The organism is Candidatus Tectomicrobia bacterium, from assembly GCA_016192135.1.
Lineage (GTDB): Bacteria > UBA8248 > UBA8248 > UBA8248 > UBA8248 > 2-12-FULL-69-37.
In genome coordinates this window covers 55,163-111,677 of record JACPUR010000030.1, presented here as the reverse complement: position 1 = coordinate 111,677, position 56,515 = coordinate 55,163, and the positions used below count along the sequence as shown (strand labels likewise).

At 69.1% G+C, this 56,515-nt stretch carries 53 protein-coding genes and 1 pseudogene (2 of these 54 cut by a window edge); 26 read left to right on the top strand and 28 right to left on the bottom strand.

All coding sequences use genetic code 11. From position 1 onward, the window contains the following. From HYZ11_12845 to HYZ11_12830, 4 genes are all read right to left on the bottom strand, one after another. Positions 1-103 carry the 5' portion of a succinate dehydrogenase cytochrome b subunit gene (locus HYZ11_12845; GenBank protein MBI3128486.1) on the bottom strand. The gene continues 575 nt to the left of window position 1, outside the view, so the window shows 103 of its 678 coding nt (coding positions 1-103); it begins with the start codon at positions 101-103; its stop codon lies beyond the left edge, outside the window. A 454-nt stretch (positions 104-557) separates the two neighbouring features. Beyond that, positions 558-1,022, bottom strand: a complete 465-nt coding sequence (locus tag HYZ11_12840; GenBank protein ID MBI3128485.1) for a hypothetical protein — start codon at positions 1,020-1,022, stop codon at positions 558-560. A gap of 151 nt (positions 1,023-1,173) precedes the next feature. After that, the gene (locus HYZ11_12835; GenBank protein MBI3128484.1) at positions 1,174-2,016 is read right to left on the bottom strand and encodes a DUF547 domain-containing protein; all 843 of its coding nucleotides are present in this window, start codon (positions 2,014-2,016) and stop codon (positions 1,174-1,176) included. A gap of 56 nt (positions 2,017-2,072) precedes the next feature. Then, positions 2,073-4,124, bottom strand: coding sequence for a hypothetical protein (locus HYZ11_12830; protein MBI3128483.1), 2,052 nt, complete (start codon positions 4,122-4,124; stop codon positions 2,073-2,075). Positions 4,125-4,229: 105 nt separating this feature from the next. Here HYZ11_12830 and HYZ11_12825 point away from each other — a divergent pair, with 105 nt between their 5' ends. The 3 genes from HYZ11_12825 to HYZ11_12815 are packed head-to-tail and all read left to right on the top strand — an operon-like array spanning position 4,230 to position 6,183. Continuing rightward, positions 4,230-5,093 (top strand): class I SAM-dependent methyltransferase, encoded by an 864-nt coding sequence (locus tag HYZ11_12825; protein MBI3128482.1) that lies wholly within the window; start codon positions 4,230-4,232, stop codon positions 5,091-5,093. Then, a complete protein-coding gene (locus HYZ11_12820; GenBank protein ID MBI3128481.1) occupies positions 5,090-5,818 on the top strand; it encodes a glycosyltransferase family 2 protein in 729 nt (242 codons plus the stop codon). Before HYZ11_12825 ends, HYZ11_12820 begins: the two co-directional genes overlap by 4 nt. Next, a complete protein-coding gene (locus HYZ11_12815; GenBank protein ID MBI3128480.1) occupies positions 5,815-6,183 on the top strand; it encodes a DUF2304 family protein in 369 nt (122 codons plus the stop codon). The genes HYZ11_12820 and HYZ11_12815 overlap by 4 nt, the downstream gene beginning before the upstream one ends. A gap of 68 nt (positions 6,184-6,251) precedes the next feature. Here HYZ11_12815 and HYZ11_12810 read toward each other — a convergent pair whose 3' ends face one another. The 7 genes from HYZ11_12810 to HYZ11_12780 all read right to left on the bottom strand — a co-directional run bounded on the left by HYZ11_12810 (position 6,252) and on the right by HYZ11_12780 (position 15,057). Further along, on the bottom strand, positions 6,252-6,584 hold the full coding sequence (locus HYZ11_12810; GenBank protein ID MBI3128479.1) for a DUF86 domain-containing protein: 333 nt from the start codon (positions 6,582-6,584) through the stop codon (positions 6,252-6,254). Positions 6,585-6,589: 5 nt separating this feature from the next. Continuing rightward, the gene (locus tag HYZ11_12805; protein MBI3128478.1) at positions 6,590-6,880 is read right to left on the bottom strand and encodes a nucleotidyltransferase family protein; all 291 of its coding nucleotides are present in this window, start codon (positions 6,878-6,880) and stop codon (positions 6,590-6,592) included. A 165-nt stretch (positions 6,881-7,045) separates the two neighbouring features. Beyond that, positions 7,046-9,049, bottom strand: coding sequence for a methyltransferase domain-containing protein (locus tag HYZ11_12800; protein MBI3128477.1), 2,004 nt, complete (start codon positions 9,047-9,049; stop codon positions 7,046-7,048). A 220-nt stretch (positions 9,050-9,269) separates the two neighbouring features. Beyond that, positions 9,270-10,724 (bottom strand): B12-binding domain-containing radical SAM protein, encoded by a 1,455-nt coding sequence (locus HYZ11_12795; GenBank protein ID MBI3128476.1) that lies wholly within the window; start codon positions 10,722-10,724, stop codon positions 9,270-9,272. Positions 10,725-10,935: 211 nt separating this feature from the next. Next, positions 10,936-12,702, bottom strand: coding sequence for a DUF2326 domain-containing protein (locus HYZ11_12790; GenBank protein MBI3128475.1), 1,767 nt, complete (start codon positions 12,700-12,702; stop codon positions 10,936-10,938). A gap of 238 nt (positions 12,703-12,940) precedes the next feature. Then, complete coding sequence (locus HYZ11_12785; protein MBI3128474.1) at positions 12,941-13,858, bottom strand: hypothetical protein; 918 nt, start codon at positions 13,856-13,858, stop codon at positions 12,941-12,943. 242 nt (positions 13,859-14,100) lie between these two features. After that, positions 14,101-15,057: a ChaN family lipoprotein gene (locus HYZ11_12780; GenBank protein MBI3128473.1), complete on the bottom strand. Its 957-nt coding sequence runs from the start codon at positions 15,055-15,057 to the stop codon at positions 14,101-14,103. A gap of 219 nt (positions 15,058-15,276) precedes the next feature. Here HYZ11_12780 and HYZ11_12775 point away from each other — a divergent pair, with 219 nt between their 5' ends. Then, positions 15,277-15,789: a GNAT family N-acetyltransferase gene (locus HYZ11_12775; protein MBI3128472.1), complete on the top strand. Its 513-nt coding sequence runs from the start codon at positions 15,277-15,279 to the stop codon at positions 15,787-15,789. Between the two features lie 191 nt (positions 15,790-15,980). On the opposite strand, the gene HYZ11_12770 is transcribed toward HYZ11_12775, so the two are convergent. Continuing rightward, positions 15,981-16,397 carry a hypothetical protein gene (locus HYZ11_12770; protein MBI3128471.1) on the bottom strand — a complete coding sequence of 139 codons (417 nt, stop codon included), beginning with the start codon at positions 16,395-16,397 and terminating at the stop codon, positions 15,981-15,983. A gap of 153 nt (positions 16,398-16,550) precedes the next feature. Then, on the bottom strand, positions 16,551-17,156 hold the full coding sequence (locus tag HYZ11_12765) for an N-acetylmuramoyl-L-alanine amidase (GenBank protein MBI3128470.1): 606 nt from the start codon (positions 17,154-17,156) through the stop codon (positions 16,551-16,553). Between the two features lie 336 nt (positions 17,157-17,492). Here HYZ11_12765 and HYZ11_12760 point away from each other — a divergent pair, with 336 nt between their 5' ends. The 9 genes from HYZ11_12760 to HYZ11_12720 all read left to right on the top strand — a co-directional run bounded on the left by HYZ11_12760 (position 17,493) and on the right by HYZ11_12720 (position 29,603). Beyond that, positions 17,493-18,992, top strand: coding sequence for an SUMF1/EgtB/PvdO family nonheme iron enzyme (locus HYZ11_12760; protein MBI3128469.1), 1,500 nt, complete (start codon positions 17,493-17,495; stop codon positions 18,990-18,992). 154 nt (positions 18,993-19,146) lie between these two features. Then, positions 19,147-19,470 carry a M24 family metallopeptidase gene (locus tag HYZ11_12755; protein ID MBI3128468.1) on the top strand — a complete coding sequence of 108 codons (324 nt, stop codon included), beginning with the start codon at positions 19,147-19,149 and terminating at the stop codon, positions 19,468-19,470. Positions 19,471-19,496: 26 nt separating this feature from the next. Then, on the top strand, positions 19,497-20,459 hold the full coding sequence (locus HYZ11_12750) for an exopolyphosphatase (GenBank protein MBI3128467.1): 963 nt from the start codon (positions 19,497-19,499) through the stop codon (positions 20,457-20,459). 161 nt (positions 20,460-20,620) lie between these two features. Next, positions 20,621-21,970, top strand: coding sequence for an extracellular solute-binding protein (locus tag HYZ11_12745; protein MBI3128466.1), 1,350 nt, complete (start codon positions 20,621-20,623; stop codon positions 21,968-21,970). Positions 21,971-22,544: 574 nt separating this feature from the next. After that, positions 22,545-24,260, top strand: a complete 1,716-nt coding sequence (locus HYZ11_12740) for an iron ABC transporter permease (GenBank protein MBI3128465.1) — start codon at positions 22,545-22,547, stop codon at positions 24,258-24,260. Then, positions 24,257-25,315, top strand: a complete 1,059-nt coding sequence (locus tag HYZ11_12735; GenBank protein MBI3128464.1) for an ABC transporter ATP-binding protein — start codon at positions 24,257-24,259, stop codon at positions 25,313-25,315. Before HYZ11_12740 ends, HYZ11_12735 begins: the two co-directional genes overlap by 4 nt. Positions 25,316-25,821: 506 nt before the next feature. After that, on the top strand, positions 25,822-26,778 hold the full coding sequence (locus HYZ11_12730) for a TAXI family TRAP transporter solute-binding subunit (protein ID MBI3128463.1): 957 nt from the start codon (positions 25,822-25,824) through the stop codon (positions 26,776-26,778). A 72-nt stretch (positions 26,779-26,850) separates the two neighbouring features. Further along, positions 26,851-28,767, top strand: a complete 1,917-nt coding sequence (locus HYZ11_12725; GenBank protein ID MBI3128462.1) for a TRAP transporter permease — start codon at positions 26,851-26,853, stop codon at positions 28,765-28,767. A 227-nt stretch (positions 28,768-28,994) separates the two neighbouring features. After that, on the top strand, positions 28,995-29,603 hold the full coding sequence (locus HYZ11_12720; protein ID MBI3128461.1) for a VOC family protein: 609 nt from the start codon (positions 28,995-28,997) through the stop codon (positions 29,601-29,603). Between the two features lie 233 nt (positions 29,604-29,836). On the opposite strand, the gene HYZ11_12715 is transcribed toward HYZ11_12720, so the two are convergent. From HYZ11_12715 to HYZ11_12665, 11 genes are all read right to left on the bottom strand, one after another. Continuing rightward, positions 29,837-30,511: a hypothetical protein gene (locus tag HYZ11_12715; GenBank protein ID MBI3128460.1), complete on the bottom strand. Its 675-nt coding sequence runs from the start codon at positions 30,509-30,511 to the stop codon at positions 29,837-29,839. Between the two features lie 475 nt (positions 30,512-30,986). Further along, positions 30,987-31,868: a 2-dehydropantoate 2-reductase gene (locus HYZ11_12710; protein ID MBI3128459.1), complete on the bottom strand. Its 882-nt coding sequence runs from the start codon at positions 31,866-31,868 to the stop codon at positions 30,987-30,989. A gap of 43 nt (positions 31,869-31,911) precedes the next feature. Then, positions 31,912-32,652, bottom strand: a complete 741-nt coding sequence (locus tag HYZ11_12705) for a DUF2877 domain-containing protein (GenBank protein MBI3128458.1) — start codon at positions 32,650-32,652, stop codon at positions 31,912-31,914. 224 nt (positions 32,653-32,876) lie between these two features. Next, positions 32,877-33,839, bottom strand: coding sequence for a carbamate kinase (locus HYZ11_12700; GenBank protein MBI3128457.1), 963 nt, complete (start codon positions 33,837-33,839; stop codon positions 32,877-32,879). A gap of 148 nt (positions 33,840-33,987) precedes the next feature. Continuing rightward, the gene (locus HYZ11_12695) at positions 33,988-34,509 is read right to left on the bottom strand and encodes a chromate transporter (protein ID MBI3128456.1); all 522 of its coding nucleotides are present in this window, start codon (positions 34,507-34,509) and stop codon (positions 33,988-33,990) included. Further along, positions 34,502-35,050 (bottom strand): chromate transporter, encoded by a 549-nt coding sequence (locus HYZ11_12690; GenBank protein MBI3128455.1) that lies wholly within the window; start codon positions 35,048-35,050, stop codon positions 34,502-34,504. The genes HYZ11_12695 and HYZ11_12690 overlap by 8 nt, the downstream gene beginning before the upstream one ends. 28 nt (positions 35,051-35,078) lie before the next feature. Beyond that, positions 35,079-35,465: a hypothetical protein gene (locus tag HYZ11_12685; protein MBI3128454.1), complete on the bottom strand. Its 387-nt coding sequence runs from the start codon at positions 35,463-35,465 to the stop codon at positions 35,079-35,081. Positions 35,466-35,797: 332 nt separating this feature from the next. Further along, positions 35,798-36,622 carry a maleylpyruvate isomerase family mycothiol-dependent enzyme gene (locus HYZ11_12680; protein MBI3128453.1) on the bottom strand — a complete coding sequence of 275 codons (825 nt, stop codon included), beginning with the start codon at positions 36,620-36,622 and terminating at the stop codon, positions 35,798-35,800. Positions 36,623-36,993: 371 nt separating this feature from the next. Next, the gene (locus HYZ11_12675; GenBank protein ID MBI3128452.1) at positions 36,994-37,266 is read right to left on the bottom strand and encodes a hypothetical protein; all 273 of its coding nucleotides are present in this window, start codon (positions 37,264-37,266) and stop codon (positions 36,994-36,996) included. A gap of 348 nt (positions 37,267-37,614) precedes the next feature. Further along, positions 37,615-39,672 carry a hypothetical protein gene (locus HYZ11_12670; GenBank protein ID MBI3128451.1) on the bottom strand — a complete coding sequence of 686 codons (2,058 nt, stop codon included), beginning with the start codon at positions 39,670-39,672 and terminating at the stop codon, positions 37,615-37,617. 4 nt (positions 39,673-39,676) lie between these two features. Continuing rightward, positions 39,677-40,633: an AAA family ATPase gene (locus tag HYZ11_12665; GenBank protein ID MBI3128450.1), complete on the bottom strand. Its 957-nt coding sequence runs from the start codon at positions 40,631-40,633 to the stop codon at positions 39,677-39,679. 403 nt (positions 40,634-41,036) lie between these two features. Here HYZ11_12665 and HYZ11_12660 point away from each other — a divergent pair, with 403 nt between their 5' ends. The 13 genes and pseudogenes from HYZ11_12660 (at position 41,037) to HYZ11_12600 (ending at position 51,485) form a co-directional block, all read left to right on the top strand. Beyond that, complete coding sequence (locus HYZ11_12660) at positions 41,037-42,299, top strand: tyrosine--tRNA ligase (GenBank protein MBI3128449.1); 1,263 nt, start codon at positions 41,037-41,039, stop codon at positions 42,297-42,299. A 55-nt stretch (positions 42,300-42,354) separates the two neighbouring features. Next, positions 42,355-43,863: an ATP-binding protein gene (locus HYZ11_12655; GenBank protein MBI3128448.1), complete on the top strand. Its 1,509-nt coding sequence runs from the start codon at positions 42,355-42,357 to the stop codon at positions 43,861-43,863. Between the two features lie 207 nt (positions 43,864-44,070). Continuing rightward, entirely contained in the window at positions 44,071-45,360 is a 1,290-nt protein-coding gene (locus tag HYZ11_12650) for an MFS transporter (protein MBI3128447.1), read from the top strand. 7 nt (positions 45,361-45,367) lie between these two features. Then, on the top strand, positions 45,368-46,630 hold the full coding sequence (locus HYZ11_12645) for an MFS transporter (GenBank protein MBI3128446.1): 1,263 nt from the start codon (positions 45,368-45,370) through the stop codon (positions 46,628-46,630). Between the two features lie 114 nt (positions 46,631-46,744). After that, the gene (locus HYZ11_12640; protein MBI3128445.1) at positions 46,745-47,326 is read left to right on the top strand and encodes a sigma-70 family RNA polymerase sigma factor; all 582 of its coding nucleotides are present in this window, start codon (positions 46,745-46,747) and stop codon (positions 47,324-47,326) included. A 25-nt stretch (positions 47,327-47,351) separates the two neighbouring features. Then, complete coding sequence (locus HYZ11_12635; protein MBI3128444.1) at positions 47,352-47,669, top strand: zf-HC2 domain-containing protein; 318 nt, start codon at positions 47,352-47,354, stop codon at positions 47,667-47,669. A gap of 143 nt (positions 47,670-47,812) precedes the next feature. Beyond that, positions 47,813-48,034 (top strand): hypothetical protein, encoded by a 222-nt coding sequence (locus tag HYZ11_12630; protein ID MBI3128443.1) that lies wholly within the window; start codon positions 47,813-47,815, stop codon positions 48,032-48,034. A gap of 70 nt (positions 48,035-48,104) precedes the next feature. Then, positions 48,105-48,566, top strand: coding sequence for a hypothetical protein (locus HYZ11_12625; protein ID MBI3128442.1), 462 nt, complete (start codon positions 48,105-48,107; stop codon positions 48,564-48,566). Positions 48,567-48,759: 193 nt separating this feature from the next. After that, the gene (locus HYZ11_12620) at positions 48,760-49,359 is read left to right on the top strand and encodes a sigma-70 family RNA polymerase sigma factor (GenBank protein ID MBI3128441.1); all 600 of its coding nucleotides are present in this window, start codon (positions 48,760-48,762) and stop codon (positions 49,357-49,359) included. A gap of 80 nt (positions 49,360-49,439) precedes the next feature. After that, positions 49,440-49,868 (top strand): hypothetical protein, encoded by a 429-nt coding sequence (locus tag HYZ11_12615; protein ID MBI3128440.1) that lies wholly within the window; start codon positions 49,440-49,442, stop codon positions 49,866-49,868. A 91-nt stretch (positions 49,869-49,959) separates the two neighbouring features. After that, positions 49,960-50,421 carry a selenoprotein B glycine/betaine/sarcosine/D-proline reductase gene (locus HYZ11_12610; protein MBI3128439.1) on the top strand — a complete coding sequence of 154 codons (462 nt, stop codon included), beginning with the start codon at positions 49,960-49,962 and terminating at the stop codon, positions 50,419-50,421. 153 nt (positions 50,422-50,574) lie between these two features. Beyond that, positions 50,575-51,189 carry a hypothetical protein gene (locus HYZ11_12605; GenBank protein MBI3128438.1) on the top strand — a complete coding sequence of 205 codons (615 nt, stop codon included), beginning with the start codon at positions 50,575-50,577 and terminating at the stop codon, positions 51,187-51,189. A gap of 98 nt (positions 51,190-51,287) precedes the next feature. Further along, positions 51,288-51,485, top strand: a pseudogene (locus HYZ11_12600) (NrdH-redoxin). Between the two features lie 233 nt (positions 51,486-51,718). Here the strand turns inward: HYZ11_12600 and HYZ11_12595 are convergent. The 4 genes from HYZ11_12595 to HYZ11_12580 all read right to left on the bottom strand — a co-directional run. Continuing rightward, on the bottom strand, positions 51,719-53,200 hold the full coding sequence (locus HYZ11_12595; GenBank protein MBI3128437.1) for a hypothetical protein: 1,482 nt from the start codon (positions 53,198-53,200) through the stop codon (positions 51,719-51,721). Next, positions 53,197-53,439 (bottom strand): hypothetical protein, encoded by a 243-nt coding sequence (locus HYZ11_12590; protein MBI3128436.1) that lies wholly within the window; start codon positions 53,437-53,439, stop codon positions 53,197-53,199. The genes HYZ11_12595 and HYZ11_12590 overlap by 4 nt, the downstream gene beginning before the upstream one ends. After that, the gene (locus tag HYZ11_12585) at positions 53,439-54,635 is read right to left on the bottom strand and encodes a pyridoxal phosphate-dependent aminotransferase (GenBank protein ID MBI3128435.1); all 1,197 of its coding nucleotides are present in this window, start codon (positions 54,633-54,635) and stop codon (positions 53,439-53,441) included. Before HYZ11_12585 ends, HYZ11_12590 begins: the two co-directional genes overlap by 1 nt. Before the next feature lie 89 nt (positions 54,636-54,724). Beyond that, a protein-coding gene (locus tag HYZ11_12580; GenBank protein ID MBI3128434.1) for a PAS domain S-box protein crosses the window boundary here: on the bottom strand, positions 54,725-56,515 show its 3' portion. It continues 156 nt past the right edge of the window; the window shows 1,791 of its 1,947 coding nt (coding positions 157-1,947); its start codon lies off the right edge, out of view; the stop codon is at positions 54,725-54,727.

Below are 56,515 nucleotides of genomic sequence, written 5' to 3'. Positions count from 1 at the left end.
CCAGCAAGTGAGCCACCACGAAGACGAACAGGAGGAGGCCCGTCACGGCCATCACCTGCTTCGCCCCGATGGAGGACTGCCATAACCGCGCGAACCGGCTCATCCGCTCCCTCCCCCGGCCGAGAAGTTTCCGGCGAAAGCACCCGTCAGGACTCACGGCGGGCAAATGTAATCCCGCACCCGGGGCCGGTCAACCCTCCGGAGCGATTTGTCCGCAAATCCCGGGAGGCGAAAAATGGCCTCACCGCCCGGGGCGGGCGCCTCCAGCGCTCCGGAGCCTCGCGCGATTCCAAGGCTCTTTCGCTCAGAGGCGGCCCGGAGCGGTCAACCGTCCGGCCGGACCGGCTCCTGATCCAGATGCACTTTGGGGGAGATAGTGGCCGAGCGCCGCTCGGAGGCGCTTCGGGCGCCGAGGGCTGGCCCCAGCCCCGGGCGAGGAAGGGCGAGGCGGGCGGCGCCGGGGCCGGACGCAACCCCGGCGCGCGCCGCATTCGCGGTTCGCGGCGCGGGAGAGTCCGCCGTGGGGGCCGCCGCCGGCCTCCCGCGCCGAGGGCGTCCTAGACCGCCGGCACCTGCCTCCCTCCGCGGAGCCACGCGAACATGCCGCCCAGCGTCAGGCCGTAGATCAAATGCCCGGCGAGGCTGCCCGCCGCCACCATCCACATCGGCGGCATCATCAGCGGCGCGAAGGGGGGCATGCCGAGCAGGACCGGCATCAGGACGAGCCCGCCGAGAATCCACCATGCGAACCCGTACCCGGCGCCCCACCCCAGGCCCGAATTGAACCCGTCCACGCGGTCGCCGAGCAGCCATCCGAAAACCGCCCCGATGACCGCGCTGTTGAACAGATGGTAACCCCAGCCGGCGGCAATCGTCGGCGAACCCACGACCTGGCCGGCCATGGCGATCATCGGCATCTGCCCGCCGTCCGGCGTGGGCGCCGCCATCATCTGCATCATCATCCCGAACACGAAGCCGGCGGTGAGGCCGGCCACGATCGATGCTCCCGTCTTCGAATACATGGTATGGCCCTCTTCCTTGCTGTCATTGAGAAGCGGCGTCATTCCGGGGAGCGGCGTCCCCTCCGGAGTCTCCCCGGATGAGGCGGCTTGCTCCCCGGTGCTCCCGCCGCGGGGGAACCCGCGGCTTCTGGTCTGGGCGGCGAATTGGCGGCTAGTCGCGGGGCTCGGACGCGTCGTTCAGAGACCAGTCGTATTCGTGGTCCACGACGCGGGAGACTTTTGCTAGGCGTCCGGCCAGCTCGGGGCCAGCGTGGCTGCGCAGATGGGCGAGGACCCCGGCGTCCGTCCCGCCGAAGTCCTCCTTGTACCAGCGGTAGATGCTCGAGACGACGGGCCCGAAGTCCGCGACGCGCGCCCCCCGCGGATGGTTCACGTAGGCGCGCGCGCCTTCGGTGAGCATCGCGTCCGCCGTCTCCGCCGTGTAGGGCGCCGCCGCCAGGTTGGGGCAGCCCACGGAGGCGCAGTTGACCGCGTAGTGGATGCGCGGGTCCCGCCAGATGGGCCTGAGGATGCGGTGCTCGATGTCGTCCAGGCTCAACATCTCGCCCTCCACCAGGACGAGTTTCTTGCCCCAGGGGCCGACGGCGAATAGCCCCGGCGAGACGTTGATGCGCAGGATGGAGTTCACCGGGTAGTGGTCCAGGACGACCCGGACGGTCAGGGCGTTGTAGAAGTTGATCCAAAACGGGAGCTGCTCGGCCCGCCGGAGGCGGCTTACCCGCATCGCGCTCAACCGGCCGAGGTAATCGTCCAGCGCCTTCCGGTCCGCGGGCGTCACCGCCGCGTAACGGAGGCGGTTCACCCCATCGTCGCCCCGCACCAGGTATTTGGAGAGAAAATCTCCCCAGGCCGAATGATCCACCTGGATGGACGAAGCCGCGTCATGGGCGAGCCAGCGCTCCCAGAGCTCCGCCTTGGGCCCGACTCCGGGAAAATTGGCCGCGAGCGCCACGCTCGCGGCCGGTATCCATGCGAAAATCGAACGGAGGCGCATTCTTCACCCCAGGCGGCGGATCTATCCCCTTTTTAGGGAACGTGCGGAGGGGGAATTTATTCGCGCGCCCCGGGCGGCTTTTTTTCTACACCAGAGGAAACGGCCTCCAGCGCGTGCATCTCGAACCCCGCCTCCCGCCACAGGGGCGGGCGCCCCCGCAGGCGGCCGGCCAGCCCCGCCGGGTCGAGCGGGAACCCCGGAGGGACCAGAGTGCGGGACTCGAAATAGACATGGGTGACGCCCCGGGCGGCCAGGGCTCGCTCCAGTCGGGCCGGGTCCTTCTCGCGGGCGACCAGTGCGGCCAGCTCCGGGTCCTCGACCGCCACGGCGGGCCGGAAACCCGCGGTGAAGGCGACGAGCCGCTCGGGCCGGTAGAAGGTGAGGAGCTTCGCCCCGGCGGGCAGCCTCTCCGCCCATCCGGCCTGGAAGCGCGAGGCGGGGCTCGCGGCCAGCATCCGCTCCCGAAGTCTCCCCTCTTGCCAGCCCGCCCGGAAACCGCGCTTCAGGCGGTTGTCGAGGTGGGTCGGGGCGAGGGCGAGCGCCACGAGCAGCATCCACCCGGCGCCGAGCGCGATGGGCGACGCGAGAAGCTCCCCCGTCCCCCGGCGCGTCCGCATCCAGGCGAGCAGTCCCCCCGCCGCGCAGGCGGCGGCCGCCGCCGTGAAGGCCGGGATGAACAGGGCGTAGCGGACCGGGAAGTTCCGGGCGAAGGCCAGCCCCGCCGCGAGCGCCGCAAAGGCGCAGGTCAGCAGCAGGAAGCGGGCCGGGCGGGGCGGGAGCTCCGGCCGGAGGAGCCCGGCCAGCAGGAGCAAGAAGGGCAAGGAGGGAAAGGCGAGCCGGAGGAGCGCCCATCCGGCCCAGCTCCCGGCCTGCTCTGCCCCGAGCCCCGAGACGAGCTGGTAGTAGAGCGGGTTGTCGCAGCAGCCCAGGCGCGACGAAAGGAGCGGGTAGAGGGGGTTCCCGAGAGCGATGGCGTTCTTCGCCACGAGCGGAATGAGCAGCAGCGCGAGCCCCGCGCCCGCCCAGCCGAGCGCCCTCCAGCGCTCCCGCCGCGCCAGCGGCTCCGGCGGCCAGGCGAGGAAGGCGGCGCCGAGCCCGATGACCGCGAGCCCCGCCGTGATCTTCACCCCGGCCGCCGCGCCCAGGAGCGTCCCGGCCAGGAAGAAGGCCCTGCGCCGGCCCTTCTCCTCACCGAGGGCGCGCAGCAGGGCGAGCGTTCCCGCCATCTGGAGGGCCGCCACGATGAGGTCGGACTTCGCCTCGACCGCCAGGAGGGAGAAGAGGCGCACGTGGTGCACGTCGGCCCGCATCCCGGCGAATAGGGCCGCTCCAAAGAGGCCGAGGGCCAGGCGCTCGCCCGGCCCTCCGGCGGCGATCCGGCGGACGAGGCAGAAGACGCCGAGGGCCGCCCCGCCCAGCCCCAGGAGGAGGTGGAGGAGCTGCCCCACGGCCGCGAGCGAGACGTCCGAGGGCAGGAAGATCGCGAGCGCCGAGAGGAAGAGCTCCCAGTATCCGGTGAGGGCGAAGTAGAGCGGGCTCTCGGGGGTGAAGATCATCCCCCCCTCGCGGGCGAAGAGGCGGGGGTAGGCCAGGGTCTGGGCCAGGGGATCGGGGGATTGGGGCACGGGCTGGAGCGCCTCGAGGAGGCTCCCGAGGAAGAGCAGGGCGAGGAGGATGGCCAGCCCCCAGGCCGCCGGCCGGGCGGGGGTCGAGGGCGGCGGAAAGGGGAACTTGCGCCCCTCCTCGCGGGGGTGCCAGCCCCGGCCGGAGGCGGCCAGGAGCGCCGCGAGGGGCCAGGCGAGCCAGGCCCTCAGCCCCCCCGCCGCCCCGAGCAGGAGAAGGAGGGGCGCGATCAGGGCGAAGCCCGCTCCCCCGGCCAGGAGGAGGCGCTCCCACGGGTCGGCCGGGAGGAGCCCGGCGCGCAGGAGGACGCCCTTCCCCGCCATGCAGAGGACGAGCGCGGCCAGCCCCGCCATCCCCAGGTGGAGCAGATGGAGGATCACCCTCCATCCCGGCGCGTCGAGCCTCGTCCCAGGATCGAGGAGGAGGAAGACGAGCGGCAGCGCGGCCGCGGCGGCCCAGCCTCCCGGGCGCTTCCATCCTCCCATCCCGGCCTCCTTTCCTCGCGGCCTTCGGCGCGCCGCGTCGCGGTGAGGCTTGCAAGTTCCATCCGGCCGGAGGATGCTAGCCCCACTCGCGCCCGGAGGAAACCCTTGGTTCACGCTTTTCCCGTCTCCGCCCTCTCCCGAAGGTGCAACCTGTGCGGCGGGGGCGCCTTCTCCCCGCTCCATGAGAAGGACGGCTACTTCGTCCTCGCGTGCGAAGGGTGCGGGCTGGTGTTCACCCATCCCGTCCCCGGCGAGGAGAGCCTGCGCGCCATCTACGGGCGGGAGTATTTCGAGGGGGGCCTCTACCGCAGCTACGAGAGCGAGGCGGCGGCGCGCCGGGCGGACTACCGGAAGTGGCTCGCCTGGATCAGCCGCACCACCGGGCTCGCGGGCGGGCGCTGGCTGGACATCGGCTGCGCGACCGGCTCCTTCCTCTCCGCGGCCCGGGACGAGGGCTGGGACGCCCGCGGCGTGGACATCTCCGCCTACTGCGCCGGGGAGGCCCGGAAGCGGGGCCTCGAGGCCCGGGCGGGGACGGCGCGGGACCTCCCGTCCGGCTGGAAGGACTTCGACGTCATCTCCATGTGGGACACGGTGGAGCACCTGGCGGATCCGAGCGGGGACATGGCCGCCGCCGCCGCGCGCCTGCGGCCCGGCGGGTGGCTCGTGGCCTCGACGGGGGACGTCGCCTCCATCGCCGCCCGGCTCCTCGGGCGGCGCTGGTGGCTGATGCTCCCGCCCGTGCATCTCTACTTCTTCAGCCGCCGGACGCTGGAGGGCGTGATGCGGAAGGCGGGCCTCATGCCCGTGGCCCTGCGCCGCTTCGGCCGGCGGCTGAGCCTGGGCCGCGCCGCCCGGATGCTGACGGGAGGGGGAGCCACCGCCATCGAGCGCGGGCCCTCCCTCTACTTCAACGCCTTCGACATCATGACCCTGCTCGCCCAGCGGCCCGCGGAGGGCGCCCCATGACCGCCGGGCGCCCTCCCCTCGCCATCGTCCCCGCGCACAACGAAGAGGAGAGCATTGGGCGCGTCATCGCCGATCTCCGCGCGAGCGCGCCGGGGGTGGACATCCTGGTGGTGAACGATCACTCCTCGGACACCACCGCCGCCATCGTGGACCGGCTCGGCGCCGCCCAGATCCGCCTGGCCTGCAACCTGGGCTACCGGGGCGCCCTCCAGATCGGCTGCGCCTGGGCGCTGGCGAACGGCTACGAGCGCGCCATCTTCGTCGACGGGGACGGCCAGCACCCCGCCTCGGAGGTCCTGCCCATGCTGGAGCGCCTGGAGCGCGGCGAGGGGGACATCGTGGTGGCCACCCGCTTTTCAGGGGGGGCGGCGGCGGGGGCTTCCATCGGGCGCTTCCTGGGCAACCAGTTCTTCAGCCGCGTCGCCAGCCGCCTGACCGGCCAGCGCATCACCGACTCGACCTCGGGCATGAAGGCGGCGGGGCCGGCGGTCTTGCCCATCATCGCCGAGGGCGCCTTCCTCGACCTGCACGCCGAGGCGCTGGTCTACCTGGGCCTCAGGGGCTTCCGGATCGCCGAGCACCCGGCCGTTTTCGCGGAGCGGAGGGCGGGCGTCTCGATGTACGGGAAGCTCGCCCTCCTGCGCTATCCCCTCCTGACGGGGACCCTCATCCTCTGCTCCGTCCTGCGGGCCTGGATGGAAGAGGGCCGGGGGCGGGCGCGGTGAGCGGCGCCTTCCTCTTCTTCGCCAACCTCGTGGGGCTGCTGCTGGCGGCCTACGCGCTCAGGCTCGTCATCCGGGTGCGGCTCTACGTGGGCTACGCCGTGGCCTGGCTCATCCTGATCGCGGCGGGGCTCCTGGCGCTCGATCTCCCGGTCTTCTGGCCCCTGCTGCGGCGCATGGCCGGGACGCCGGACACCCAGCAGGCCTGGATGCTCATGGTCCTGGCGGGGGTGGTGTTCATCCTGGTCTACTTCTCGGTGCAGCTCACCATCCTCTCCAAGCGCATCTCCGACATCGCCCGCCACCTCGCCCTGCGCGAGACGCCCCCGCCCCGTCCGGGGGACGGAGCGGAGGAGCGTCACGAATGAAAACCGTGGGCGGGATGGGAGAGGAAATCAGTGTTCAGTTAGGCTTCTTCATGAACGACCGTTAGACCTCAGGGTTCCATCCCTTCCAAAATCCCCTCCACGTCCCGCTTGAGCCTGGGCAGGTCCTGGATCACGGCGTCCCACACTTGGCCCAGGTCCACGCCGAAGTACTCGTGCACGATGATGTTCCGCATGGCGATGATGTCCGCCCATGAAACCTCGGGATTTCGTCCGCGCAACTCGCGCGACAACCCTGCGGCAGCCTCGCCGATAATCAGAAGATGATGGCGCATCCAGACTTGGATCATCTCGTCCCGGAGGAAGGCTTCCTTGCCCTTGGCCGCCTGCTGTTCGATCTGGCCGATGGAATCGAGGATGTCGAGGAGGCGGTCATCCCGCATGGGGCTCACAGGGTGACGGCTTCCTGCATGACGCGTTCCCGGACGCGCGGCCTCAGGCCCCGCTCGCTCACGAGGTTGACCCGGCAGCCGAGGAGGTCGGCGAGCTCGCGTTCGAGCGCGGCGTGCTTGAACAGGCTCATGCCCGGCCCGGGGAGGATGAGGAGGTCGATGTCGCTCTCGGGGCCAAAGTCCCCCCGCGCCACGGAGCCGAAGACGCGGACGTTGCTCGCGCCGTAGCGGGCGATGAGGCGGAGGACCTCCTCGCGCTTTTCCCTCAAGAGATCGTCCAGCTTCATGCCGGGCTCCATCCGAAAGGGCTCGCGCCCTCATAGGATAGCACACCGGCGGGGGCTCGAACCGGCCCTGGGAAGCGCCCCCTTTTCGTCCTTTCCCAAGGACCAAAAAAACGGCCGCGGCCCCTCCCGGGACCGCGGCCGCCGAACTTTCCGGATTCGCCCGCGCTAATTCCCGTTCACGAGGACGGGCTCGCCGGCCGCCTCCTCCTTGCGCTCGGCCGGGCGGTCCGGCGATTGGGAGTCCAGGCCGAGGCGCTGCTCGGCCGCCCGGAGGATGGCCTCGAGCATCCCGGCGTAGGAGACGCCGGTGAACTTGGCCATCTTGGCCAGGTGCCCGTCCCAGCACCAGCCGGGGTTGGGGTTCACCTCGAGGAGCTTGGGGTTCCCCTCGGCGTCCAGGCGCCAGTCGAAGCGGGCGTAGTCCCGGCAGCCCAGGCGCTCGAAGAGCTTGAGGGAGGCGTCCACCATGCGCTTCTCGGTGACGTCGGGGAGGCTGGCCGGGATGGAGCGCAGGCGGGCGTAGGGGGACTCGGGGTCCCACTTGGCCTCGTAGCCGCAGATGCGCGGCAGCTCCTCCGGGAGCTCGGAGTAGTCCTCCTCGCTGACGGGGAAGACGGTGTAGGAGGCGTCCGGGTTGCCGATGATGCCGACGGTCAGGTCGGCCCCCGCCAGGAACTCCTCCACCAGGATGGGCTTCTCGTAGCCGAACCGCCGGTGGAGCTCCGTCACCACGTTCAGGAGCTCCTCGTGGTCGTGCACCACGCTCTTCTGGGTGATGCCGAAGCTCGAGTCCCCGAAGTTGGGCTTCACGATGGCCGGGAAGGCGAAGGGCATCTCGAAGGTGGACTCGCCCGGCTTGATGAAGAAGGCCTCGGGCACGGGGATGTCCATCTCCTTGGCGATGCCCCGCACGAGCGACTTGTCGTAGCAGTAGGCGAGGCACTGGGGCCCCGCCCCGGTGAAGGGGATGCCCAGCGCCTCGAGCAGGGCCGGGACGTGGAGCTCCTTCAGCGGGTCGTTCGCCAGCCCCTCGTCGCAGAGGTTCAGCACGAAGTCCGCCTTGCCCTTCAGCTTCGCGAGCTCGGCGATGAGGGAGTCGTGGTTCGAGAGGTAGAGGAAGCGGTAGTCCTTGAGCTCCCGCAGGGCCGCCTTGAGCTGGTCGATGGTGTAGAGGTCGTCCTCGTCGAAGACCGCGTCGGGCTTGACGATGTCCTGCTTGCCCGGGTCGCCCATCACCACCGCCACGGTGCGGACGGCCTCCTTGGGCCGCTTGCGGAGGGGGGTCCACTCCTTGCGGGCCACCCCCGTCAGGATGATGCGGCGCTCCATCATCCCCAAGTCCTGGTTGCGCTGGGAGCCGGTGGCGATCTCGCCGTGGACGGCGGCCTCGTGGAAGCCGGCCGCCCTGAGCAGCTCCATCAGCTCCGGCCGGCTGTAGAGGCGCTCGGCGTAGAACTGGTCCACCAGCACCCCCTTCTCGACGTGGGTCACCACCTCGCGGGAGATGAGCCGGCGGCCGTCGGCCGAGAGGGCCCGCTCGCGGCAGACGAAGTGCTTGTCGTCCAGCCACTCCCAGGAGCGGGGCTGGAAGCGCTCGCGGAGGTATTCCCCGTCCGAGACGTCGATGAGGAGCTTCCCCCAGGGCTTGAGGGCGCGGCACACCCCCTGGAGCACCTTCAGGTCCTCGTGGGCGGTCTCGAAGTAGCCGAAGCTGTTGCCCAGGATGAGGGCGGCATCGAAGGCGTCCGGGGAATAGGGGAGCTTGCGGGCGTCCCCCTCGCGAAACTTGACGGGGAGGCCCTCCTTCTTGGCCAGGCTCCGGGCCTTCTGGATCAGGAAGTGGGACCGGTCGAGCCCCTCCACCCCGCGGAACCCCCGGCGGGCCAGCTCGAGGGAGTGGCGCCCCTGGCCGCAGCACAGGTCCAGGACCTTGTCCTCGGGGGAGAGCTGGAGCAGCCGGGCGAAGTACTCGGCCTCCTGGCGGGTGATGTTCGGGTCCGCCACGACGTCGGAGTCGGTCTTGAGGTAGAGGGAATTGAAGATCCCCCGCCACCACTCGGGGGGGACATGCTCCTCCAGGTTGGCGACCGGGCCCAGCGCGCGCTTGCGGGACTTGCCGTTCTTGCCGGGAATGCTGGATTTTCCTGATGCCGGTGGTTTGTCGCTCATCGGCTCCGCCGTCCTCCCCCTCTCCTCCCGTCCGGCGCGGAGGCCGCCGCCTCCCGCCGCCCCGCTCCCGTGCCGCCCCCCACAGGCGGAACGCGGATCTGGGCACGTGTGGCGTCAATGTAATCCAACCGCTGGAATTTGCATCAATTTTTTGGGGGGCGAGGGCAAAAATCCGGCCCCGGAGCGCTGCGGGAGCCACCGGCCCCCCGGCGGGGAGGGCCTAGGTGGTCAGGGTGGGCGCCTCGGGGCGCCGGGCGCCCCGCCGGAGGAGCAACTTGAGACCCATGGCCGCCTTGCGGCGGAAATCCACGAGGGAGCGCACCCGGCCCAGCTCCCGGAGGACGAACCGGGGGCGGCCGTAGAACTTGCGGTGGCCGTACTGCTGGATTTCGCGGAGCTCCGCCTCCTCGAAGTCGGGGTTCCAGAACTTCACCCGGAAGCCCTCCTGGGGGTTCTCGGCGAACTCCTGCCAGTAGTCGTGGGGGATGATGCCCGTCCTGAGCATCCGCTCGTAGAGCTCGGTCTTGGGGTAGGGGGTGCAGATGGAGAACTGGCAGTAGTCCGGGTCCAGCTCCACGGCGAAGTCGAAGGTGGCCTCCATCTCCTCCCGCGTCTCCCCCGGGATGCCGATCATCATGTAGGCGTAGGCCCCGATGCCGGCCTCCTTGGTCTGGCGGAAGACCTTGCGCACCAGGTCCGGGGTGATGCCCTTCTCCATGTAGTCGAGGCTCCGCTGGCTGGCGCTCTCGACCCCGTAGTGGATGCGGTAGCAGCCCGCCCGGCGCAGGTCCTTGAGGAGGGCCTCGTTGATGCAGTCCACGCGGGAGCTGATCTTGAACTGGACCTTGAGACCCCGGCGGATCATCTCCTGGCATATCTCGTGGACGCGCTGCTTGCGGATGGTGATGGTGTCGTCCACGAAGAAGAAGTCCTCGATGCCCTGCGCCGTCAGGGCCTCCACCTCGTCCACCACGTTGGAAGGCTCGCGGTAGCGGAACTTCGTGCGGCGGATGTCGCAGAAGGTGCAGGCGAAGGGGCAGCCCCGGGAGGACTGGATGGTGGCCGTCACGTCGCTCGCCCCGATGAGGTTGTTGTAGTTGCGCAGGTTGATGAGGTGCCGGGCCGGGAAGGGGAGGAGGTTCAGGTCCCCCGAGTCCCCGCGCAGGAAGGCCACCCTGGGCTTCTCCCCGTCGTGCCAGCTCAGGCCCGGGATGGCCGCCAGCTCCTCGGGGCGCTCCCCCCGGTCGATGGCCTGGGCCAGCATGAGGAAGGACTTCTCCCCGTCCCCGCTGATGACGTAGTCCACCTCCTTCAAGCGCACCGACTCGCCCGGGTAGTAGTTCGCGTGGTGCCCCCCGAAGACCACCCGCGCCTTGGGGTGGTGCTTCTTCACCAGGGCCGCCGCCTTGCAGGAGTCGATGAGGTTGAAGGTGAGGACGCTCACGGCCGCGAGGTCGATGGGCCGCCTGCGGATCTCCTCCTCCAGCCGCTCGTAGTCCATGCCCAGGGCCGGGGCGTCGATGAAATCCGTCTTCTCCCCCGTCTCCCGCTCGTAGTAGGCCGCCACGTAGAGGAGGCCCAGGCGGGGGTAGACCCCTCCCCCCTGGTTGATCTGGGCGGGGAGCGAGCTCTCGATGGAATGGGTCTCGGGGGGCGAGATGAAGACCACGTTCACCGGCTGGAACCCTCCCTCCCCGGCCGCCCGGGGAGAAACCAAGTCAAAAGGCGGGAAATCCCAAAAGCGGGGGGCATCCTAGCACACTCCTCCGAAATTGACTTGGGGGAGTGAAACGGCCTCTCCGGCAGGGGGGCGCCCGGGCCTTTCGCCGTCATTCCGAGCGCCGCAGGCGCGAGGAATCTTCGGGAAAGAAGAACATGAAGTCGGCTTAACCAAAGCGGATCCCAAAGAGACCGCCTGTTTCGGTTTCATCTGTAAGCTGCGGCTCAATAACGAAGTCACGCACATTAAAATCGTGGCGGAAACCTTCCTTTGGAAGGGCATCGGAATTCATTGTCACTATGTATTGAAAATTGTGTTCCTTCGCTTTTTCACTTCCAATCTGAAGCGCATTGGCCACCTGTCGCTCGTCAACGCCATCGAACAAGTGGCTATCGTGAACGAGAAATCCGGGGCCAAGGCCGCGTTCGGCATTGAGCGCCATAAGCATCATGTCAAAACAGAATATTTGCATGTTCGTAATCCCGCGACTCCTTGCTCCTTCAATTTTCACCTCAAATCTTGGTCCGCCTTCGCTCGTGGAGATAACAAGGTTTCCTGCCCTCTCGTAAAGTTCAGAAGAGAGTTCGCCAAACTTTATAATGGCGTTTCTAATCGTCTCTTCCTGTTCATGATGGTCTTCCTGAAGCCTCTGCAAGAGCTGAGTCCGTTCAATGGCAACGCTGGTCTGTCGGTTCTCCAGGTCCTCCGCAAGCATTAAACTTTGGCGAAGGCTTTGGGCTTCCCCCTCGCTGCGGGCTAACTCTTCTTGAATTTTTGTGTAATGCTCCAGGGCTCCACCGCTCCTAAGTATACCCATAATCTGTGCGCGACGGGTTTCACGTTCCGCCATCTCTCGCTCCCGGCCTGCAATACGTCTGTTCGCTTGGTCGATTTCAGATTGAAGATGGGCACGACGATTCTCGATAATGGCCTGATGAAATTTAATTACATCCTCAAAACGTTTGGTAACTTTTTCCGGCAGGATAACGCCGGCTTCTTTGTAGACTTGCCCCAACTGCGCCACGCCAGGCGGGTCTTCCTGGTGAAAAGCCTCTTCCAGTTTCGCGGCAAGCGCCCGGTCAGTGGTGTTATCGTCGGAGTGGCTTCGAATTCTCGCGGTTATCTCATTGGCTTCTCTTTCAAGTGCACTATATTCAGGGACGACCCTAAATTCAGCCAATGCTGTTTGAAACCTGCGAACTCTTGCTTCGGTCAGGGTAACGCGCGTCCGAATGTCGGCAGCCGCTTCCAAGAAACCAACAAAACCACCTTCCTTAATCCCTTTACGAAGTTCCTTGATTGTCCGTTCCTTTATCCGAAGTTCCTGGAAGCGGCGGGGAATGGTCCAATCGAGCCCGAGAAGAAAACTAAGCGCAACCTGAATATCCCATGACTGCTGTTTGGAATTTTGACTTTGCGGTTCATGGAATGCGCCGGAGGAATGGCGCCGGACAAAATAAGAGAAAAGCTGCCGAAAGGTGGGTTCAAAGGGACTTTTACCGATTTCCTGGTGAACGTCCAGCCCGAAAGTGATGTTTCCCAGAGTCTCTCGCCAATGAACGTTCGAAATTATGGGGTGGGAATATTTCTTATTCTGGCGTGGCTGGTACGGCCATTTTCCTGTAGACCCATGAAGAATCTGAATGTCAGCGGGCTTTTGGCCGCTACGTCCGATTGTGGTTTTCTCATCTCCTAGGTCAAAGTCGATAAAGAAAGTATGGTCCTGAAGAGCCTGTGTGCGAAAGATACTCCCCTTCCCTGCTTCACCGCCGAAAAGAAAATGGATGATCTCAATGATGCTGGATTTTCCGGCGCCGTTCCGGGACTGACGGTCAGTCGATTTATCGGTCTTATCAGCCAGAATGATATTCAATCCTTCTCGAAAGCGCAGTGGCTTAAAGCTGCCAAGGTCACTGATGATTTCTCGAATCATGACTGAGACCTTTGGACCTGACCTCTTTCAAAAGTAACCGCCTCAAGCAAAAACAGCAGGTCCAAGGATAGAATGAACCATTCGTAGGTGACGGGTGCGACGCCGGGTCTTCGGGAGCGCAAGAGACGAAAATCCTCCCAAAGGCGTGAAACGGTTTGGGGGGTTTGCAAAAGCCCAAGGACATCCGCCCCCACTGCGACCAGGGCTCGGTCAGGGCGAAGATGTTTGGTTGGCAATATCATGCGGAAAATACCACCGCATCCGGGTCTTCGAAAATGTCGCAGCGCTCAAAGAAATAAGAAACGACAGCGAGAACCGCTGTATTGTGAGCACTACCATTCCCTTGGTTGAATCCGCAAAAGCGGAGAATTCCAACAAATATTTCTTCGCTGTTCAAGCCAGTATTGCGCAAAGCGTCGTATTGATTGCGGAAGGTTTCGGCAATCTGGTCGGCAAAGGCCGGGTCGGGCCACTTTTCAAGAAATTTTTGGACCTCGCGTTCAAGATGACGGCCAAGGTGAAGGAACCTCGTTGTATCCTCTGAAAGATTGTTGTGAGCAATTTTCTCCGGGGACGGAGCTTTGATAACCGGTTCCGGATCTGGAATGCTTTTTGATATCGCGGTAAGGACAGTCTGCAGTTCAGGAAAACTGATTATCTGCGATTGCACCTTGGTAGGTTGTGGGCCAAACAAATCCACCAAGTCAGCTTCGTCCAACTTCTCCATCTCTCCGATCAACTCCGGTTCGGACCACCAGAATACCTCCACCTTCTTCTTTTCTGATGTTTTCAGCACATGAAGGTGACGAACAACACCGCCGGGCAAACCGTCATTGTCATTATGGACGAAGACCCACTGTTTCATTTGGTCGCGCCAGTGCTTCTTGGCTCCAGGGTAATCCACTTTAATTTTGTGGATGGTTTCTTTTTCTTTGAGCTCCCGAGGCGCATAACACTGGTAAACCGCTCCCTTGGAACTGAGGAAACCGTCGCATTTGAGATCGCCATGCTTACCGTAGGGGCGCACCTTCTGGAAATCGGCTTTGTAGACGCGTTGCATGATGTCTGAAAAAAGATTCTGAAATTCAGTTGCAGTGCTTCTCAGGAAGCGGACCTGGAAGTTCTTTCGATAGAATAGGCGCTGAGTTTCATCCATGAAGACGTTTTCCCAAACTGCCAAGCCTGTGGTGCGCGTCGGGATAGACGAAGTCCACCGTCCTTGCCCTCACTTCAACATCCCGATCGACCGGGCGGAGCCAGAATAGTATCGCCTCCAAATTATTCCGCCAAGAGATAAAGCGCGAATTTTCGCCCCATGCCCTACAAGCAGATTCCTCGCTACGCTCGGAATGACAAGAATCGGCTGAAACCGGGGACTTTCCGGTAGGCCCCTACCCCCTAATGCCCCTTTTTCATGCGCTCAAGGCCTTTCTTGTACTTGACGCAGGGGTCCTCGCGCGGGTGCGCGGGGGTGAACCAGAGGGCGTCGTAGGCCCCGGGGCGGGCGCGGTAGGCCTCGGGGCGGGTCTCCCCATCCCGGACCTCGGCGAAGGCCAGGGCGAACTGCTCCACCCCGGGCGCGAGGGCGTCCAGATCCGAGGGCACCCCCGTCTCCCGCTCGGCGTGCCCGCCCCCGGTGATGAGCAGGGCGCCCTCCGAGCCCTCCCTCAGGGCGCGGGCCATGGTCAGGGCCATCGTCCGGTTGCGCGCCCGCCAGGACTCGAAGAGGTTCCCCAGCTTCTCCCGGGGCAGGGCCCGGCAGTGGGACTCGAAGAACACGTCCAGCATGGTCTCCCGCTTCCCGGGGTCCGGGGGGCCCAGGGCCAGCTCCCGGGCGAGGTCCGGGGGCAGCTCGCCCAGCCCCTTCCGGGAGACCCTCCCCGCGAGCGCCCGGGGGAGGTCCGCCGCCAGGACGGGCAGCCCCGCCCGGTGGGCCAGCTCCACGAGGGGCGCGTACATGGACCAGTCGGGCCAGCCGCGGCGGTCCCAGCCCGTCACCTCGGGCACCTTCGAGAGGTCCGCCTCGGGGTCGCGGAGCAGCTTCGAGAGGGCGGGCTGGACATCGGTGCTGAACATCTCGAAGGCCAGGGCGTGCCGGCGCCCCCGATCGAGCAGTGCCCGGTAGGCCCGGGCCTGGAGCCGGTGGTGGATGGGGTTGTCGTGGATTTCGCCCAGGTAGACGGCGCGGGCCCGCGCCATCCGCTCGAAAAGCGCCTCCTCCGTGAGGAACCCGCCCGTCCGGGGCGACCAGACGCGGCCCTCGAGCGGATGCTTGTCCGCCCCCTGGGCGGCGGAGAACCCGGGGGAGACAAGGAGCGCAAGGATCGAGAGGAAGGGAAGAAAATATTTCTTCACGGCCGGGAAACCTCGCTTCCGGGGGATTAGGAAAGACTTGCCGGCTCCGCAGGAGAGTCTGTAGGGGCGAACCTCGTGTTCGCCCTAGGCGGTCTCAGGTTGAAGAGAGGGCGATGACAAGCATCGCCCCTGCGGAACGTCCTCGCCCTGCCCCTTTCGATCCCCCCTCGGCAGGGCGGCCGGCGGGGAGTATATTCCGTCCACGGGAGGAAGAAAGCGGTGCTCCGCATCGAGCCCATGACGACCGACGCCGACGTGGAGGCCGCCCGGGCGCTCCTGGAGGAGTACGCCCGGATGCGGGACGTCTTCGTCTGCTTCGACCGGGCCGAGCGCCACCACCGCGAGGTGGCCGGGCTCAGGAGCCTCTACGGCCCGCCGGGCGGCGCCTTCTTCCTGGCCTGGGCGGAGAGCGAGCCGGCCGGCTGCATCGGCCTCCGTGACCTGGGGGACGGGGCCTGCGAGATGAAGCGCCTGTTCGTGCGGCCCGGCTTCCGGGGCCGGGGCATCGGCCGCAGGCTGGCCGAGCGGCTCGTCGAGGAGGCCCGGCGCGCGGGGTACGCCCGGATGCGGCTCGACTCCCTCGCCTGGATGAAGGAGGCCCACGCCCTCTACCGCTCCATGGGCTTCCGGGACATCCCCGCCTACCACGACCGGGGCCAGCCCGGGGAGCTCTTCATGGAGCTGGACCTCTCGGTCCCCGCCCCGCGGCCGGGCGCCGCCTCGAAGGCCTAGGGCGGTATCCCGCCGGATCGTTCACTCCACCCTTCCGTCAGGAGGCGCTAAGCCTGTCATTCTGAGGCCCGCAGGGCCGAAGAATCTCGGTGTGGATTTTCAAAAGGCAAAACCGAGATGCTTCGCGGAGCCTGTCCTGAGCGCAAGCGCAGGGCTCAGCATGACACCTTCGCGGAGCCTGCCACGCCTCCCTACCCCTTCGCCCCCAGGGCCCGGGCCGCCGCCCGCTGGTCCTTGGGCTTCACCCACAGGATGGCGGCGAAGCGGCGCCCCCCGGCGCACAGGCCCGTCACGGCCGTCACGTTGATCCCCGCCTCCCCGAGCGACCCCAGCACGCCCGCCAGCGCCCCGGGCCGGTCGGTGCCCTGGACGAGGAAGGCCTTCTTCTTGGGGCCGAGCTTCACCCCCTCGCGCCGCGCCACCCGGAGGAAATCCGACCCCTTCGCCGGCACGAAGTCCACCTGCACGCGGCTCCCCTCCGGGAAGGCGTGCACCGCCAGGAAGCTCACCTTCGCCTTGCGGAAGGGCTCGAGCATCCTCGCCCCGGCGCCCGGCCTGTCGGACGACATGATGTTGTAGTAATCCACCGTGCGGATGGTATCGGCCATGGTCCACCTCCTTGGGATGTGCGCCCGGACGGGCGGGGAAGAATGGCGGGGCCTGCTCCCCCACTATACCCCGGGACAATTCACCGGGGAAACGAACCGTCCGCGGCGCCTTGCGTCCGTAGGGGCGGCCGGCCGGCTGAAGGCCGGTCGTCCCTACGGAGCGGCTTTCTCCCTGGCCAGGGCCCGGGCGCGGACCTCGGCCAGGGGGAAGGCGGGCCCGGGATCGGCCTTGCGCCCCGGGGCGATGTCGTCGTGCCCCAGTACCTCCTCGATCCCGTAGGCCCCGGCGAGGAGGCGGGCCAGCTCCACGGCGCGGGCGATCTGGGCCTCCGTGTAGCGGTGCCACCAGGATTCCTGCGCCTCGTTCTTGTGCCGCGCCCGCAGCGCCTCCTCCGCCGGGACCGGGGCCCGGAACCAGGTGCGGAAGCCGTCCTGCGAGCGCGCGAGGCGCCCCGGGTTGTCCATCTCGATCCCGATGGACCAGGCGTTCAGCCCCGTCAGCTCCCCCCACCGGCTCTCGCCCGCGTGCCAGGCGCGGACGCTGAAGGGCGCGAGCTGGAAGATCCGCCCGTCCCGCGCCACCACCGCGTGGGCCGAGGCCCGGGCCGCGGGGGTGCAGAGCCACTCCGCCGCGCTCTCGGCGTCGCGGCCCGCCGTGTAGTGGAAGACCAGGAAGCGCGGGGCGAGGGCCCCGCCCGCGTTGGGCGTGGCCCGCCGGACGACGCCCTCCCCCTCCAGCCAGTGATCCAGAAGCCGCATCGGAGCCTCCCGCGAATGGTTTTTGGGGCTCGAACATCGGTGAATATTGGTGAATCCGGTGAATTTTTTCGCCTGGAATATCGTGAAATATCGTGAACAGATCCCTGAGAAGCGGACTTTTCCGCTTGCCGCGGCCCGCAGGACGGGTTTCGGAACCCGCCCTCCGCCCGGAGGCGGGCCCGCGCCCTCGGACAAGATAGCCCTCCGGCCGGCGCGGGCCGTTACCGCAATTTCGTCCAATTTCGCGCTGGTTCATGCACAGAGGAAAAATCCATGGGCGGGGTCCGGATATGATAAAATTCTGAACCTTCCGGTGATTTGGTGCGGAGACTGCGCATGGCGTCGGAGAGTGCCCCCCAGAGCGGCCGCGTCGAGCGCAGGCTCGCCGCCATCCTCTCGGCCGACGTCTCGGGCTACAGCCGCCTCATGGGCGAGGACGACGAGGCGACGCTCCGCACCCTGAGCGAATACCGGGAGCTCCAGTTCTACCTGATCGGCCACCACCGGGGCCGGGTGGTGAACGCCCCGGGCGACGCCCTCCTGGCCGAGTTCTCCAGCGTGATTGACGCGGTGACCTGCGCCGTGGAAATCCAGAAGGCCCTCGCCGGGCGCAACGATAAGCTGCCCGAGAGCCGCCGGATGGAGTTCCGCATCGGGATTCATCTTGGCGACGTGCTGGTGAAGGATGGGGCCCTCTACGGGGACGGTGTCAACATCGCGGCCCGGCTGGAGGGGCTGGCCGACGGGCGGGGCATTTGCGTCTCCCGGACGGTCTACGAGCAGATCCAGAAGAAGCTCGACTGCGGGCTGGAGTACCTGGGCGAGTACCTGGTCAAGAACATCGCCGAGCCGATCGAGGTGTACGGCGTCCGGGTGTTCCCGGAGGACAGCTCCCAGCGGCGCAGGCGCCGCGCCCTCACGGCGTGGCATGGCGCGGTCCTGGGCGCCCTGGCGGCCCTGCTCCTGGGGGGAGCCGGATTCTGGCTCGTGGGAGATTTCCTGCTTTCCCTCCTGCCGGAGGCCGGGGCCGGCCGGCACGCGCTCCTTGCAGCGACAGGGACCGATTCCCGCCTCGCCCTGAAGCCCCTCACCAAGGAGCTTAGCCCCGGGACGGCGTTCCAGGAATGCGCCGATTGCCCGCAGATGGTGGTGGTCCCGCCGGGGAGCTTCGAGATGGGCTCCCCGCCGGAGGAGAAGGAGCGCCGCCCCGACGAGGGCCCCCAGCGCCGCGTCACCCTCGCCAAGCCGTTCGCCATCGGGCGGTACGAAGTGACCTTCGCGCAGTGGGACACCTGCGTGCGGGCCGGCGGCTGCTCGTACAAACCCCAGGATCGCGGCTGGGGGCGGGGGAACCGGCCCGTCATCTACGTGAGCTGGAATGATATCCAGGAATACCTCCGGTGGCTGAGCGCGCTGACCGGCCGCGAGTACCGCCTCCCCTCCGAGGCGGAGTGGGAGTATGTCGCACGCGCAGGCTCGCAGGCCCCCTACTGGTGGGGGAAGGAACTGAAGCCCGATCACGCGAACTGCGAGCGGTGCGGCAGGAATCCCTCCCTGCGGACCACGCCCGTGGGCTCTTTCCCGCCCAATCCCTTCGGCCTGTTCGACATGCACGGCAACGTCTGGGAATGGACGGCGGACTGCTGGAACGGCACCTACGCCGGCGCTCCCTCCGGCGGCGAGGCTTGGACGAGCGGCGAGTGCGAACTCCGCGCCCTGCGCGGAGGCGCCTGGGGGATTGCGGGGGTAGATCTCCGCGCCGCCCGCCGCATCGCGAGCAAGGTGGACGCCCGCAGCGGCAAGCAGGGCTTCCGGGTGGCGATGACGCTGCCGTGACCTGGCTGAATCGTCCGCAGGGCGCATGGCCATGAGCCCTGCGGAAAAGGCACGAATGGCCTTTTCTTCCGCCCGTTTATCCGGAATCCCCCCAGTTGACCCCCTCCCCCCCGGTGGAGGAACATGGCGGGGCCATCCCTTCCGGAGAGAGGCCATGCACCTTCCCTACGACGGCCCCAAGCTGGACCGCCTGATGGAGGAGGCGGGGGCGGACCTCGTCCTGGCCTTCACCCGCCACAACATCCGCTACCTCTGCGGCGGCTACTTCTACCATTTCCACGAGCGCTTCCAGGCCATCGCCGAGGCCCAGTACACCGCGCGCAGGCTCGAGGCCGGGATGGTCATCTCGATCGAAACCGACATCCGCCACCCCGAGGTGGGCTACGTGAAGATCGAGGACACCGTCGCCGTCACCCCCTCGGGCTGCGAGGGCCTGGGCGACCTGGGCCGCGACCGATGGGCCGTCGCCGCGGCGTGAGCGGCCGGGCCGCACAAAGGAGACCCATGGAAGAGAGACTCCCCGCGCGCCCGCCCCGGCGGGGCAAAGAGCAATACCGCCTCCTCACCCGCGCCGACCTGGACGGGCTGGCGAGCGCCGTGCTCCTCAAGGAGCGGGAGATGATCCGCGAGATCGTCTTCGTCCATCCCCAGGACATGCAGGAGGGGAAGGTCGCCGTCACGAAGCGCGACATCACGGTCAACCTCCCGTATGTGAAGGGGGCCCACCTCGCGGTGGACCACCACGTCAGCGAAAAGCGGCGGGTGCGGTCCCGCGCCAACTACATCAACGACCCCTCGGCTCCCTCCGCCGCGCGCGTGCTCTACCGCCACCTGGGCGGGCCCGGCCGCTTCCCGGCCTACACCAAGCCCATGATGGCCGCCGTGGACAAGGCCGACTCGGGCCGCCTCACGATGAAGGACGTCCTCTACCCCCGGGGCTGGACCCTCCTGCACTTCCTCCTCGACCCGCGCACGGGCCTGGAGCGCTTCCGCAACTTCCGCCTCTCCATCGAGGAGACGCTGCTCGGGCTCTCGGACCTGGTGCGCGCCCAGCCCATCGGCAAGGCGATGAAGGACCTGGACATCACCGAGCGCTCGGGCCGCTACTTCGTCCTGGAGGAGAAGTTCCGGGAGCAGCTCCGCCGGTGCGCCACCGTGGCCGACCGCATCGTGACCCTGGACCTGCGGCGGGAGGACCCCATCTGGCCGGGGAACCGCTTCATGATCTACGCGCTCTTCCCCGAGTGCCGGGTCTCCATCACGCTCCTGCCCGGCCGCAAGCGCCGCCAGACCGAGATCTCGGCGGGGAAATCCATCTTCGACCGGAGCGCCAAGTGCAACATCGGCCAGATACTCCTCGGCCACGGCGGGGGCGGCCACGCCGCGGCGGGGGCGTGCCAGGTGCCGGAGGGCAAGGCCGACCGCGCGGCGAAGAAGATCCACGAGGCCGTCCTCGCGGCGGGATGACCGCCGCGCCGAGGCCATCCATGCGTCACGGATTCGTCACGAAAGCGCCGCGCGGGCCGGCTACACTCGGCTTCCTGGAAATAACGGCCCCAGGCGCCTCCGCGCGCCCGGCCGCGCGAGCCGGGGACTTTGATCGGACAATCAACCGGGAGGATTCCCTCATGCGTTCCTTCTGCCTGAGCCGGCGCGGGCTGCTCTCGGCGGCTCTTCTCTCCGCGCTGGCGCTCCTCGCGGCGCCGGCCGGCGCCGCGGGCCTCGAGCCCAAGCTCGTCATCGTCACCTCGTTCCCCAAGGATCTCTACAGCGTCTACGCCCGGGCCTTCGAGAAGAAGCACCCGGGCACCAAGGTCGAGGTGCTGAACAAGGGGACCTCGGCGGCCATCGCCTACGTGCGGGAGACGGCCTCGAATCCCCCGGACATCTTCTGGGCCTCGGCGCCGGACGCCTTCGAGGTGCTGAAGGCGGCGGGGCTCCTCCAGAAGTACGAGGCGAAGGCGGGCGGCATCCCGGCCCGGGTCGGCGCCTATCCGATCAACGACCCGGACGGCTTCTACAAGGGCTTCGCGGCCTCGGGCTACGGCATCATGTGGAACACCCGCTACCTCAAGGCGAAGAACCTGCCCGAACCCCGCGAGTGGGACGACCTGAAGAAGCCCGTCTACCACGGCCACGTCGCCATCTCCGCCCCCTCGCGCTCGGGCACGACCCACCTCACCATCGAGACCATCCTCCAGGGCGAGGGCTGGGAGAAGGGCTGGCGGACCGTCCTGGAGATGGCGGGCAACTTCGCCTCCGTGACCGAGCGGAGCTTTGGCGTCCCCGAGGGGGTGAACAACGGCCAGTTCGGGATCGGGATCGTCATCGACTTCTTCGGCTTCTCGTCCAAGGCGAGCGGCTTCCCGGTGGAGTTCGCCTACCCCAAGGTGACGACGCTCGTGCCGGCCAACATCGGCATGATCAAGAACGCGAAGAACCCCAGGGCGGCGGGCGCCTTCATCGACTTCCTGCTCTCGCCCGGGGGGCAGGTGCTTCTCCTCGATCCCAAGATCCAGCGGCTGCCCGTCCTCCCCTCGGCCTACGAGAAGGCGAAGGGCCTGCCCAACCCCTTCAAGGACGCCTCGATCGGCGCCGCCGTGAAGTTCGACACCCGCGTCTCCCGGTCGCGCTACCTCGTCGTGAACGCCATGTTCGACCAGGTCATCACCTTCCGCCTGAAGGAGCTGACGGCCGCCTGGAAGGCCATCCACGACGCCGGGGCCAGGCTCAAGGACAAGGCCGACGCCCAGGCCATCGCGCTCCTGGGCCGCGCCAAGGAACTGGCCGGCTCGGTCCCCGTGAGCGCGAAGCAGGCGGCGGACAAGGAGTTCCTGAGCATCTTCCGGCCCCGGAAGAAGGGCCAGGCGCCGCCCAAGCGCCAGGCGGAGATCGAGGCCGAGTGGGACGCCTTCGCCCGGCGGAACTACGCCGAGGCGCAGAAGCTGGCCCGCCAGGCGGTCTCGATGATGAGGTAGGGGGGAGCGGCAACAATAGGCCCGCTGAGGTTGGTTGGCAGCGGAGCCCCTTGTCGTTTTTCCGCGGGGGCGAGGTTTCCCCCTCCCTCCGGGCCTTCGCCCGCCGAAGCGAATGTGGCGAAGGCGGAAGGGCTCCGGCCCGCGGAGGCGGGAGGGGGCAGGGGGAGGGAGGACCTCATGGTCATTCCCCCTCCCCAACCCTCCCCCCCCGCCCCAAGAACCTGGGGGAGGGAGAATGGCCCGTGATGTCATTCCGAGGGCCGATGGCCCGAGGAATCTGCTTCTGGTCTTCAAAAGCAGATTCCCCGCGGAGCCTGTCCTGAGCCCTTCGTTTCACTCAGGGTAAACTCCGCGAAGGGCTCGGAATGACAAGAAGGGCGGATTTGGATTCCGGTTTTTCCCCTCCCTCCGGGAGGGGGCAGGGGGAGGGAGGACTCTAACGGCGCCTCCCCCTCCCCAACCCTCCCCCGGGGGGGAGGGAGAATGGCCCGCTGATGTCATTTCGAGAGTCAACGCCCCAAGAATTCAGTTTTCAACCCATAGCCCGGCGATAAGACAAAGGGAGGAGGGCTTCATGCGCCGCAACGCGGGCACCGCGCTGGCCGCGCTGGCGATCGCCCTCTTTCTCCTGCTCTTCCTCGCGGTGCCGGTGCTCCAGGTCATCCTGGCCGCCTTCTCGGACGGGCGCGGCGGCCTGACCCTGGTCCACTTCCAGGACTTCTTCGGGGCGGCGCTCTTCGTCGAGTCCTTCTGGAACTCCCTCTACGTGGCCCTGATGTCCATGCTGCTGGCCACCCTCATCTCGGTGCCGCTCGCCTACTTCACCACCCGGCTCGAGCTGGGCGGGGCAATCCTCATCCAGAGCCTCGGGATCATCCCCCTCATCATCCCCCCCTTCGTGGGGGCGGTGGCCATGCAGCTCGTCTTCGGCCGGAGCGGGAGCGTGAACCTGCTGCTGGAGCGCTGGCTCGGCGTCACGGTCCCCTTCATGGAGGGGCTGAACGGCGTCATCTTCGTCGAGACCCTGCACTACTTTCCCTTCCTGCTGATGAACCTCTCGGCCAGCCTCGCCAACATCGACAGCTCCATGGAGGAGTCCGCCCAGAACCTGGGGGCGAGCGGCTTCCGCCTCTTCCGTCGGATCGTCTTCCCCCTCGCCATGCCGGGCTACGCGGCGGGGGCGCTGCTCGTCTTCACGAAGGTGTTCGACGAGCTGGGCACCCCGCTCCTCCTGAACGTGACCCAGATGCTGGGCCCCCAGGCCTACCTCCGCATCACCACCATCGGGGTGGCGGACCCGATGGGCTACGTGCTCTCGGTGATCATGGTGGCCTTCTCGCTCCTCGCCATGGGGCTGGCGGGGCTGGCGCTCCGGGGCAAGGAATACGCCACCGTGCAGAAGGGCGCGGGAGGCCTCTCGAAGAAGCCGCTCCGGCCCTGGGAGAAGGCGGGCTGCTACGCCGTCGTCTTCCTCATCCTGGCCCTGGTGCTCTCCCCCCACCTGGGGATCTTCCTGCTCTCGGTGGGGAGGGTGTGGTCCTTCAGCGTGCTGCCCGAGGGCCTGACCCTCCAGCACTACGCCGAGGTCTTCCGCGAGACGCCCCAGTTCATGACCAATACCCTGCTCTACAGCGGGCTCGCCGCCGGGATCGACGTCATCGCCGGGACGGCCATCGCCTACCTCATCCTCCGCACCCGCATCCCGGGGCGGCACCTGCTGGACTACGTCTCGATGGCCTCCCTCGCCATCCCCGGGGTGGTGCTGGGGATCGGCTACCTCCGCACCTTCCACGGCGTGGCCCTGCCCTGGAGCGGGGAGCCCCTCGCCGCCTTTTGGCCGGTGCTGGTGGTGGCCCTCTCGGTGCGGCGGCTGCCCTACGCGCTCAGGGCCTGCGTGGCCGCCCTCCAGCAGGTGCACCCCTCGCTCGAGGAGGCGGCGGAGAACCTGGGGGCCCACCGGCTCCGGACGGTGGCGCGCGTCACCGTGCCCCTCATGTCGGGGGGCATCCTCGCCGGCTTCGTGGCGAGCTTCGTGACGGCGGCGGTGGAGCTTTCGACCACCCTCATGCTCGTCTCGACCGACGCCAACGCCCCTCTCTCCTACGGCATCTACGTCTACATGCAGAGCGCGGCGGGGCGGGGCCCGGGGGCGGCGCTGGGCATCGTGGCGGTGGCGCTGATGGCGGCGGGCGCCTACCTTTCGAACCGCTTGATCGGCCAGGGCAAGCTCGGGGTGGGGGCGGCGGTCCCGGCCGCCCGGGCGGAGATCCCGGCGGGGGCGGGGGCATGAGCGCCGGGGTCGTCATCGAGGGCGTGAGCCTCGCCTACGGGCCCGTCCAGGTCCTCCGGGACGTGAGCCTGGAGATCAGGCCCGGCGAGTTCTTCGCCTTCCTGGGCCCCTCGGGCTCGGGCAAGACGACGCTGCTGCGCCTCATCGCGGGCTTCGGCCGCGCGCAGGCCGGCCGCGTCCTCATCGGGGGCCGGGACGTCACCGGGGTGCCCCCCTGGCGGCGCAACGTGGGCATGGTCTTCCAGAACTACGCCCTCTGGCCCCACATGAGCGTCTGGCGCAACGTGGCCTTCGGCCTCGAGGAGCGCAGGCTCCCCCGGGCCGAAGTCGCCCGCCGGGCGGAAGCCGCCCTCGACCTCGTGGGCCTTGGCGGCTACGGCGCCCGGCGGCCCTCCCAGCTCTCGGGCGGGCAGCAGCAGCGGGTGGCGCTGGCGCGCACCATCGTCGTCGAGCCCGAGGTGCTCCTCCTCGACGAGCCCCTCTCGAACCTCGACGCCAAGCTCCGCGTCCAGATGCGCGGGGAGCTCCGCGACCTCCAGCGCAAGCTCGGCACGACCGCCGTCTACGTGACGCACGACCAGGAGGAGGCCAACACCATCGCCGACCGGATCGCGGTGCTGGACGGCGGCGTCATCCAGCAGCTCGGCACCCCGATCGAGCTCTACGACCGGCCGGCCAACCGCTTCGTGGCGCAGTTCCTGGGGACGGCCAACCTGATCGAGGGCCGGGTGCGCGGCGGCGCCTTCGAGGGAGCGGGCGGAATCCGCGTCCCCCTGGGCGCTCCGGCGGAGGAGGGCCCGGCGGGCCTTGTCCTCAGGCCCCACCACCTCCTCGTCCGCCGGAAGAACGAGCCGGCCCCGGCCGGCGCCGGGCGGCTGGAGGGGGTCGTGCGCGGGCGGGAGTTCCTGGGCAGCGCCGTCCGCTACCGCGTCGAGGCGGGGGGCGCCCTCCTCCTCGCGGACGGGCCCCACCGCCGGGGCGAGGTCCCCCTCGTCCCGGGCGAGGGGGTGGCGCTCTGCTTCGAGCCCGACCAGGCCATCCTGCTTCCGGGGTAGGATGAAGGATGAGGGGAAAAGCGGCGGCCGCCGCGAGCCTCCCCCTCACCCCGGCCCTCTCCCAGAGGGAGAGGGAGGCGTGGCGCCGTTCACTTTGGGGGCGAGAGCAAGATGAACCGCGGCGCCCCTCTCCCATTGGGAGAGGGGTCGGGGGTGAGGGAAGATGTCCCCCCAAGGGCAACGCTTACCTTTGGCGAGCTTCATAGAGCCATCATCGACCTTCCCGAATGGACGCCCGCCCAGGGCGAATACGAGGCCTTCGCCCTCCGAAGGGGGCTTCGGCCTCCGAAGGAAGGTTCGCCCCTGCAAATCCACCCCCCCGCCTCCGGAATAATCGTTGCGCCCTCCCCTCCGCCTGGCATACACTTTCTCCAATCTTTCAAGCATTTCGAGGCGGCTTCTTTCATGGAGTCCGTGGACCGATCCCGCCCGGAGCGGGGGGCTGGGCCGCCCCTTCTCCCGCGCGGGGGGCGCTGGGTTTCATTCACGCGAAGGAGGGCGCGAACATGAAGACGAAGGGATGGATGGGGCTGGCCGCGCTGGCGGCCGGATGGCTGGCTGTGGCCGGCGCCGCCCAGGCGGCGGAGCTCAAGATGATGACCGGGCCGCAGGGCGGCTCCTGGTATCCGCTCGGCGGGGCGGTCGCCGAGATCGCCAAGCGCGAGCTCAAGGGCGTGAACATCACCGTCCAGCTCGGCGCCGGCATCAGCAACGTGAAGGGCGTCGAGGCGGGCAAGGCCGACCTCGGCCTGGGCAACTCCGTCTCCACGGCGGACGCCGTCCTGGGCCGGAAGCCCTTCGACAAGAAGACCCAGAACGTCCGCCACGTGGCGACGCTCTACCTGCAGTACTTCCACGCGGTGGTCCTGGACAAGGGCGGCGACACCATCCGCACCCCGGCCCAGCTCAAAGGCAAGCGCCTCACCACCCAGGCCGTGGGCAACACCGGCGAGCAGATGGCCCGCCACTTCCTCGCGACGGGCGGCCTCACCTACAAGGACCTCGCCAAGGTGAACCACGGCTCCTACAACGACTCTGTGGCCCTCATGCGGGACGGGCACTCGGACGCCTTCATGCTGGTCACCACCATCCCCGCTCCCGCCCTCATGGACCTGGCCACGGGCCGCAAGGTCGCCTTGATGAACCTGGACGACGCCACCTTCCAGAAGCTCCTCAAGCTCAACGGCGGCTACGCCCGGCGCAACATCCCGGCCGGAACCTACAAGGGCCAGGACAAGGACGTCTCGGCCTTCGGCACCTACACCCACCTGATCGCGAGCGGAAAGCTCTCGAACGACTTGGTCTATCAGCTCACCAGGGCGATGGCGAAGAACCTAGCGTCCATCCACGCCGTGGTGCCCGCGACCAAGGGCCTCACGCCCAAGGAGATGGCCGCCGACGTGGGCGTGCCCGTGCACCCCGGCGCGGCGCGGTACTACAAGGAGATCGGGGCGCGGAACTAGCCGGAGGACCGGCTCGTGGAAGGCGGTGTGGGGCGTCCACAGGGTTTCTTGATCGGCCTCATCGCCGCCGGGATGTCCCTCTTTCACCTCTACATCGCCATGGCGGGCGCCCCGGAAGCTTTCGTGCTCCGGGGCGTCCACCTGGCGCTGGTCTTCTGCCTCGTCTTCCTCGCCCGGCCCCAGGAGGGATACGGGCTCTCGCGCCTGCTGGAGTACACCTTCCTCTCGGGCGGCAGGCTCGCGGCGGGGCTGCCCCGCCTGGGGAACCTCGTTCTCCTCGCCTGCTCGCTCGCGCCGCTCCTCTACATCTTCTGGAACCTCGAGCACCTCAACAGCCGGATGGTGTACGTGGACTCCCTCACCGGGGCGCAGACGGCGATGGGCGTCCTCCTCGTCCTCATGGTGCTCGAGGCCTCGCGCCGCACCCTGGGCCCCACCCTCACCCTGACCGTCCTCGCCTTCATCTTCTACGCCCTGGCCGGGCCCTGGCTGCCGGGCCCCATGCGCCACGCCGGGCTGAGTCTCGAGACCCTGCTGGACATCGCCTACCTCTCTCCCGACGGGATTTTCGGCATCCCCCTCGGCGTCTCGGCGACCTACGTCGTGCTGTTCGTCATCTTCGGCGCCTTCCTCGAGCGCACGAACACGGGCGCCCTGTTCATGGACCTGGCCTCCGCCCTCGCCGGGCGCTCGCCCGGCGGCCCGGGCAAGATCGCCTGCATCTCGAGCGGGTTCTTCGGCACGATCTCGGGGAGCGCGGTGGCGAACGTGATGGTGGACGGCTGGCTGACCATCCCGCTGATGAAGCGCACCGGCTTCCGCGGCCACGTCGCGGCGGCGGTCGAGGCGGTGGCCTCGACGGGAGGCCAGATCATGCCGCCCGTCATGGGGGCGGCGGCCTTCGTGCTGGCCGAGCTGGCGGGCATCCCCTACAGCCAGGTGGCGCTCCAGGCCGCCATCCCCGCCCTGCTCTACTACCTGGCGCTCTTCATGGCCATCCACTTCGAGGCGCGCCGCACGGGGCTGCGGGGCCTGCGGCCCGAGGAGATCCCCCCCCTCCGGGGGGTGCTCGCCGCGCGGGGGCACATGCTGGTCCCCATCCTCGTCCTCGTCTGGCTCATGTGGGAGGGCTACACCGCCTTCCTCGCCGCCTTCTGGTCCACCGTCACCGTCGTCCTCATCTCCTCCCTGCGGGCCGGGACCCGGCTGGACCTCAAGGGCTTCTACGGAGCGCTCCAGAGCGGGGCCCACAATTCCGTGGGGGTGGCCGCCGCCTGCGCCTCGGCCGGAATCGTCATCGGCGTCATCGCCCACACCGGCCTAGGGATCAAGTTCACGAGTTTCATCCTCTCCCTCGCCTCGGGGAGCCTCATCCCGGCCCTGGCGCTCACCATGGTCGCCGGCATCATCCTGGGCATGGGGATGCCCACGACGGCGGCCTACGTGATGCAGGCCGCCCTTCTCGTCCCCGCCCTCATCAAGCTGGGCGTCGTCCCCATCGCGGCGCATCTGTTCGTCTTCTACTTCGCCATCATCTCGGCCATCACCCCGCCCGTGGCCCTGGCCGTCTACGCCGCCGCGGGCATCGGCCAGACCCCCCTCTGGGCGACCGGCATCGCCGCCGTCCGGCTGGGGGCGACGGGCTTCGTCGTGCCCTTCTTCTTCGTGTACGGCCCGGCGCTCCTCCTCGTGGGGGACTGGGGCCAGGTGGCCCTCGCGGTGCTGAGCGCCTGCGCGGGGGTGGTGCTCCTCGCGGCGAGCCTGCACGGCTTCCTCCTGGCCCCCCTGCGCCCCTGGGAGCGGCTAGCCACCGGCGCCGCCTCCCTGCTGCTGATCCACTCGGGATGGCTGACGGACCTCATCGGGCTGGCGCTCGCCGGGGCCGTGATCGCCTCGCAGCGCCTGGCCCCGCTCCCCGAGGCCCCGCCGGCCGCCGCGGAGCCCGGGCGGATGTTGCCGCAGGAACCCTCTCCCTCCGGGAGAGGGTAGGGTGAGGGGGCGCGGACGAGAGGCATTCCCCCACCCCGGCCCTCTCCCGGAGGGAGAGGGGGCAAGACAGCCCCTCTGACGCGGCATTCGCGAGGCGCAGGGGCGGTTCGCGAACCGCCCCTACGGGTTCGCATGGCCTTGGATTCCTCCCCCGAAGGGGAACAGGCCATCACGGCCGGTCCGTGCTACCCTCACGCATGAATCCTTCTCCGCCGAGGAGCGTTTCCATGCCCCAGCCCCCTTCGCCCTTCCTGGGCCTCCAGCACATCGGCCTCAAGGTCCACGACATCGAGGCCGCGCTCGACTTCTACGTCGGCAAGCTCGGCTTCACCATCACCGAGATCCACCCTCCCGGCCGGGTGCCCGGCGTGGACTTCGGCCTGGCCTTCCTGCGCTGCACCGCCCTCCACCACGACGTGAGCCTCTTCTTCTGGCGCCGCTGGGAGTGCCCCGCCCCCGAGGTCAACACCATGCAGCGCCCCGGGCCCGGCATGCACCACATCGCCCTCCAGGTGGCCTCCCGCCGCGAGCTCGAGGCCTGGGAGAGGCACCTCACGCGCCTGGGCGTCGAGATCGTCTGGGCGCGCGCCATCCACAGCCCCACCCATCCCGAGGGGGACGGCCTCTGGGGCGAGAACCACGCCTTCTATATCTCCGACCCCTCGGGCAACTGCATCGAGATCTTCTGCGACATGGCCCTCTTCGACCCCGCGCGCAACGAGGTCTACTCGGGCTGGTTCCGCGACCGCCTCACCCGCGACGGCCACGACCCCAACTCCGCCTCCCCGCCCAAGCCGTGGAAGGAGGACTATTCGTTTTTGGAGGAGAAGAGGTAGGAAGCTACGAGCTTATCCAGTCACCGTGGTTTTCTTGACTCATCCAGATACAGGAGATACACGCTGGCCTCTTGTGATTTTGGCAAAAAAAAGGCGGCTGACGGCATATTCAATGCCGCGGACTCCAATAAAAAGGAGCCCTGTCAACCGCATAAACAATATGGCCCCTTTTGGGGCTACTGTCAATGAATTAACCTGTGCACGATAACTTGTCTGTCAATAAATTCAAATAATTACGGCAGCTGCGCCACCCTTCTGTACAGCGCCGGGGAGCCGTGGGTCATGGCGCAGGGGGCCCAGCGCTCCTCGTGGCGGATGGCCCGCCAGAGCTTGTGGTCGAGGAACTCCTCGGACGCGAACTCGTGCAGGATGAAGTGGCGGGGCGCCCCCTCCATGGCGAGGTAGCGCCGCACCCGGATGAAGCCGGGCGCCATGGCGCACCAGGGGGCGTACTCGGCCTCGTACCAGACGTTGAAGCCGTCCATGTCGGCGGGCCGGATGTCGAAGCGGTCCACGAAGGCGAGCGGCCCCAGGCCGCTCTCTTCCCCGGGCCGCCCGGCCGGGGGGAGCGAGGCGGCCGCCAGGGTGTAGCGCTCCATCCCCATCATGCGCTGGTGGAAGGCCCGGTCGCGCTCGCCGCGGTTGCGCCGGAGCGCCGCGTAGGGCTCGCCGTAGAGGTCCGCGAGGGCGGGCGTCTCGTAGAGGGTGAGGAAGGGCGGCGCCGAGGAGGAGCGGTCGTCTCCTTCCCCCGCCACCAAGTCGTAGGAGGCACAGGCGCAGAAGCCGACGGCGAGCCGGGCCGGGAACATCTCCTCCCGGAGCCACTCCCGGAACTCGGCGTGCCAGCGGGCCTCCAGGTCGCAGAAGATGGCGAGGAGGCCCAGCCCCCGCGCCGGCATCCCGTCCAAGGGCGGGGCTCCCTAGCCCGGGAGGCCGGGCGCGGGCAGGGGCGCGCCCTTGTCGCCGGCGGAAGACGCGGAAGCCGTTGAACCTTCAGGCACCTGAGGCACCCTCCCCGGAAAGATCGAGCGCGCTGTCCGGCATGGCCCGGCAATTATCCGGGCGGGCGGAGGGCGGGGTCAACCGGGGGCCGGGGCAGGATGACATCCCCCTGCAGGGCACATCCGCGGGGGCGTATTGCAATACGCCCCCGCGCCGCCTTTGGCGGTTCTTGTCTGTAGGGGCGGTCGCAAACCGCCCCTACGGACCAGGCGCCTCACGCATATTCATCCGTAGGGAGGAAGGCCCCCTCTCCCTTTGGGAGAGGGCCGGGGTGAGGGGATGCCCCTCGCCCGCGCCCTCACCCTACCCTCTCCCAGGGGGAGAGGGAAAACCGTAGGGGCGGTCCGCGAACCGCCCCTAGGGACCATTGCTTCCCTTTCCCTAATCCTCCCGGTTCACGGCCGAGCCCAGGGCGTGGACGACGCGCGTCACCGGAGTGGGCACCCCGTGCTTCTCCCCGAAGCGGATGACGGCCCCCGTGAAGGCGTCCATCTCGAGGGGCTTGCCCTCCCAGGCGTCCGTCAGCATGGAGGTGGTGGCGTCGGGCGGCATCTTCTTCTGCCGGGCGATGACCTCCTCGGCGAAGCCGGGGGCCAGCCTGGCGCCCTCCGCCCGGCCCACCGCGGCGCACTCGCGCGCCAGGGCGAGCGAAACCTCCGAGACGTCCGGGCGGCCCAGCACCTCGCGCCGGCGGCGGGTGAGGCCGGTGATGGGGCTCTGGGCGCAGTTGACGGTGAGCTTGGTCCAGAGCTCCGTCTTGATGTCCTTCGTGAGGGGCACCTCCACGTCCGTCCCCTCGAAGAGCTTGGCGAGGCCGCGCCCGTACTCGTCGTCCGGGGCCACGAGGCGCACGAAGCTGCGGTGCTTCATCCGCCCGAGCCCCACCTTGTCGGCCGGGCACTGCACCACGACGGGGAGCACGCGCGCCCCGTTCGCGTAGGGCGTCACCCGCTCGAGGTGCTCGACCCCGTTGTGGAGCACGGCGATGACGGTCCCGGGGCCCGCCAGGGCCTTGAGCCAGCCCGCCGCGCCCTCGGTGTGGTGGGCCTTGGTGGCGAGGAGCACCCACTCGGCGGGCCCGACCCGGGCCGGGTCGGTCGCGCACTTGGCCTCGGCCTCGATCACCCGCTTCGGGGTCTCCACCACCAGCTTCTCGAAGGGGGTGCGCACGCACAGCGTGACATCGCACCGGCCCTTCTCCAGGAGGCGCGCGGCCACCACCCCCCCGATGGCGCCCACCCCCACGACGGCAACGCGCTCCATGCCCATCCTCCGATCGAATGTTCGCGAGATTCGGGAGCCGGAATCATACCGGAGCGGGCCGCCTTCCTTCAAAGCCCCGGGGCCTCCCGCGCCGCGCCGCCCCGCGGGTCCACGCCGCGCAGGCCGCCACCGCCCCCGCCAGGGCGTCCCAGCCCGAGGTGTGGCCGACGGCGTGAACGGCGGCGAGGGCCTCCGCCAGCCCCTCCGCGCCCGGCGAGGCGAGCGCGGCCAGGGCCCCGTGCAGGGCGGCGTTCCCCTCCCCCCCGGCCGCGCAGGCCAGGTGGGCGAGGCTGATCTTCCCCGTCCGCCGCGCCGCGAGCGGGAGCGCCCAGCCGGCCAGCCGGTCCGCCGTTCCCTCCTCCCCGAGGGCGCGCAGGGCGATCAGCATCCCGCCGATGAAGTCGTCCCCGGAGGGGGTGAGGCCCGGCCCCAGGCCGATGAGGTTTTCAGCCTCCTTCGGGGACGGGCCGGCCTCTCCGCGCAGGGCCCCGGCGAGCCAGGCATCCAGGATGCGCGCCGCGGGCCAGGCGAGGCGGCGTAAGGGGGTGCTCTCGTCTGTAGGGGCGAGGCATGCCTCGCCCCTGCGAAGGATTGGCGGCCCGATCAGCTCCGGGATGATTCCCCCCATCCCCTCCGCCGGCGGATTCGCCTCCCGCCCGAGCGCCTCCAGCCCTCCGGCCAGGCCATCGCTCCAGCCGGCGGGAAGCGGTGTCGGCCGCCACGGCCGCGCCTCCCGCAGCGAGACGGCGACGCCCCCGGCGCGGGCCTCCCCGCCCTCGCACATGAACGGGAGGCCGGGCGAGACGCCTTGGGCCTCCCACTCGAAGCCCTCGGGGAGACCGCACAGCGCGTTCAGGGGGCCCGGGCCCAGGGCGGGGGGGCCGAGGCAGGCGAGGGCGCCGTCCGATCGCTCCAGGTAGAGGCTCCGGCGGAAGACGGCGAGGACGCTCCCGCGCCCGGGCGGGGCCAGGGCGCGCAGCGCGGCCCCTCCGGCGAGGCGCAGGGCGATCACAGGCTCCCCTCGGGCACGATGTGGGTGCCCGCCTTCCCCCGCAGGGCGGGGATGGCCTCCTCGAGATGGGCGATGACGGCGCGCTTGCCCCCCCGCTCGACGAAGCGGCAGGCGGCCTCGACCTTGGGCCCCATGCTCCCCTCGGGGAAGTGGCCCTCGCGCTGCCAGGCGCGCATCTGGGCGGGGGTGGCGCGCTCGATCTCGCGCTGCCTGGGGGTCCCCCAATGGATGGCGGCGCGCCGGACCTCGGTCAGGATCAGGAAGGCCTCCATGCCCAGCACCTTGGCCATGAGGGCCGAGGTGAGGTCCTTGTCGATGACGGCCTCGACGCCCCGCCGCTCCCCCTTGGGGCCGCGCACGACGGGGATGCCGCCCCCTCCCCCCGCGATGCAGATGTCCCCATGCTCCATGATCGCCCGCACGAGGGAGATGTCGACGATGTGGCGGGGCTCGGGCGAGGGCACCACCTGGCGCCAGCCCCGGCCGGCGTCCTCGCGCATGATCCAGCCCATCTCGCGCCCGGCCGCGCGCGCCTCGGCCTCGTCGTAGAAGAAGCCGATGGGCTTCGTGGGGTTCCGGAAGGCGGGGTCGCCGGGGTCCACCTCGACCTGGGTCAAGAGGCAGACGACGTGCCGGGGGTTCCCCTTCTCGCGCAGGGCGTTCTCCAGGGCCTGCATGAGGAGGTAGGCGATCCCCCCCTGGCTCTGGGCCACGCAGATGTCGAGCGTCATGGGGGACACCCGCTTGCGCGAGAGCGCCATGCGCATGTGGATCTTCCCCACCACGGGCCCGTTGCCGTGGGTGACGACCAGCTCGTTGTCCAGCTCCATGAGGGGGAGCAGGGACTGCGCCGTGGCCTTGGCGATGACGATCTGCTCCTGGGGCGTCCCCCGGATGTTCCCGGGGTGGGTGGCGTTCCCGCCGATGGCGACGAGGAGGCGGCGCGGGAGATCCGTCATCGGTGCGTCCTCAAGGGTTTCATCCCGAAACCTCACCCGGGGGAAAGCTCCCCTCTCCCCCCGCCCATCCGGGCGGGAGCCATGCTCCGCGGAGGATCGGCTTGGGCCGGTTTCCGGGCGGCGGATGGGGCAAAGGCGGATTGTAACATCAACCCGCGAGGGCGCCCCACGCCCCTCCCGCGGCGGCGGCCCCGGCGAGAAGCAGAATCGGCGAGGCGCCCCCGCGCTCGGCGAGGAAGACGGCGGCGGAGAGGAGGGCCAGCGCCGGGTGCGCCTGGACGAGGGGCCAGGCGATCGAGGCGAGGGTCACCCCCAGCAGCCCGATGGCGGCCGCCCCCGCGAAGCGCCCGAAGGCCTCGAAGGCCGCCCCGCCCCGCCAGCGCTCCGCCATGCGGGCGGCGAGCGCCGCGAGGAGGATCGGCAGGGCGAAGACGGCCAGGGTGGCCGCGAGCGCCCCGGGGAGCCCCGCCGCGCGGTGGCCCACGAAGGCGGCGAGGATGAGCACCGGCCCGGGGGTGGCCTGGGCGATGCCCACCCCCGCGGCGAAGTCGCGGGGGCTGAGCCAGCCCGTCTCGGCCACGGCGATCCGCTCGACCAAGGGGAGGGCGGCCTGTCCCCCGCCGAAGGCCAGCGCCCCCACGAGCAGGAAGCGGAGGACGAGCTCAAGCATCCCGCGTCCCCTCGGCCAGCACCCCCGCCGCCCCCGCCCCGGCCACCACGAGCGCGGCCGGAGCGAAGAACCCCAGGGCGCACGCCGCGAGGAGGACGAGGGTGAGCCTCCTCCCCCGCGCCTCGCTGCGGGCCAGCCTCCACATGGCCGAGGCGAGGAGGCCCGCCACCGCGAGTTGGACGCCGGCCAGCGCCCCCCGGGCCCAGGGGGCGTCCGGCAGCGACGCCGTGAGGGCCGCCGCCGCCGTCATGAGGCAGGCGGCCGGGGCGACGAAGGCGAGCGCGGCGGCGAGCGCCCCCGGCCAGCCGCCCAGCCGCGCGCCCAGGTAGGCCGCCACCTGCACCATGGTCGAGCCGGGGAGGGGCTTGGTGAGGGCGAGGGCCTCGCCGAAGTCCCGCCGCGAGACCCAGCCCCGCCTCTCGACCAGCTCGCGCTCGAGGAGCGCGAGGGCCCCGCCCAGGCCCCCGAAGGCGAAGGCCCCCAGCCGGAGGAAGGTCCAGGCGATCCGGCCGGGGCCGGGGCGCTCCGCGGGCGCGTTCACGGGGCGGATGTCGCCGGGCGGCAAGGGCTCACGCCTTGAGGCCCAGCTCGTCCATGGAGCGCTTGAGGGCGTTGCAGCCCGCGATGAGGACCATCATCCCGCACGGGGGGAAGATCGACTCGAAGGCCTCGAGCACCTGCCTCGGCGCGGCCCCCAGCTTGAGGGCGCGCTTGACGTGCTCCTTGAGCCCCTCGGTGTCGGCCGGGTGGCGCACCGCGATGGCCACCGAGATGAAGGTCTCCCGCAGGTGCTCGGGCATCTCCTGCTTCTTGCCCAGGACGTAGTTCTTCATCCCCTCGTAGTGCTCGATGAGCTCGGGGTCCATCTCGCACAGGAGCTCGAAGGCGGGCCAGACGAAGCCGCGCGCCTGCATCATCTTGTCCAGCAGTTCCTGTCCCTTGGCCGTGGCGGGCATGGGGCGCCTCCTGTCGTGGGGAAACCGGGTGCTAAAAAGGAAATATATCGGAGGATCGGATGGGCGGGAAACGGGGGTTTGATCCGTAGGGGCAGGCCCCTGTGCCTGCCCCATCCGCACAGGGGGGGCGGACACAGGGGGCCGCCCCTACGAATATCCTGTCACGATGGTCCCGTAGGGGCGGTTCGCGAACCGCCTCTACAAAACACGCGGTGCATCTGATTGGGCGCGGGGGCGCATGCCATGCATCCTGCAAAACCCGTGGCCGCATCCGCCCGTAGGGGCGTATTGCAATACGCCCCTACAAAAATGCGGCGCCGTTCCCCATATCATCACAGCGGGAAGAACAATTTGGGGATGAGGGCCTGGGCCTTCTTCTCGTCCCCCTCGACGGTGAACCGGCCCTCTTTCCGCCTCTCCTCGACCGGGCCCCGGCCGGTGGCGAGGAGGAGCATGTCGCTCCCGGTGGCGGAGATCGTCACATCGGCCCTGTGCTCGCCCAGTCCCAAATCTTGCGCCTTCTTGCCCTCCACCCGCATGGCCCACTTCTTGCCGTCGGTGAGGCGGAAGGCGAAGGTGCCCGAGAGCCCCTCGGCCGGGCTCAGCTCGTAGAAGAGCGGGAAGTGCTGGCGCAGGTTCCCGGCCGCGGTGCCGATGGGCTGCTGCGTCATGGCGCGCCCGGGCTCGTTCCAGATGTCCCACTCGTGGAGCAGGAGCTCGTTCAGGCGCGAGATGACCAGCCGCCGCACCGGGAACACCCCCCGCCGGTGCCAGGTGGGCCGCTCGAAGTCCCCGGGCTTCAGGGTCGAAAAAAGGCCGTACACGTCCCCGGTGTTCAGCTCGAAGCGCTCGATGAGCCGCTCCGGCGAGAGATCCGCGATTTCCTGGGCCATGTCCTCCCGGATGCGCATGAACTCGGCCTGGTCCTTGGCCCCGAGCGGAAAACCCAGGTCGCCCTTGAGCGCGTTCCGCACCGAGGAGGCGAAGAAGGCGCCCCCGAAGGCCATGTGGCCCACCACCTTGGCGGCGTTCCAGCCCGGGCAGTAGGAGGGCCGCTTCCAGTCCTCCTCCCCGAAGGTGCGGAACCAGCCTGCCAAGCGGCGGAACTCCCGGCCGATGGCCGCGACGGTGGCGTGAAGCTCGGGCACGTAGTCCAAGACGGTGCCTCCCCTGGGTCAGACGGATGCGGTGAAGGACATGCGAGAGGGGGATGGTAGCACGGGCGGGCGGGGAATTCGTAGGGGCATTGCACCGGATGATGGCGCATGAGTACGTAGGGGCGGGTCTCAGACCCGCCCCTACAGACCAGGATCGCCATAAGACGACGTAGGGGCGGGCCCCCGTGCCCGCCCCCAAACCAACGGGCGGCCACAGGGGGCCGCCCCTACAAAAAGCGCCGCAAGAGACGATGCAGGGGCAGGCCCCCTCTCCCAAGGGGAGAGGGAAAACCGGGGCACCATCCCTTGGCCAAATTCGTAGGGGCGACCGGCCGGCCGCCCCTACAGACCAGGGTCGCCACAGATCGGCGCTACTGGGCGGCGGAGGCCGACAGCGCGCCGGAAGCCGTATCGCCCGTTTCGGCCAGGTGGCCGGAGGGAAGCCCGCAGTGGAAGAGGGTTTCCCGGCCCTGCGCGTCGGTCACCACGACGTCGCAGGCGCCATCCAGCTCCATCGCGTCGAGAAAGCGGGTCAGCTCCAGGTTCCCCCGGGTGCGGACCGCCATCCTCCAGACTTGATCGCGGCTCAGCCCTTGCGTGGGCTCGGTCACCTTCCACACGATTTGGACGGGCTCGGCGATCATCGGATGGCTCCTTTCACGGGACGGACTGCGCTCGTTTGAAGTCTCGGCGGCCGCCACTGGGGATCCTCCGGCACCGGACCGCCGGGGCATCCCCACGCGTTCATTGTAACCCGGCTTTCTTTTCGGCGCTGTATCTATCTTGTTAAGTTCTTGTTTCGGGAGGAAGAGGTCCGGGTCTGGTGGGGGATTCGCAATTCGCAGGGGCGGGTTTCACCCTATAGACCAAAACCACCTTAAGGTTGTCACCCCGAGCGCAGCGAGAGGTCTACGCTAGCGGACGCGCGGGAAGATTCCTCGCTGCGCCTGTCCTAAGCGAAGCGAAGGGCTCGGAATGACATCCAGACCCCCTCACATCTCCCGTATAAACCGCGCCGCGTAGCTCCTCACGTGCCTTCCGTTCAGCACGTGGAACCTCCGCACCCGCGCGATGGTCTCGCCCGAGAAGCGCCCGAGCGGGAGGTAGATGAGGTGCCGCTTCAAAACGCGGGCGATTTGGCGCCAGCGGGCGAGGGGGGGACGCGGGGAGACGAGGGCGACGCTCTTCTCCCGGGAGTGGAGGCAGGCGCCGGCGATGAGGCGCTCCTCGAGGGTCTCGGTGAAGGCGAGCCGGGGGTCGCGCCAGACGTCGGGGAGGTGGCGCGGAGGAAAGAGGAAGAAGGCGCCCCCGTACTGGCTCTCGGCGATGCCGGGCCCCACCATGTTCCCCTCGAAGGGGGTGGCGTACATGCAGAGGGTGGACTCCTCCTCGTGCTCGGCGTACCACATGGTGCGCCAGGAATACTTATCGGGATCGGCCGGGCTCTCGAAGAGGAAGACGACCACCTCCACGCTCCCGCGCGCCGGGGGGATCTCCTTCACGTACAAATCCCCGGTGTGCCAGTTGCGCAGGGTCTCGCGCATGTCGAGGCCGTCCTTGATCGAGACGGTGAACTTCTCGGTGCGGGCGAGGTCCTCCCCGAGGAGGGCCTTGGCCTGCTCGCGGACGTGGGTGTGGAAGCTCTCGATCTTCGTGTCCTCGGGGGGCCAGGAGCACATGCCGTAGGGGTCCCAGCGCTGGGCCCACTTGCGCTTCTCGAAGGGCCGGGGCTTGGGCTTCAAGGAGATGTTGCGCCAGGAGACGGGGCTCCCGCCGAGCCTGTTCTTCATCCCGCCGACATCGCCCTCCGGGAACTCGGCCTTGCCGATGCCCATGCGCACCGCGTTCCAGGCGCCTTCTTCCTCACCCCCCCTGCCCCCCCCTTGATCAGGGGGGGAATCAAAATCCTGCCTCCCCGAACGGCGGGCCGGGCCTTTCCCTTCCCCCCCTTCATAAGGGGGGGATTGAGGGGGGGGGTCTTGGTACGGATACTTCCTCGCCGTCTCGGCCAGGCAGAGGGCGAAGGCGTCCCCGGCGCACTGCTTGGCGGCCACCACCAGGGTGAAGAGGTCCGGGGTGAGCCGCCGGGTCTGGAGGGTGAGGTTGCGGACGTACTGGAGAAAGACCTGGAGCCGCTGGGGCGTGACCCAGTTGTGGACGGGGTTGTGCTCGGCGAGCCAGGCCGCGCGCGCCTCCAGGAGGAGCTCCTTCACCCCGTCGAGGGAGAGGTGGCGGTCCCCGCGCAGCTCCTCCCGGCGCCTCTCGTAGAGCGAGGTGACGAAGGGGAGCTCCCCCAGGAGGAAGGCGAGCGTCCCCGCCTCCACCTCGTAGAGCCGGACGCGGGGGGGCGACGCTTCTTCCTCCGGCGCGGGCAGGTTCGTGAGATAGGCCTGCCTCACCCAGGGCCAGTCCAGGGCGTGGCAGAGGAAGGCGATCTTCTTGTGGTCCCTCTCCAGCGCGCGGAGCCGCGACGCCATCCAGCGCACCCGGGCCTCGCGCTGGCTGCCGGGCGCGGGAGGGGGCGAGGCCGGGAGGAGCGCCGCCGCGAAGGCGTCGAGGGGCACCTTCTTGAGCGCGTAGGGGTCGGGCAGGAGGTGGGACTCCGGGTCGTAGGCCGCGACCTCAAGGTCCACCCAGGCGCGGGGGATGCGCTCCCCCATCGCCGTCCGGAGCGCCGCGACCACCGCCTGGCAGGGGTCGACGGGGACGTAGTTGAAGGCGGGGAGATCGGGGGCGTCCTCCTCCCCTTCCCCTTCCCCACTCTCTTCCTCCTCGTCCTCCCGCTCCCACTCCCTGGACCAGGCGCCCTCCTCCTCCCGGGCGGCGGCCAGGGAGACGCGGGGAAGCGCCTCCACCCCCGCCTCCACAGATTCCTCAAAAGAGGGCGGGAGGGGCACCGCGAGGCAGTCCGGCTCCAGGCGGAGCAGGCGGTCGCGGGCCTCCTGGGCGAAGTCCCCCGAGGCGTGCACCACCGGGATGACGCGGATGCGCGGGGAGAGGGAGAGGAAGTCCTCCCTTTCGCTGGCTCGCTTGGAACCGCCGGGGCTCATGGGGTCAGCGATCGCGGCCCGGGTTCAGGGGGCTCTCCCCGCCGAAGAGGTAGTCCCCGAAGTCCATGGGGGGCAGCTCCTCGCCGAGGGCCTGCCGGCGGCGGCGGGCGAGGCCGCGGAGGTCGAGCGCCTCGTCCCCCAGCACCTTGACCAGCGACTCGCGCCAGGCCTCGTCCTGCCCGAGGGGGTGCTTGGGGTCCTGGGCCATGCGCTTCAAGGCGTACTGGAGGATGTGGAGGCCGTCCCGGGGGGAGTAGTCGAGGTCCAAGGCGTGGGCCTCCTGGAGGAAGTCCACCGTGAGCGCGAGCATCTCGGCCGGGGCGAAGGGCAAGTGGTACTGGAGGATGGCCAGCTCGTCCTCGCGCTGCGGGAACTCCACCTCGAGGGTGGGCTGGAGGCGGGAGAGGATGTAGTCGGGCACCTCGTAGGTCGAGGCGTCCTCGTTCATGGTGACGCAGCAGCGGAACTCGTCCCGGGCGCCCACGGTGATGCCCGCCACGATGGACTCGACGTAGCGCCGGTGGTCCAGGAGCGGCGCGAGGGAGGCCCAGCTCTTCTCGCTCATGCGGTTCCCCTCGTCCAGCACGCACACCCCGCCCCGCAGCATGGCGGTGACGAGAGGGGAGGCGTGGTAGGCGATCTTCCCCCCCTCGGAGAGGACGGGGGTGACGAGGAGGTCCTCGGGCCGGGTGTCGGCCGTGCACTGGAAGATGTAGAGCTCCTGCCCCCGCTCCCGCGCGGCGGCCATGGCGAGGGTGGTCTTCCCGATGCCCGGGGGGCCCACGATGCGGGGGGCCAGGGGCAAATCCTCCTCGGCCACCACGAGCCAGCAGGCCTGGAGCTGGCGGAGGACCTCCCGCTGGCCGATCCACTCCTGGCTGGGGTCGGTGGGCTGGCTCAGGTGGAGCGTCACGCCCTGGACTTCTACGGCCCGGGCGGCGTCCTTGGCGTCTAGGTGCAAGGGAGGGCTCCTTGTGTGTGAAAATGCGGCCTTCGCCCATTATAGCACCCGTAGGGGCGGTCCCCCGTGGCCGCCCCGGTTGGGGAAGGGGGGCAGGCACGGGGGCCTGCCCCTACGGCTGACTCGACCCCATCCTGTTGGGCGATTCCCCTTCCCCTGATATATATGTCGGACATTATTTTGCAGGGGCGTATGGCCATGCGCCCCTGCAGATCGGGCGGCAGGGTACGGTTTTGTTGTAGGGGCGGTTCGCGAACCGCCCCTACGGATCAGGCGGCGCGGCGACGGTCGTTGTAGGGGCGAGGCATGCCTCGCCCCTACCGACCACGCGGCGCGAAATGGGTGTGCAGGGGCGGGTTTCAAACCCGCCCTGCAGACGAGACCGTCAGACGGGGAAGATTCGATGACCTTCCTTCAAGACCTCCAGGCGCGGGGCCTGGTGCACGACTTCACGGACCAGCCCGAGTTCCGCCAGGCGCTCGAGGCCGGGGGGATGACCCTCTACTGCGGCTTCGACCCCACCTCGGACAGCCTCCACGTCGGGAGCCTCATGCCCATCGCGGGCCTCATGCGCTTCCAGCGGGCGGGCCACCGCCCCATCGCCCTGGTGGGGGGAGCGACGGGAATGATCGGCGACCCCTCGGGCAAGAGCGAGGAGCGCAACCTCCTCGGCCGCGCGGCGCTGGAGCGGAACGTCGAGGGCATCCGGGCCCAGCTCGGGCGCTTCCTCGACTTCGGCGCGGGCAGAGCCAAGCTCGTCAACAACGCCGACTGGCTGGCGCGGATGAGCCTCGTGGACTTCCTGCGGGACGTGGGCAAGCACTTCACCGTGGCCTATATGGAGGCGAAGGAGTCGGTCAAGGCGCGCGTCGCGGGGGCGGGCATCTCCTACACCGAGTTCAGCTACATGCTCCTCCAGGCCTGCGACTTCCTCCACCTCCACGACGCCGAGGGCTGCGCCCTCCAGATCGGGGGCTCGGACCAGTGGGGGAACATCACGGCCGGCATCGAGCTCATCCGCCGGGTGCGGGGGAAGCCCGCCTTCGGCCTCACCTTCCCCCTCATCACCACCTCGGACGGCCGCAAGTTCGGGAAGACCGAGGCGGGGAACGTCTGGCTCGACCCGGCCCGCACCAGCCCCTACCGCTTCTACCAGTACTGGATGCAGACGGCGGACCCGGATGTGGGCCGCTTCCTCAAGTATTTCTCCTTCATGTCCGTTGAGGAGATCGAGGAGATCGAGCACGTCCACCTGGCCGCGCCCGAGAAGCGCGAGGGCCAGCGGCGCCTCGCGCGCGAGATGACCTCGCTGGCGCATGGAGAGGAAGCCGCCCGGAGCGCCGCGAAGGCGTCCATGATCCTCTTCGGCGGGGAGCTCGAGGGCATCCGGGAGGGGGACCTCCTGGCCGCCGCCGAGGAGATGCCCCGGACGGAGCGCGGGGGCGCCCTCCCCCTTCCCCTGGTGGACGCCCTGGTCGAGACCCAGCTGTCTTCCTCGAAGGGGATGGCGCGGAAGGACATCCAGGGCGGGGGCGTCTACGTGAACAACCGCCGCATCGGGGAAGAAGGCGCGGCGCTGTCTCGGAATGACCTCCTCTTCGGCAAATACGTCCTTTTGCGGAAGGGGAAAAAGAACTATCATCTGGTGCAATTCCGGCAACCCTAGGCCTCCTGGAGCGGGCCCCGCACGGCGCCCGCATCCGTTTCGCGGAGGAAAGCGCATGAGCATCCTCGACCGGCTCAAGACCGCGGCCGAAGACCCCGAGCAGAAGAAGCCCGAGGCGCCCGCCGCCACCGCCGCGCCCGCCCCGCCGGCGGCTCCCGCCCCGCCCGCCGGATCCGCTCCGGCCGCGGCGCCGAGCCTCCTCAAGCCCCGGGAGCCCCAGGCGGCGCCCCCGGGCAAGGACGGCAAGGAGGCCCCCGCCGGGGACTACGACCCCCTCAGCCTGGGCGAGCCCCGCAGCGTGGAGGACCTGGGCATCCGCCCGGACTTCCTCATGCCCCACGTCCTCAAGACGGTGGCCATCCTCGACACCTTCACGGTGAACGAGGCGGCGGAGCAGCTCTGCCTCCCCGTCAAGATCACGAACGACCTGCTGGAGGAGTGGCGCAACCTCAAGTGCATGGAGGTGGCCTCCGCGGCCGGCTACGCCTCGACCACCCGGCGCTACGTGATGACGAGCGAGGGCCGCAACCGCGCCCGCGAGTACATGCGCCTGAGCGGCTACATGGGCGCCATCCCCGTCCCCATGACCACCTACGTCAAGATGGTCCAGAAGCAGACGGTGCTGGGCGTGCAGGTGAACATCGAGTCGCTCCGGAAGGCCCTCTCCCACCTCGTGGTGAGCGACCGGCTCTTCAAGCCGCTGGGGCCCGCCGTGAACTCGGGGCGCACCATCTTCCTCTACGGCCCCCCGGGGAACGGGAAGACCGCCATCGCGGTGGCCCTCTCCTCCCTGCTCGGCGGGGCCATCGCCATCCCCAAGGCCATCGAGGTGGACGGCTTCGTCGTCCGGCTCTACGACCCCTCGGTCCACCGCCTGGACGAGGGCCCCCAGCCCGAGGACAAGCGCTGGCTGCGCTGCAAGCGCCCCGTCGTGGTCGTGGGCGGCGAGCTCACGCTCCAGACCATGGAACTCCAGATGGACCCGCACTCGGGCACCTACGAGGCCCCGCCCCACGTGAAGTCGAACAACGGCATCTTCATCCTGGACGACTTCGGGCGCCAGCTCGTGCGGCCGCGCGACCTCCTCAACCGCTGGATCGTGCCCCTCGAGAACCGGGTGGACTTCCTCACCCTCCACACGGGCAACAAGGTGCAGATGCCCTTCGACCAGCTCGTCATCTTCAGCACGAACATCAACCCGAAGGACCTCCTCGACGAGGCCTTCATGCGCCGGCTCTGCCACAAGCTCTTCATCGGGCCCCTGGACCGAGAGGGCTTCCGCGAGAACTTCGAGCGCAGCTGCAAGGGCAAGGGCATCGAATTCCGCGAGGACGTCTACAACGACCTCATCAAGGAGGTCTACGAGGCGCGGAAGCGGCCCTTCACCGCCTGCCACCCCCGCGACCTGCTCGACCACCTGATCGACCTGGCCAAGTTCGAGGAGAAGACGCCCGAGATGACGAAGGACCTCCTCCTCAGGGCCTGCGAGAGCTACTTCGTGGGCTTCGAGGAGGGGGACGCCGCCTTCGCCACCTCGGCCGGCGTGTCGGATTTGCTGAAATAGGGCATTTTGCGATCCCATCGCGGATGTTTGCGCGTCCGTTTTTGTAGGGGCGGTTCGCGAACCGCCGCTACGGATGGCCGTCGCGGTGGTTCCGTAGGGGCATATTGCCATACGCCCTTGCAACAATTCGTTCCGGCATATGATCCGTAGGGGCGCACGGCCGTGCGCCCCTGCATTTTGAATTCCCCGAGGGCGAGGAATGAACGCATGACCACCCCCGCCGCCTCCCCCCTCCCGGGCCAGCAGGTGGACTACGGGGAGCTCCCGGCCCTCTATCATCGCTGGAAGTGGCGGGTGCTCGTGGCTTTCTGCCTCTTCTACGTCACGAACTACCTCGGGCGCTTCAACTTCAGCCTGGTCCAGGCCGCCGTCATCGAGGACCTGGGCATCACCCGGGCCGACACCGGCTGGATCAACTCCTGGATGTTCTGGGGCTTCGCCCTAGGCGACCTCGTGCACGGGCGCCTCGGGGAGAAGATCGGCTTCCGCAACCTCATCCTCGCGGGCGCGGTGGGGACCAGCGTCTTCAACGTCCTGGCCAGCTTCGGGGACACCATCCCCTCCCTCGCCGTCCCCTGGGCCCTCGTGGGCTTCGTGAACGCCTCGGCATGGGGGCCGGGGCTGGGCATCGTGGCCCAGTGGTGGCCGAGGCGCGACCGCGGGAAGGCCATCGGCTGGGTGGGGACCTCGGCCGGGATCGCCCTGCTGGTGGTCTGGGCGGTGACGCCCTGGGTGGCGGCCCACTGGGGCTGGCGGGCGGCGCTGCGCTACCCGCCGCTCCTGCTCACGGTGACGGGCGTCCTCTTCTACCTCAGCGTGCGCGACAAGCCCGCCGAGCTGGGCCTGCCCGAGTACCGCGAAGCCGATCAGGTCTCCCGCGACGCCGAGGCCTCGGGCGGCGCGAGCGAGAACGGCCTCCGCGCCTACCTCCACCTTCTGGGCAACTGGCGCTTCTTCATCGCCTGCCACGTGAAGGGGCTCGACAACGTGGTGCGCTATGGCATCGTCTCCTGGGCGCCCGTCTACTACGCCCAGGTGGGGGGCTTCACCCTCCAGGAGATGGGCTGGCTCACCTTCGCCTACCCGCTCGGCTACCTCTTCGGGCCCATCGCCGGGGGCATCCTCTCGGACCGCTTCTTCCACAGCAACCGCACCCCCGTCATCGTCATCAGCGCCGCCATCAGCGCGGCCGCCACCCTGGGCATCGCCCTCAGCCCCGCGTCGAGCATCCCGCTGGCGGTGATCCTCCTCATGGTGGGGGGCTTCTTCGTGAATATGACCCCCATCCAGGCCCTCGCCGTGGACTTGGCCGGGAGGCGCCTCGCCGGGACCGCCGCGGGTGTCCTCGACGCCCACGGCTACATCTACGGGGCGCTGCAGGCCTGGCTCTTCGGCTGGCTCTCCCTGGCCGCCCCGAACGGCTGGATGTGGGTCTTCCTCGCCATGTCCGCGACGCGGATCATCTCGGCGGCGGCCATCTGGCGGGTGAAGGCGTAGGGAGCGCGTGAGCCCCGCGCAGGTCGCCTACGCCGACCTCCCCCCCGCCTACCACCGCTGGAAGTGGCGCGTCCTCATCGCCTACTTCGCCTTCTACTCCTTCAACTACCTGGGGCGGTTCAACTTCAGCCTGGTGCAGCCCGCCGTCATCGAGGACATGGCCGTTACCCAGGCCGAGACGGGCTGGGTCAACTCGGGCATGTTCTGGGGCTTCGCCCTGGGCGGATTGGCGTGGGGGCGCATCGCCGAGCGCGCGGGCTTCCGCCGCGTCATCCTCCTGGGGGCCCTGGGGACGGCCCTGCTGAACGTCCTGGCCAGCTACGCCGGGACGGTCGCGGGCCTATTCGCCCTATGGGCCGCGGCCGGCTTCATGAGCTCGGCCGCCTGGTCCCCCGGCCTGGGCCTCATCACCCAGTGGTGGCCCCGGCAGGAGCGCGGGCGCGCCATCGGCGCGGCGAGCGCCGCCGCGGGGACGGCCCTCCTCATGGTCTGGATGGTGGCGCCCTGGGTGGCCTCGGCCTGGGGCTGGCGGGCCGCCCTGCGCTGGCCGCCCCTGGCCCTCGCGCTGGCGGGGGTGCTCTTCTACCCCGCCGTCCGCGACCGGCCCTCCGAGGCGGGGTTCCCCGAGTACGCCGAGCCCTCCGAGGTTTCGCGCGCCGCCGAGGAGGCCTCCGAGGCGGGCGGGCGCGGCCTCGGCGCCTACCTCCTGCTCCTGGGGAACTGGCGCTTCCAGATCGCCTGCCACGTGCGGGGACTCGACACCCTGGCGCGCTACGGCATGGTTTCCTGGGTGCCGGTCTACTACGCCCAGATGGGGGGCTTCGACCTCAAGGGCATGGCCCTCGTGACCTTCGCCTACCCGGTGGGGCTCATGCTGGGCCCCCTCGCCGGGGGCTTCCTCTCGGACCGCATCTTCAAGGGCAACCGATCCCCCGTCATCGTGGCGGCCTCCCTGGCCAGCGCCTCGGCCATCGCGGGGGTGGCGCTGAGCCCGGCGCACTCGGCGCCCCTGGCCGCCTTCTTCCTCATCACGGGGGGGTTCGCCATCAACCTGGCGCCCGTGCCCGCCCTGGCGGTGGACCTGGCGGGGCGGCGGCTCGCCGGGACGGCGGCGGGCCTCCTCTCGTTCCACGGATACGCCTATGCGGCGGCCCAGGCCTGGATCTTCGGGTGGCTCTCGCTCGCCCCGAACGGCTGGCTCTGGGTCTTCCTCCTCATGGCCGCGACGCGGCTCGTCTCGGCGGCGGCGATACGGCGGGTGCGGGCGTGAGGCCCCCGCAGGCACGGTTGTCCGGAACTTCGTGAACTCACCTTCCAAAATGGCGGAACCTTTTTCACGTTTCGTGCATCAAAAGAGACGGGGGAAGGGCATCGGGGGCCTCGAATGGGCGAGCCAGCAGAATCGCAGGAAGCCCCTCTTCTTTCGCGCCTGCGGGCGGGCGATACCCAGGCTTTCGAGTCCCTGGTCCGGGAGAATCAAGGGCCGCTTTACAACCTCCTGGCGCGCCTGACGGGCGATCCGGACGAGGCCCTGGACCTGGTTCAGGAGACCTTCCTCAGGGCGTTCCGGGGGATGGCCTCGTTCCGCGGGGAATCGGCGGTGAAAACCTGGCTCCACCGGATCGCAATGAACGTATTCTTGAACGAAAGGCGCGGCCCCCGCCGTGAGACGGTGGATGTCCAGACCCTCGAAGAGCTTTCCCCCGGCTGGTGGGACCGGTGGAGCGGGCGCATGCCGGATCCGGAACAGCTGGCTATCCGCCGCGAGGAGAGCCGGAGACTCGGGGGGATCATCGCCCGCCTCCCCGAAGAATACCGCGCGGTCCTTCTGCTGCGCGACCGCGAAGAATACAGCGCGCACGAGGTGGCGGAGATGCTGGAGATATCGGAATCGGCCGTGAAGAGCCGCCTTCACAGGGCGCGAATGTACGTGCGGAAAGAGTTCCTGAAGAAAGCCGGGAAATGACGTCGTTTTCAAAGGGGAGCGGCCCATGTTCAGGTATCTGCTGAGGAGGATGTTCGGTACGCCAGGGCGGGGGAGGGTCCTCCCCTGCCGGGAGGTCACCCCCCTCCTCTCGCAGTTCCTGGACAAGGAACTCGGTCCCGAGATGACGAAAAAGCTCCGCTCCCACCTGGAGGTATGCTCCGCCTGCCGAAAATTCATGGAGTCCCTCGAGAAGACCTCTCAGATCCTCCGGTGGGATCCTTCCACCCCCATCCCGGAGGAAGCGGCCCGGGAGATGATGGAAAACCTCCGGGCGGAATACCTCCACGCCCTCAAGGAACTGGACGAGAAAAAGCACGGATAGGCACTCATTCCCTCGGAATTCCCCCTCTTTTTCTTTTCCTGAATCGTTTCCCCCAGCGCCGGGTCAAAGGTGGGTGAAAGCGGCCAGGACCGCGGCCCGCGGATTCCGGGCCGGAGAAATCACTTCGGATCGAGGAGAAAGATATGTTCCAGAAGATCGTTCTGCCCCTGGCCTTGCTCGCGCTCGGGGGAATCAGCGTTGCGTTCGCGGCAAGCTCGGCGCCCGCGCCCAGCGGGGGGAAGCCGGCGAACCCGTGCGCCGTCCAGCAGGGAAACCCGTGCGCCGCCCAGCCCAAGAACCCCTGCGCGCCCAAGCCCGTGAACCCGTGCGCCCCGCAGCCCAAGAACCCCTGCGCGCCCAAGTGACGGGCGCTTCGGGGTCAAGGTTCCACCTTTTTGTGAGGAAAACATGATCACGACCGCGTCGTGGAAAAAGCTGGATAAAGGATTCGTCGAGCAAGGCCTCGCCGGAGGGATCGCGGGGCTGTTCGGGGGCATCGCGTTCGGGCTCTGGATGGCGAGCCAAGGCGCCCTCGCGATGATCGCATCGATGATGGGCGGGAGCTCCTCCTTCCTCGGGTTGATCATCCACCTGATGATCAGCTGGGCGATCGGGGTGAGCTTCGGGGTTCTCTTCTCCCGGCTCGCCGGCGGCTTCATCCCCTCGACCCTGTGGGGGCTCGTCTACGGGTTCGCCTGGTGGTTCCTGGGCCCCCTGACCATGATGCCCCTCATGATGGGGATGGGCCTCCAGTGGACGGCCGCGGCGGTCGCGGCCACCATCCCGAGCCTCGTCTGGCACCTGATCTTCGGCGGCGTCATGGGGCTTTCCTACGCGGCCCTCACGCGGGCGCCGGGGGAGTCCGTCTCGCGGAAGATCGCCTGCTGCTTCAGGTGACATGCCGGCTGAGCCTCTCGTGGGGAGGAACCGGAGGCGGCGGCGCCTTCTATAGCGTCAACGGAAAAGCGGCCGGTCAAGCCGCGGCCGCCCCTAAGCCGGACGAAGGGGCGGCCGTGCTTCCCGGATGAATGACCCGGAAGCATGGGCACAAAACATGGGCATGCAGCACCTATCCGCATCGAGGGGAGCCATGCTGATCTCGGACCGGCGCTGTTTCGAGGAAGAAGCCCTCCGGCATCTGGATTCCGTCTACCGGGGCGCCCTGCGGCTTGCCCGCGATCCCGTTGAAGCCGATGACTTGGTCCAGGAGGTCTACCTCAAGGCGCTGCGCTTCTTCCATCAGTTCGAGCCGGGGAGCAACTGCCGGGCCTGGCTCTTCCGGATTCTGCGCAACACCTACATCAACCAGTACCGCCACCGGTCCAAGCTTCCGCCTCACGAGGACCTGGTGGATGCCGAGGGAGCCTTGCAAGAATTCGGGCTGGAGAGCTTCCATTCGGCGGGGAAAGGCCCCGAGGCCGAGGTCATCCGCAAGCTGACCTTCGAGCAGCTCGATCAGGCCCTGAATCGGCTCCCGGGAAAATTCCGCCAGATCCTGATCCTCTCCGAGGTGGAGGGCTTCTCCTACAAGGAGATCGCAAAAATCGAGGGATGCCCTCTGGGGACGGTGATGAGCCGCCTGTGGCGGGCGAGGCGGATGCTTCAGCAATGCCTCGCCCCATTGAACCAACCACTTCCGAAGAATTCGCCGAAAAATTCGTGCGCGCTTCAGGCGATTCAGGCGAAATAAAAGTCGGCTCCGCGCTGTTCTTGGACGTTGGATCATCCGTCCGTTTTGTGGAAATTCGCGGAAAAAGGGAGGAGTCGTCCATGGAACGGCCTAACTATTGGCGCGCCACCGTTTCGGGCCTGATCGCCACCTACATCATGTCTGTATGTGCCTACTGGCTCGTCGCCATTCACCTGCCCCCCTCCGATCCGGCCAGATTGATGGCGTTCTCGCTCGGGAAGACCACGTATTGGATGGGGCTGGCGGCGCACTACGCCAACGGGGCGATCCTCGGCCTGATGTATGCCCGGTGGCGGGAGTGGGTGCCGGGCGAAAACCCATGGATGAAGGGAGTTTGCGTGGGGGTCGTCACCACGGTGGCGGCCCAGGTCGTGGGCGGCCTGGTGGGGCCTCTGGGCTTCTTCTGGAACCGGCCGGCCGCGATCCGGGGGCTGCTGACCTCCCTCATCGCGCACCTGGTGTTCGGCCTCGCCCTGGCGGTCGCCTACGCCCGGGAGGAGGAGGTCTGAAATGCCGCGAGAGAGCAGGAGCCCTTTGCGCCCCTTCTCTCGTTCCCTTAATCTTCACCTCCCTAGCGGCGGCTTTTGACAAGGAGAGACGATGGCCCGGTTCGGTGACCTGAGCGAGGCGGAAATCGCCCATCTGCAGAGCCTGGACATGCCCGTTTTCGCGGGCAGGCCCTGGATGACGGGCCCTCCCCTTTCCCAAAGGCGAATCGCCATCGTTTCCACGGCGGGCCTGCACCTTCCCGGCGAGCCCACCTTCGCTCCCGGTTCGGGCGACTACCGCATCATCCCCCGGACTTCGCCTTCCGGGCAACTTCAAATGAGCCATATATCGAGCAACTTCGATCGGTCCGGGTACCAGCAGGACGTGAACGTGGTGTTTCCCATCGACCGCCTGATGGAGCTCGAGGGCCGCGGCGAGGTGGGCTCCGCGGCCGACTTCCATTATTCGTTCATGGGGGCGACCCCGCCCGAGCGGATGGAGGCCTCCGCGCGCGAGCTGGCGGACCTCCTGAAGAAGGACGGCGTGAATGGCGTCATCCTCTGTCCCGTCTGACCCAACTGCACGCGCGCCGTGGGCGGGCTGGCACATTACCTCGAGGGCAGCGGTATCCCCACCACGCAGATCAGCCTGGTTCGGCCACACACGGAGAAGATCTGCCCTCCCCGGGCGCTATGGGTTTCCTTTGACTTCGGGCGCCCCTTTGGGGTGCCGAACGATCCGGGTTTTCAACGAAGGGTGCTCCGGCGGGCGCTTATCCTCCTGGAGGCCGGTTCCGGGCCCGTCCTGGAGAGTTACGACGAAGACGCCCCGGGCTCCGGCAGTGATGCGAGCGGGTGGGCCTGCCCCGTGGACCTGCGCCCCAGGCCCCAGCCCCTGGACGACCCCACCGGCCACCTGACCGCCCTGCTCGGCGAAATGCGCATGCTGGGGAAGTGGTACGACCTGGGAAGAGAGAAGCGCGGCCGCTCCACGGTGGGGGTGAGTGGCCTGAAACCGGAACAGGCGGCCCGGCACATCGTCTCATACCTCGCCGGGCAGCCCGAGGAGAACCCCCGGCCCGGCATGTCCCCCGCCACCCTGCTCAAGCTCGCCTGCGAGGACCTGCGAGCCTTCTATACGGAAGCCGTCGTCAGCCAGCCGGGGAGCCCCACCCCCCAGGAAGTGAGCGAATGGTTCTGGGGCCAGACCCAGGCGGGATGGCTGTTCCTGGCCCTTCCCGCGGTGCTGGCGCGAATCCCCGACAAGGCGACCCAGATGGTGGGGGAACGGATGGTCGTCCCCTACGCCCAAAGGCACCGGCTGAAAGACAAAGGAATCTGAGGCGTTTGCCGCCCGTTCGTCCGCAACTCTTGCCACCTAACCGGAGAATCGACATGGGCGCGAAGAACGTGATCCTTTTCCACCAGCCGGGTTGAGGGGACTGCACGGCGGCCGAGGAGTTCCTCCGGCGCAAAAGCGTACCCTTCGAAAGCAAGAATATTCAGGCGGACCCCGCGGCATTCAAGGAACTCACGGAGAAATACCAAAGCCGGGTGACGGCCACGCTGGTCATTGACGGCCAGGTGATCAGGGGTTTTCAGGCCAACCGGGCGGAGGTGGCGCGCCTCCTGGCCTGACGCCGCTTCTCCGGCAGGTGAAAGGGCAAGGACTATCCCTACGCATCCCTCGCGCACGGGAGGCTCGCCGTCACTTGGTATTCGGCCTCGCCTTGGCGGTCGCCTACGCCCGGGAGGAGGAGGTCTGACTCCCCGAATCACTCCAGTTGTCATTCCGAGCACAGCGAGGAATCTTCGCGCGTGGCCGCTGACGTAGACCCTTCGCGGAGCCTGTCCTGAGCGGAGCGAAGGGCTCAGGGTGACACCGGCCCGCCGCTCCCTCCGGCGGACGGCACATCGCCCCCCTCCCTCCCCCCGGGCATCCCCCGCAAGATCGCCACCTTGATGCGGTCCTCCTCCCCCCCGTGGCGGAGATGGAGGTATTCGAGCAGGCCGCGCGTCCAGGCCTCGCGCTCGGCGGGCGGGGGGGCGAGGTAGAAGGAGGCCCCGAAGCGCCAGAGGCCGTCCTCCCCGCGCACGATGAGGTCGAAGCGCACGTCGGGCTGATCCCCGAGGTGGAGGGCCGCGAGGAGGTCCTTGCCGTCCGAGAGGCGGAAGGGGAAGCGCCGCGCCTCGCCGGTCCCGAAGCGGAGGGCGATCGCCGCCTCCTCTCCCCCCGCCGCCGGCGGCTCGAGCGAGAGCGAGGCCGAGGCGGCCCCGGAGGGCGCCTTGGCGTCCACCCCCGCGGCGAGGTAGGTGCCGCTCCCCACGAGGAAGCGCCCGGCGGCGAGCACGCCCCCTCTCCCAGATTCCCCAAGCGGCGGGCCGCTTGGGATGGCCGCCGGGGGGGCGCCCGAGGCGAGGAACTCGCGCAGCCAGTCCGGCAGGCGCTCCCGGCCCGGCTGGGCGGTGGGGGCCTCGCCCTGGTCGAGGAGGCCCAGGCGCCGGGACCAGCCCAGCAGCGCGCTCAGCAGCGGCACGGCGGGCCGGAGGCCCTCGGCCTCCCAGGGGACGAGGTTCTCGGCCGCGCCGCGCAGGCTGTCGAGGAGGAGGGCGTGGGTCCCGGCCCACTCGGCGATGCGGGCGGGCTCGCCCCCCCGCTCCAGCGCCCCCCGGATGGCCTCGGCCGCCGCCAGGCGCTCGACGAGGGGAGCGAGGTGGGGATGCTCCCCGGCGCCGGGGAAGAGCCGCCGCGCCCCGGCCGCCGCCCCGGCCAGATCGCGCGCCGCGAGCCACTCGTTCAAGTCGAAAGACAGCGGCCGGAGCCCCAGGCCGGGGTCCTGGAGGCGCCGCCACAAGGCGCGCGCGCCGTTCAGCGCCAGCCCCGCCGCCTGGTCGGCCTGGATGCCCCAGGCCTCGGTGAGCTCGCGGCGGATGGCGTCCTCGCCCGCCCCCTGATCCAGGAGGCCGGCCAGCCGCCGGAGCAGGAGGCTGAAGAAGGCGGTCTGCGCCCGCGCCAGGGAGGAGAGCCGCCCGGGCGTGGAGGTCAGGGCGGTCAGCAGGAGATAGACGGCCCCGACGGGCACGCGCGCGCCGGGCGCCCCGAACAGCCGCGCCAGCCCCTCCAGGCGCCGGAGGACCACGTTCAGCTCCTCGCCCGCGAGGAGCCTCAGGTGGGCGAAGGCCAGGGGCAGGCACACCTCGGGCAGGGTGGGCTCGGCGGCCGGGGGGAACAGGAGGGGGGCGAGCTGGGCGCGGACCTCGCTCTCGACCGGGCCCAGGTTCTCCCGGAGGTAGGCCCCGGAGCGGTTGTCCCACCACGCGGCGAGGGCGGACCGCGGGGCGGGGGGGCTCACGGCCCCGCCGGCCCGCGCGGGGCTTCTTGCAGGCCGGCCTCCCGCGGGGAGGCCTCTGGCAGAGAAGCCTCGCCCCGCCGCTGGAGCAGCCGGCCCGCCCCGAAGAGGAGCGCCGCCGACCCCAGCACGAGGAGCTGGATCCCGTAGGCCTGGGGCGCGGAGAGCCCGATGAGCAGGGCGACGCCGCAGTCCACCATCGCCAGGAATTGAAGCGCGCGGCCCAGGCGGTAGGCGAGCATCAGCCGAGCTGGCCCACGGCGGCGCGGATGCGCTCGATGCCCTTCCGGACGTTCTCGAACGAGGTGGCGTAGGAGAGCCGGATGAAGGCGCCGTCCCCGAAGCCGACCCCGGGCACGCAGGCGCACTGGGCGTGCTCGAGGAGGTAGAGGCCCACGTCGTTCGAGTCCTTGATCCTCCCGTCGGGGCCCTTGCGCCCGAAGAGGCCGCTCACCCGGGGGAAGACGTAGAAGGCGCCCTTGGGCATGAGGGCCGAGAGGCCCTCGACCCCGTTCAGGCCCTCCACCACGGCGCGGCGGCGCCGGTCGTACTCGGCCACCCAGCCCTTCAAGAAATCATGCGGCCCGCGCAGGGCGGCGATCCCGGCCCACTGGGCGAAGGTGACGGCGTTGCTCGTGCTCTGGCTCTGGAGGGTGTCCATGGCCTCGACGATGGGCGCGGGCCCCAGGGTGTAGCCCAGGCGCCAGCCCGTCATGGCGTAGGTCTTGGAGAAGCCGTCGAGGAGGATGGTGCGCTCCTTCATCTCGGCCGAGAGGGAGGCGATGGAGACGTGCTCCTCCCCGTCGTAGAGGATCTTCCCGTAGATCTCGTCCGAGAGCACCATGGCGTTCGAGGGGAGGACGATCTCGGCGATCCGCTCGAGCTCGCGCCGGCTGTAGACGCAGCCGGTCGGGTTGCAGGGGCTGTTCAGCACCACGAGCTTGGTGCGGGGGGTGATGGCCTCCCGGAGCTGCTCCGGGGTGAACTTGAAGCCGCTCGCCTCCGAGGTCTGGACCAGCACCACCTTGGCCCCCGCGAGGACGGCCACCGGCTCGTAGGCCACCCAGATGGGGGCCGGGATGACGATCTCGTCGCCCTCCTCCAGGAGCACGTGGAGGAGGTTGAAGACCGCCTGTTTTCCCCCGACGCTCACCACCACCTGCTTCTTGGGCTCGTAGCGCAGGCCCTTGTGCTCGGCCACCCAGTCGCAGACGGCCTCGCGCAGGGGGAGGATGCCCCGCACCTCGGTGTACTTGGTCTTGCCGTCCTTGAGCGCCTGGACCGCCGCCTCCTTGATGTGGCCGGGCGTGTCGAAGTCGGGCTCGCCGGCGGCGAAGGAGATGACGTCCTTGCCCTGGGCGCGCAGCTCGGCGGCCTTGGCGTTCATGGCGAGGGTGGGGCTGGGGGGCAGCTTGCTCATGCGGGTGGCGAGTCGCATCGGGTGCTCCGGGAACGAAGAGAAAGGCGAACGGGCCGCCGGGGCCTGGAAGGCCGGGCGGCGATTATAGCCGCGGGGGAGGCCCGGGCTCAACGCGCCGGATGCGGCTCGGGCTCCGCCCCGCCGGGCGCCGGCGGCCCGGCCGGCGCCTCCGCCGGGAGAGGCAGCCGCGCCGTCACGGCCGTCCCCCAGCCGGACGATTCGATCTCCAGCCGGCCGCCGAGCTGCTCCAGGCGCTGGCTCATGCCGCGGAGCCCCACCCCCAGCGTCCCCTGCCCGTCGAATATGGAGTCCAGCATGCCGGGGGGCATGCCCCTGCCGTGGTCCTTGATCTCGAGGCGCGCCTCGCCCTTTTGCAGCAGCAGCCGCACCTGCGCCGTCCGGCTCCCCGAGTGGCGGAGGACGTTCGTCAGGCTCTCCTGGAGGACGCGGAAGAGCGCCAGCTCCAGGTCGCGCGGAAGCCGCCCGATCTCCCGGCCGACCTCCGCCCGCACCCGGATGCCGCTGCGCTTGCCGAATCCGTCGAGGTACCAGGAGACGGCGGTGTGTAGGCCCATCTCCTCCAGCATGGGCGGGTAGAGGAGGTAGGACATGGTCCGCACCTCGGCGATGGACTTTTCCGCGAGCTCGATGCATTCCCGCAGCCGCCGGCCCGCCGGGCGCCCGCCCGCCTCGGATCCCAGCGCGTCCAGCCCCATCTTCAGCGTCGTCAGGTACTGCCCCACGCTGTCGTGAAGCTCCCGGCCGAAGTGGCGCCGCTCCTCGTCCTGCGCGCGCATGAGATCGCCCGAAAGGCGCCGCAGGCTCTGCTGCGAGAGGCGCAGCTGCTCCTGGGCCGCCTCCCTCTCGGCGATCTCCTTCCGGAGCGCCTCGTTGCTCCTCTCCAGGGCTTCGTGCGCCCGCTTCACCGCCGTCACGTCGCGGACCAGCATGCTGAAGCCGCGGAGGTTCCCCTCCTTGTCCGGCAGCGCGTTGATGACCACGCCGGCCCAGAAGCGCGAGCCGTCCTTCCGGACGCGCCAGCCGCCCTCCTCCTCGAACCGCCCCTCCCGCGCCGCGGCCTCCAGCGCCCGCCGGGGTTCGCCCGCGAGGACGGCCTCCTCCGGGTAGAAGGCGGAGATATGCCGGCCGATGATCTCGCCTCCCGAATACCCGTGGACGCGCTCCGCCCCGGCGTTCCAGGCGCTGACGCAGCCGTCCGGGTCCAGCGTGCAGATCGCGTGATCCCGAACGCTCTCCATGAGCATGTGGTAGCGCTGCCCGCTCTGGGCGAGCGCCAGCGCGGCGAGGGCCAGGAGGATGACGGCGATGGTGACGGCGCCGGTCAGCCCTCCCAGCAGGTCCGGGTCGAGCCAGAAGCCCGAGCCCTCGCCCATGAGGGGGGCCGCCCCCTCGGGGACCGGGAAGAAATAGACGGCCGCCATGGCCGTGTAGTGCATGCAGACGATGGCGAGGCCCATGACGAGGGCGCCGGCCCAGCGGGCGGCGGCCCCCCCGCGCCGGGCGGGGAGGAACTTGATGCACAGGGCGGCGGTGGCGAGCGCCATCGCGACGAAGAGCGAGAGGGCGAACAGGGCCGGATCGTAGAACATGTCGGCGCGCATGCGCATGGCGGCCATGCCGGTGTAGTGCATGGCGCCGATGCCGGCGCCCATGAGGACGCCGCCGGCGATGAGCTGGCCCTTGGTGACGGCCGATCGGGACAGGACGGTCAGGACGACGAAGCTCGCGGCGATCGCCGGGACCATCGAGAGCAGGGTGACCCTGAGGCTGTAGTTCACCGGGACCGGGAGCTGGAAGGCCAGCATGCCCACGAAGTGCATGGCCCAGACGCCGATCCCCAGCACCAGGGCGCCGGAGGCGAGCCAGGCCTTGCGGGG

Bases quoted from the DNA above. Each gene is read 5' to 3' on its own strand.
- HYZ11_12700 (MBI3128457.1), bottom strand. From the start codon at position 33,839: ATGACGGATCTCCCGCGCCGCCTCCTCGTCGCCATCGGCGGGAACGCC.
- HYZ11_12760 (MBI3128469.1), top strand. From the start codon at position 17,493: ATGGCGTCGGAGAGTGCCCCCCAGAGCGGCCGCGTCGAGCGCAGGCTC.
- HYZ11_12750 (MBI3128467.1), top strand. From the start codon at position 19,497: ATGGAAGAGAGACTCCCCGCGCGCCCGCCCCGGCGGGGCAAAGAGCAA.
- HYZ11_12585 (MBI3128435.1), bottom strand. From the start codon at position 54,635: ATGCGACTCGCCACCCGCATGAGCAAGCTGCCCCCCAGCCCCACCCTC.
- HYZ11_12615 (MBI3128440.1), top strand. From the start codon at position 49,440: ATGGAACGGCCTAACTATTGGCGCGCCACCGTTTCGGGCCTGATCGCC.
- HYZ11_12635 (MBI3128444.1), top strand. From the start codon at position 47,352: ATGTTCAGGTATCTGCTGAGGAGGATGTTCGGTACGCCAGGGCGGGGG.
- HYZ11_12740 (MBI3128465.1), top strand. From the start codon at position 22,545: ATGCGCCGCAACGCGGGCACCGCGCTGGCCGCGCTGGCGATCGCCCTC.
- HYZ11_12655 (MBI3128448.1), top strand. From the start codon at position 42,355: ATGAGCATCCTCGACCGGCTCAAGACCGCGGCCGAAGACCCCGAGCAG.
- HYZ11_12835 (MBI3128484.1), bottom strand. From the start codon at position 2,016: ATGCGCCTCCGTTCGATTTTCGCATGGATACCGGCCGCGAGCGTGGCG.
- HYZ11_12805 (MBI3128478.1), bottom strand. From the start codon at position 6,880: ATGAAGCTGGACGATCTCTTGAGGGAAAAGCGCGAGGAGGTCCTCCGC.
- HYZ11_12755 (MBI3128468.1), top strand. From the start codon at position 19,147: ATGCACCTTCCCTACGACGGCCCCAAGCTGGACCGCCTGATGGAGGAG.
- HYZ11_12685 (MBI3128454.1), bottom strand. From the start codon at position 35,465: ATGCCCGCCACGGCCAAGGGACAGGAACTGCTGGACAAGATGATGCAG.
- HYZ11_12745 (MBI3128466.1), top strand. From the start codon at position 20,621: ATGCGTTCCTTCTGCCTGAGCCGGCGCGGGCTGCTCTCGGCGGCTCTT.
- HYZ11_12730 (MBI3128463.1), top strand. From the start codon at position 25,822: ATGAAGACGAAGGGATGGATGGGGCTGGCCGCGCTGGCGGCCGGATGG.
- HYZ11_12770 (MBI3128471.1), bottom strand. From the start codon at position 16,397: ATGGCCGATACCATCCGCACGGTGGATTACTACAACATCATGTCGTCC.
- HYZ11_12765 (MBI3128470.1), bottom strand. From the start codon at position 17,156: ATGCGGCTTCTGGATCACTGGCTGGAGGGGGAGGGCGTCGTCCGGCGG.
- HYZ11_12840 (MBI3128485.1), bottom strand. From the start codon at position 1,022: ATGTATTCGAAGACGGGAGCATCGATCGTGGCCGGCCTCACCGCCGGC.
- HYZ11_12670 (MBI3128451.1), bottom strand. From the start codon at position 39,672: ATGAGCCCCGGCGGTTCCAAGCGAGCCAGCGAAAGGGAGGACTTCCTC.
- HYZ11_12620 (MBI3128441.1), top strand. From the start codon at position 48,760: ATGCTGATCTCGGACCGGCGCTGTTTCGAGGAAGAAGCCCTCCGGCAT.
- HYZ11_12710 (MBI3128459.1), bottom strand. From the start codon at position 31,868: ATGGAGCGCGTTGCCGTCGTGGGGGTGGGCGCCATCGGGGGGGTGGTG.
- HYZ11_12610 (MBI3128439.1), top strand. From the start codon at position 49,960: ATGGCCCGGTTCGGTGACCTGAGCGAGGCGGAAATCGCCCATCTGCAG.
- HYZ11_12725 (MBI3128462.1), top strand. From the start codon at position 26,851: ATGTCCCTCTTTCACCTCTACATCGCCATGGCGGGCGCCCCGGAAGCT.
- HYZ11_12810 (MBI3128479.1), bottom strand. From the start codon at position 6,584: ATGCGGGATGACCGCCTCCTCGACATCCTCGATTCCATCGGCCAGATC.
- HYZ11_12705 (MBI3128458.1), bottom strand. From the start codon at position 32,652: ATGTGCGAGGGCGGGGAGGCCCGCGCCGGGGGCGTCGCCGTCTCGCTG.
- HYZ11_12695 (MBI3128456.1), bottom strand. From the start codon at position 34,509: ATGCTTGAGCTCGTCCTCCGCTTCCTGCTCGTGGGGGCGCTGGCCTTC.
- HYZ11_12720 (MBI3128461.1), top strand. From the start codon at position 28,995: ATGCCCCAGCCCCCTTCGCCCTTCCTGGGCCTCCAGCACATCGGCCTC.
- HYZ11_12735 (MBI3128464.1), top strand. From the start codon at position 24,257: ATGAGCGCCGGGGTCGTCATCGAGGGCGTGAGCCTCGCCTACGGGCCC.
- HYZ11_12640 (MBI3128445.1), top strand. From the start codon at position 46,745: ATGGGCGAGCCAGCAGAATCGCAGGAAGCCCCTCTTCTTTCGCGCCTG.
- HYZ11_12660 (MBI3128449.1), top strand. From the start codon at position 41,037: ATGACCTTCCTTCAAGACCTCCAGGCGCGGGGCCTGGTGCACGACTTC.
- HYZ11_12820 (MBI3128481.1), top strand. From the start codon at position 5,090: ATGACCGCCGGGCGCCCTCCCCTCGCCATCGTCCCCGCGCACAACGAA.
- HYZ11_12650 (MBI3128447.1), top strand. From the start codon at position 44,071: ATGACCACCCCCGCCGCCTCCCCCCTCCCGGGCCAGCAGGTGGACTAC.
- HYZ11_12590 (MBI3128436.1), bottom strand. From the start codon at position 53,439: ATGCTCGCCTACCGCCTGGGCCGCGCGCTTCAATTCCTGGCGATGGTG.
- HYZ11_12675 (MBI3128452.1), bottom strand. From the start codon at position 37,266: ATGATCGCCGAGCCCGTCCAAATCGTGTGGAAGGTGACCGAGCCCACG.
- HYZ11_12785 (MBI3128474.1), bottom strand. From the start codon at position 13,858: ATGGATGAAACTCAGCGCCTATTCTATCGAAAGAACTTCCAGGTCCGC.
- HYZ11_12830 (MBI3128483.1), bottom strand. From the start codon at position 4,124: ATGGGAGGATGGAAGCGCCCGGGAGGCTGGGCCGCCGCGGCCGCGCTG.
- HYZ11_12630 (MBI3128443.1), top strand. From the start codon at position 47,813: ATGTTCCAGAAGATCGTTCTGCCCCTGGCCTTGCTCGCGCTCGGGGGA.
- HYZ11_12790 (MBI3128475.1), bottom strand. From the start codon at position 12,702: ATGATTCGAGAAATCATCAGTGACCTTGGCAGCTTTAAGCCACTGCGC.
- HYZ11_12800 (MBI3128477.1), bottom strand. From the start codon at position 9,049: ATGAGCGACAAACCACCGGCATCAGGAAAATCCAGCATTCCCGGCAAG.